The sequence below is a fragment of the Microbacterium sp. NPDC057741 genome (genome assembly GCF_042798735.1).
GTDB lineage: Bacteria > Actinomycetota > Actinomycetes > Actinomycetales > Microbacteriaceae > Microbacterium.
Map to the genome: position 1 here is coordinate 392277 of NZ_JBHVJW010000003.1, position 57129 is coordinate 449405.

Sequence of the window (57129 nt, forward strand, 5' to 3'; positions counted from 1 at the left end):
GTGGGAGAAGCAGATTCGGTCTCGGGGAACGACTATGACCTCTGTGTGGTCGGAGCGGGTCCCGTGGGGCTGGTGCTGGCGATCGAGGCGGCGGATGCGGGTAGTCGTGTGCTGCTCGTTGACGCCGGTGACGAGGAATCCTGGAAGCACGACATCGAGGATGCTCCGGGGCAGCGTACGCACATCATCGACGACGAGCGCCACGCGCCACTGGTGCTGACCACCCGGCGGGGTCTCGGCGGCACTTCTGCGATGTGGGGCGGCCGCTGTGTGGCGTTCGAGCCGATCGACTTCGAGCCGCGCGACTACGTGCCGGGCAGTGACTGGCCGATACGCATCGAGGACGTGCAGCGGTGGTACGAACCGACCGCCCGGCATCTCGACGCGGGGAAGGCGATGTTCCGCTCGGACCTGCCCGATCTGCCGGGGCTCTCCGAGTTCACCATGTCGAATCTGGAGCGCTGGGCGCAACAGCCCAAACTCGCCCCGGGGCTCGGGCGCCGGGTGGCCGAGCATCCGCTGGTGGACACGCTGTTCGACGCGCGCCTGACCGACATCGACTTCGGCGACGACGGGGCCGTCGAGGGGCTGGTCGTGCGTCAGGCAGCGGCGACCGTCCGAATCTCCGCATCCTCGTATGCGCTCGCCATGGGCGGGCTGGAGATCACCCGTCTGCTGCTGAGCATCCAGCGACGACAGCCCGCCCGCTTCGGCGGTGCGGACGGCCCGCTGGGCCGCTACTACATGGGGCACACCACCGGCAGCATCGCCGACATCGTCCTCGAAGACCCGGCGGATGTCGCGGAGCTGGACTTCGTGCAGGACGAGACCGGCACCTACACCCGGCGAAGGTTCACGCTCGCGGAAGCGGCGCAGCGCAGTCACCGTGTACTGAACACGAGCTTCTACGTCGACAATCCGCCGTTCTACGAGTACGAGCACCGCAACGCGACGCTCTCGGCGGTATTCCTGGGACTGGCGATCCGCCCGATCGGACGGCTCATCCTCGCGGAGGGGATCCGCCAGCGCCACGTCGGTCCGCGTCCGTACCACGTGGGCAAGCACATCGGGAACATCGTGCGCCGCCCGTTCCGCGCGGCGGCCGACGTCATCGACATCATCCGCCGCCGCTACGCGTCACGCGTGCGCAAGCCGGGGTTCATCCTGCGCAACGAGGGCGGCAGATACGCGATCCACTATCACGGGGAGCAGCTGCCGAATCCGGAGAGCCGTCTCACGCTGTCGATCGACGCGAACGGCGACGAGGTGCTCGACGTGGACTACCGGTTCCTCGAGGAGGACGTCGATTCGCTGCTGACCTGTCACGATCTGCTCGACGCCGAACTGCGCGCCGCAGGGATCGGCCGGATCGAATATCTCGGCGAGGACGCCGGTGCGGTGCGGCGCTTCGCCTGGGAACAGACGACGGACGGGTTCCACAGCATCGGCACGACCCGGATGAGCCGTGAACCGGGCGACGGAGTCGTGGACTCCGACCTGCGCGTGCACGGCACCTCGAACCTGTACATCGCGTCGAGCAGCGTGTTCCCGACATCCGCCGAGGCGAATCCGACCTTCTTCGCCGCCGTGCTCGCGGCGCGTCTGGCGCACCATCTGAGCGGTCATCAGGGTGTTGCATAAGCCCGGTTGGGGCTAGTATTCGACCGGGACGACTTCGAACCGTGCGACCCGGGGTATCACCGCACGAGTTCGGGGTTCTTTATCTGGGGATCGTTCACATCAGCGTGGACGACCTTGCTCGAGTGGGGACTTGGGGAGATGCAGGGTACAGGGGAGCTGCGCGTACGCACCAGCCGTACGCGGCGCGTGGTCGCGCTCATCGCCGCGTTCGCGGTCGTCATGGGAGCCATCATCGCGGGATCCGCATCGGAACCGGCACAGGCCGTCGGCAGCTCTTGCGGGCCGACAATCAATCCGATCGTCTGCGAGAACTCGAAGCCGGGCACCGATCCAAGCGTCTGGGACATCGACGGCGCGGGCGACGACAGCATTCAGGGCTTCGCGACCGACATCAGCGTCAACGCCGGCAGCAAGATCGACTTCAAGGTCGACACGAACGCTCGCGCCTACACCATCGACATCTACCGCACCGGCTGGTATCAGGGCAAGGGCGCCCGATTCATCCAGTCCGTGCCGGTGACCGCCGCACTGCCGCAGACCCAGCCGCAGTGCATCTCCGACGTCAGCACCGAGCTCTACGACTGCGGCACCTGGAAGGTATCGGCGTCGTGGAACGTGCCCAACACGGCCGTCTCGGGCGTCTACGTCGCCAAACTCACCCGCACCGACACCGGCGGCGCGAGCCACATCATCTTCATCGTCCGCAATGACGGCAGCACGTCCGACGTCGTGTTCCAGACCTCTGACCCGACCTGGCAGGCGTACAACACGTACGGCGGGTCTGACTTCTACCAGGGCAACGCGAACGGGCGGTCGTACAAGATCAGCTACAACAGGCCGTTCGCGACTCGGGGCAGCATGGCGGGGCGGGATTTCTACTTCAGCTCCGAGTACGCGACAGTGCGGTTCCTGGAACGCAACGGCTACGACATGACCTACATGGCGGGCGTCGACACCGACCGCTACGGCGCGCAGCTGCTGAACCACAAGGTGTTCCTCTCGGTCGGTCATGACGAGTACTGGTCCGGTGCGCAGCGCAAGAACGTCGAGGCAGCTCGAGACGCAGGCGTGAACCTGCAGTTCCTCTCCGGCAACGAGATCTACTGGCGCACGCGCTACGAGCCCTCGGCCGATGTGTCGAAGACGCCGTATCGCACCCTCGTGTCGTACAAGGAGACGTGGGCGAATGCGAAGATCGACCCGACATCGCAGTGGACGGGAACGTGGCGCGACCCGCGGTTCGCGGGCGCGGGAAACGGCGGGACCCTGCCCGAGAATTCCCTGACCGGCACGATGTACTTCGTCAACGATGATGACCTCGCCGTGACCGTGAACTCCGACGAGGGGAAGCTGCGACTCTGGCGCAATACCTCTCTGACCAGCCTGGCCACAGGGACCAAGGCCGCTCTCGCTCCGCACACGATCGGGTACGAATCTGACGAGGACTCCGACAACGGGTTCCGGCCCGCCGGTCTGATCCGGTTGTCCACGACAGTCGGCCCGACACCGCAGTACCTCACCGACTACGGCAATGTCGTGGTCCCCGGCACCACGGAGCACCACCTGACGATGTATCGCGCGCCCAGCGGCGCACTGGTGTTCGGTGCCGGCACCGTGCAATGGGGGTGGGGTCTGGATCAGGAACACGACGGCAACGGGGCGGCCGCCGACACTCGCATGCAGCAGGCGCAGGTAAACCTCCTCGCCGACATGGGCGCACAGCCGGGTTCCCTGATGACCGGCCTGGTCGCCGCCACAAAGAGCACTGACACCACGGCGCCCGTGACCTCGATCACCAGCCCCACGCTCGGGCAGAAGATCGCACACGGCACGACGCGCACGATCACCGGTACGGCAACCGATGTCGGCGGACGTGTCGCCGGCGTCGAGGTCTCGGTCGATGGCGGTGCGACCTGGCACCCCGCCACGGGCACGACGAACTGGTCGTACTCATATGTGCAGCAGGGCAACGGCGCGACCACGCTGCTCGCGCGCGCGGCCGACGACAGCGGGAACTTCTCGGCGAACGGCACCTCGGTGTCGGTCGATGTGACGGGCCCGTTCTCCGTGTGGGGCACGAGGATCCCTGCCCAGCCGGCCGCGTCCGACAACCAGGCCGTCGAGCTCGGCCAGCGCTTCACTCCGACCACCGACGGATATGTCAACGGAGTGCGGTTCTACAAGGGCGCGACCAACACGGGGACCCACACCGGAACGCTGTGGTCCGAGGCCGGCGAGCAGCTTGCATCGGTGCAGTTCACGAACGAGACCGCGACCGGATGGCAGACGGCCCAGTTCTCCGCACCGGTGAGCGTGAAGGCGGGCGTCGGATACGTCGTCTCCTACACTGCGCCCAAGGGCGGCTACGCGTACGACGAGAACTACTGGCCCTACAAGGCGACGCCCTCGACCCCGCTCGAAGTGACATCCGGAGTCGGTGCCGCGAGCCCCGGGGTATACGGCAATCCGGGAGACTATCCGACCCTCACCTACGGTGATGCGAACTACTACGTCGACGTGACCTTCACCGCGGCAGCGTCGTCGCCGTTGGCGGTGGTGGCACGCACACCCGTCGCGACGTCGACCAGCAACATGCTGAACAGCACCGTAACCGCGCGCTTCAGCAAGGCGGTCGATGCGTCGACGGTCGGCCTGACCGTCAAGGCTGCCGACGGCACGACGGCTCCGGGCACGGTGGGGTACGACGCGACCACGAAGACCGTGACCTTCACGCCTTCGGCGGCGCTCGCGGCCGGTACGAAGTACACGGCGGTGCCGCAGGCGCAGGACACGAGCGGTGGCGCGCTGGCCGCGGACGCGGCCTGGACGTTCACCACGCAGACCGCGGACCTTCCGGACGGCACCTGCCCGTGCACGCTCTTCTCCGAGAGCTCGCGCCCGATGGTCGACGCCGATCCGGATGCGACCCTGGTGACACTCGGAGTGAAGGTCACCCCGGCGAGCGACGGCAAGATCACCGCGCTGAAGTACTTCAAGGGCACCAGGAACAGCGGTTCCCACACTGGCGCGCTGTGGAGCTCCACCGGCACGAAGCTGGCGTCCGTGACGTTCGCCGACGATTCCGTCTACGGATGGCAGACGGCCAAGCTGTCGTCGCCGGTCTCGGTGAAGAGTGGACAGACGTACGTCGCCTCCTACACGGCACCTCAGGGTGGATACTCGAGCAGCGCCGGCCAGTTCACGGCCGCCTTTACCCGCGGCCCGCTGACCGTCCCGGCATCGGGCGCGGTATACACGTACGCCGACGCCTTCCCGACCTCGACGTCCACCACCAGCTACCTCGTGGATGTCGTCTTCGAGCAGGGAACGCCGGCACCGAATCTGGTCTCGACGACACCCGTCACCGGCACTGTGGACGTGACACGCAGCACAGCAATCTCGGCGACGTTCAGCGCACCGATCTCAGCGACGTTCACCGGAACGGTCAAAGCGAATGGAACGGCAGTCGCTGGTGCCTGGTCACGGTCGTCCGACGGACGCAGCGCGGTCTTCGCGCCCGCCGCTGCGCTGCCGGCCAGCGCGTCCGTCACGGTCGCACTGACAGGCGTGACAGGGGCGCAAGGTGGCGACGTCGCCGACACGAACTGGTCTTTTGTCGTCGCCGCCACGAACGGATCGCCGGTGCTCACACTTCTCGGCAGCCGAGTCCCCGAGATCGCCTCCGACCCCGACACAGCCGCGGTGGAACTCGGGATGGCGTTCCGCACCTCCGCACCCGGGCAGGTTACTGCAATCCGGTTCTACAAGGGCACAGCCAACACAGGCACGCACACCGGTTCGCTCTGGGGCCCGAACGGCGAGCTGCTCGCCACAGTGACCTTCGCAAACGAGTCGACCTCCGGCTGGCAGCGTGCAGCGCTCTCCACACCGGTTCAGCTGAATGCGGGCGCCGTGTACACGGTGTCGTATTTCGCGCCGAGCGGGCGATATTCGTACACCAGCGCCGGGTTCTCGAGCCCGGTCACGAACGGCGTCCTCTCGGCTGAGACCTCGGACAACGGGGTGTACCGGTACGGGGCCGGCAGCACTATGCCCACCGGCACCTGGAACAGCACGAACTACTTCGTCGATGTCGAATTCGCGGCAGACGCCACGGCTCCGACGGTGGCCACGGCGACCCCCGCGCGCAGCGCGCAGAATGTGCTCGTCGGTGCGGCGGTGAGCGCGCAGTTTGATCGGGACGTCGCGACCGGCTCGCCCTCGATCACCCTGAAGACTACGGCTGGCGTCACAGTCCCCGGCACGGTGGGCTACGACGCGGGCACTCGCACGGTGACGTTCACACCGGCGGCTGCGCTGCAGGCTGGCACGGGATACCGTGTGTCCGTCGTGCTGAACGCCGCCGAGATCGACTCGTGGACGTTCACCACGGCCGCGCAAGCGCAGCAGGGCACGACAGGGAACCTTTTCGGCACCGCGGCGCCCGCGACGCCGTCCACGGCGGACACGGATCCGGTCGAGGTGGGAACCGCCTTCCGCGTGACGGAAGCAGGCTCGGCGACCGCCATCCGGTTCTACAAGGGGACGGGCAACACCGGCACGCACGTGGGAACGCTGTGGAGTTCTGACGGCGCGGTGCTGGCGCGGGTGACGTTCACGTCGGAGAGCTCGAACGGCTGGCAGCGCGCGCAGCTGGCGAGCCCGGTCGCCCTCGACCCGACGAAGACCTACGTGGTCTCGTACTACGCGCCGAAGGGGCACTACGCATCGGCGTCGGGCTACTTCTCGGCTGAACGTGCGAACGGCAAGATCGTCGGACTGGCACCGGCCAACGGCCTGTACCGGTACGGCACGGGTGGCGGGTTCCCGACCTCGTCGTGGAACTCGTCCGCGTACTTCGTGGATGCGGAGATCGTGTTCGCGGGTGCAGGATGATGTCACTGTTCGATGATCGGCAACCGTCGATCTGAAGACAGGGCGGGCCGCCGGGGAGGGTGGTCCTGATAGCAGAGAGAGAAACTGGGGAGGAAGCGTGGTGCAGTCACGCATGCGCGTCGGCGTTGTCGGCGCGGGGTACTGGGGACCCAACCTGGCGAGGAACTTCGCCGTCAGTCCGGACTGGGAGCTCGCGGTCATCTGCGACCTCGATGCGGAGCGGGCGCAGAGCGTCGCCGACCGCGTCGGCGGTGTGCTGATCTCGACGAGTCTCGAAGAGGTGCTCGCCGATCCGACGATCGATGCGATCGCCGTGGCCACGCCGGCCAGGACGCACCATCCGATCGTGATGGCTGCGCTTGCCGCGGGCAAGCACGTCACAGTGGAGAAGCCGCTCGCCGCCGATCGCGCCAAGGGCGTGGAGATGGTGGAAGCGGCGAAGGCGAACGGCCTGGTGCTGATGGCCGACCACACCTACTGTTACACGCCGGCGGTACTGAAGATCCGCGAGCTGATCGCCGCAGGCGAGCTCGGCGACATCCTCTTCGTCGACAGCGTGCGCATCAACCTCGGTCTCATCCAGCCCGATGTCGACGTGTTCTGGGACCTCGCACCGCACGACCTTTCGATCATCGACTTCATCCTGCCGGGCGGACTGGACACCGCGTCGGTCGCCGCGCACGGCGCCGACCCGCTGAAGACGGGCAAGTCCTGCGTGGGGTATCTCACCCTGCCGCTGAAGGGCGGCGCGATCGCGCACATCCACGTGAACTGGCTCAGCCCCACGAAGATCCGCCAGATGGTGATCGGCGGCACCAAGCGCACCCTGGTCTGGGATGACCTGAACCCGCAACAGCGGCTGAGCGTGTACGACCGCGGCGTCGACCTCGCCGAGCAGTCCAAGGCGACCACCAGCGACGCCCGAGCGGCGAACATCTCGTACCGGCTCGGTGACACCTGGTCGCCGGCGCTCCCCGAGAAGGAGGCGCTGTCGAACATGACCGCCGAGTTCGCCTCCGCGATCCGCGAAAGACGCGAGGCGCGCACCGACGGCGCATCCGGCCTCCGCGTCCTGTCTGTTCTCGAGGCCGCCAGGGGCAGCCTCGAGAACGGGGGCGCTCCTCACCCTGTAGACAACACTCACGAAATGGCACTGTCATGAACCGCATCGAAGGCGCGAACATCCTCGTCACCGGCGGCGCCGGCACCATCGGCTCGACCCTCGTCGACCAGCTGCTGGATGCCGGGGCGGCGCATGTCGACGTGCTCGACAACCTCGTGCGGGGCCGTCTCGCCAACCTCGACGACGCCATCGCCACGGGCCGTGCGAGCCTGATCGACGGCGACATCCGCGACCGCAAGACGGTCGACGAGGTCACCGCAGGCAAGGACATCGTGTTCCACCAGGCCGCGATCCGCATCACCCAGTGCGCGGAGGAGCCGCGACTGGCGCTCGAGGTGCTCGTCGACGGCACGTTCAACGTGGTCGAGGCAGCGGCCGCGCACAAGGTGAAGAAGCTCGTCGCCGCGTCCAGCGCGTCGGTGTACGGCATGGCCGAGGAGTTTCCGACCACCGAGCGGCACCACCACGAGAACAACGACACCCTGTACGGGGCGGCGAAGACGTTCAATGAGGGGCTGATCCGCAGCTTCCGCGCGATGAACGGCATCGACTACGTGCTGCTGCGCTACTTCAACGTGTACGGACCACGCATGGACGTGCACGGCCTGTACACCGAGGTGCTGGTGCGCTGGATGGAGCGCATCGCCGACGGCAAGCCGCCGCTGATCTTCGGCGACGGGCAGCAGACGATGGACTTCGTGTGCGTGCCGGACATCGCCCGCGCGAACGTTCTCGCCGCGCAGAGCGACGTCGTCGAAGGCACCTACAACATCGCCAGCGGCACCGAGACGAGCCTGCTCGAACTCGCCGAGGCGCTGCTGCGCGTGATGGACTCCGACCTCGGTGTCGAGTTCGGGCCGGCCCGCACGGTGAACAACGTGGCCCGTCGCCTTGCCGACGTGACGGCGGCACGCGAGGACCTCGGCTTCGAGGCCACGATCGGCGTCGAGGACGGGCTGCGTCAGCTCGTCGAGTGGTGGCGTCCGCTGCGCGAGGAGATCGCCGCCGGCCGGACCGTGGTGGCATCGTGAGCGACCGCATCAACGTCATGATCCCCTGGCTCGGCCAGGAGGAGGCAGATGCCGTCGCCGAGGCGATCGCCAGCGGCTGGGTCGCCCAGGGACCGCGGGTCGCGCGCTTCGAGGAGGAGTTCGCCGCAGCGATGCAGGCGCCCTACGCGGTCGCGACCAGCAGCTGCACGACGGCCCTTCATCTCGCCCTCGTCGTCGCAGGCATCGGACCCGGCGACGACGTGGTGATCCCGTCGTTCTCGTTCATCGCCACGACGAACGCTGTGCGATACGTCGGGGCGAATCCGGTGTTCGCCGACGTCGACCCGGTCACGGGGAACATCACCGGTGAGACCTTGCGTGCGGCGCTCACGCCCGCCACGCGCGCCGTGATCGGCGTGGATCAGGGCGGTGTGCCGCTCGATCTCGATGACGTGCGCGCGGTCACAGATCCGCTCGACATCGTCGTGATCGAGGATGCCGCCTGCGGCGCCGGCTCCACCTACAAGGGCCGTCCGGTCGGTGCGGGTGCCGACATCGCGGCATGGTCGTTCCACCCGCGCAAGCTGCTCACCACCGGTGAGGGTGGCATGATCACCACAGTCCGAGAGGACTGGGCAGCGCGCGCCCGGCACCTGCGCGAGCATGCCATGAGCGTGTCGGCGGCGGACCGGCATCGGTCGGTCCTGCCGCCGGCCGAGGAGTACACCGAGGTCGGTTTCAACTTCCGGATGACAGACTTGCAGGCGGCCGTCGGGCTGGTGCAGCTCGGCCGCCTGCCCGAGATCGTGGCGCGCCGCCGGGAGCTGGCGGCGCGCTACGACCAGGCGATCACGCAGATCGCCGGCCTGCGCCCGGTGCGGGATCCCCAGCACGGAACCGGCAACTTCCAGTCGTATTGGGTCGAGGTCGGCGACGAGTACTCCACCGACAGGGAAGGGCTGCTCGAGATGCTCGCGCATGCCGACATCTCGGCACGTCGGGGCATCATGGCCTCGCACCGTCAGCCGCCGTACCGCGACCTGACGCCGGAGGCGGGGCTGCCGGTGACCGAGCGACTCACCGATCGCACCCTCATCCTTCCGGTGTTCCACACCCTGTCCGACGCCGACCAGGACCGCGTGATCGCGGTGCTGCGCGACCCGGGGGCGTGAGCATGGCCGAGGGTCTTCTGCTGATCGGGGCAAGTGGTCTGGCACGCGAGGTGCTCGCCGCCGGGATCGCCGGCGTCACCGGCATCCTCGATGACGACCCGGCACGGCACGGCACCGAGATGGCCAGTATGCCGGTGCTCGGCGGTGTGGGCCTGGCCGCGCAGCGCGACGAGCAGCTCCTGGTGTGCGTCGGACCGAGCGTGGCTCGGCGCCAGGTCGTGCAGCGGCTGGCCGAGGCCGGCGTCGGAGACGACCGGTACGGCGTGTTCGTCGCGCGCTCCGCGCGCGTCGGGGCGACGAGCGAGGTCGGACCTGGCAGCATCCTGCTCGACTCCGTCGTCGTGACAGCGGATGCGCGGATCGGCCGTCATGTCGTGGTGATGCCGAACGGCACGATCACTCACGACGACGTGCTGGAGGACTTCAGCACCCTCGCCGCCGGGGTCGCGCTCGGCGGCTCGGTACGCATTCGCGAAGCGGCATACGTCGGCATGAACGCGTCCGTCAGGCAGGGCCTGACGGTGGGCGCGGATGCCACGGTCGGCATGGGCGCGGTCGTGCTCGCCGACATTCCGGAGCATGAGACCTGGGCCGGTGTGCCCGCACGACCCCTGGGGGAGAAGCGATGACCGTTCCGTTCCTCGATCTGGCGGCGCAGCAGGCCGAGATCGCCGATGAGGTGCTGCCGGTGTGGCAGCGCCAGCTCGCTTCGGCCGGATTCATCGGCGGACCCGAGGTGGACGCCTTCGAGCAGGAGTACGCCGACTACATCGGCGTCGCACACGTGGTCGGCGTGTCGAACGGCACCGATGCACTCGAACTCGCCTACCGTGCCGTCGGCGTCGACCCCGGCGACGAGGTCATCATGCCGGCGAACACTTTCATCGCCACGGCGGAGGCCGTCTCGCGGATCGGCGCCGTGCCGGTGTTCGTCGACGTCGATGACGAGTACCTGCTGATGGACCCGGATGCCGTGGAGGACGCGATCACCCCGCGCACCCGGGCGATCGTGCCGGTGCACCTGTTCGGGCAGACCGCCCCGATCGAGCGGATCCGGCCGATCGCGCAGAAGCACGACCTGGCGCTCATCGAGGATGCCGCGCAGTCGCAGGGCGCCTCTTCGACGGCCGGCAGGGCCGGCGCCTTGGGCCGCATCGCCGCGACGAGCTTCTACCCCGGCAAGAATCTCGGCGCCGCAGGCGACGCCGGCGCAGTCATGACCGATGACGACGACGCAGCTGCGCTGATCCGCAACCTGGCGGCGCACGGCAGCTCGGTCAAGTACGTGCACGACCACATCGGCATGAACGCCAGGCTCGACGCCGTGCAGGCCACTGTGCTGCGTGCCAAGCTGCGCCGCCTCGACGACTGGAACGAGGCGCGGCGCGCGGCCGCTGAACGGTACGCGGACCTGCTCGGCGAGATCGACGGCGTGCGGCTGCCGGCCGTGCGACCGGGCAACGAGGACGTCTGGCACCTCTACGTCGTTCGGGTCGCCGAGCGCGACCGTGTGCTGACCGAGGTGGCCGCGGCAGGCATCGGCGTCGGCATCCACTACCCGACGATCGTCCCTCGGACCGAGGCATACTCCGGTCTTGGGCACAGGCCCGGGGAGTTCCCGGTGGCAGAGGCCGCAGCCGCCCGCATCCTGTCGTTGCCGATGTTCCCTCATCTCGGGCTGGAGCAGCAGGAGGCAGTCGCGGCGGCGCTGGCGCGGGCGATGGACCGGCCATGACGGGCGGCGAGACCGGTGCGCTGCGGATCCTCGTGTGTCCGCACGAACTCGTCATGGGAGGGAGCCAGATGAACGCGATCGATCTGGCGACCCGCATGCGCGACCGTGGACACGACGTCAGGGTCTACGCGCCCCCAGGTGAGCTGCAGAGCATCATCGCGGGACGCGGTCTCGTCTACCGTGCGGCTCCGGCTTTCGCCGGCGACTCTCTGCGGCCGCGCGTGGTGTCGGCGATGGCCGCCGAGATCAGGGACTTCCGGCCTGACATCGTGCACACCTACGAGGCGTCGCCATCGCTGGTGTCGGCGGCTGTGGCGGCCCGCGTCCCGCATCGCAACGTGACGACGGTGATGTCGATGGCCGTACCCGACTTCATCCCGGACTGCGTGCCGCTCTTCGTCGGGACCAAGGGGCTCCTGGACGGCCTTCCGCCCCGCCCTGGACCGGTGCACCTCATGGAGCCGCCGATCGACACCGCACACGACCAGCCTGGCGACGTCGCCACGGCGCGGCGGAGCCTGGGGCTGCGCGACTCCGATTTCGTGATCTCGGTGGTCGGGCGGCTCTCCCGGGAGCATCAGAAGGCCCGAGGCGTCGCCGCCGCGATCGCCGAGTTGGGATCAGCGATCGACGCCGCCGGTCCGGCCGTGCTACTGGTGGCCGGCGCGGGCGATGATGAGCAGAGTGTCCGGGATGCGGCAGCCGCCGCCGTGAACACTGGGCTCGACGTGCGGCTTCTCGGCAATGTCGAGGATCCCCGTGACGTATACGACGCCGCGGATGTCGTGTTCGGGATGGGCGGCTCCGCGCTGCGCGCTTTGGCGCACGCGAAGCCGTTGATCGTGCAGGGCGCCGACGGCTTCTGGCGGTTGTTGACGCCCGAGAGCGCGGAACTGTTCTTCGAGACCGGCTTCTTCGGTGCGGGAGCCGCTGTGGTTCCGTTCTCGACGATCATCGCCGCGCTGCGCGACGACGCCGACGAGCGGGCGCGCCTGGCGGAGTACGGTCGGATGCTGGTGGAGAAGCGCTTCTCCCTCGACGTCGCGGCCGATCAGCTCGAGCGCGTGTACCGCGACACGGCGGAGGGCGGAGGCGGGTATCCGATCCGCTCCGTCGTCGGCTCCCTTGCCAGGTATGCCAGGTTCCGCGTCGCGATGCGTGCTCCTGCGGTGCGTACGGCGTATCGCCGGGTGGTGGGCAGACATGACTGAGCGCGCGGAATCGCTGTCCGGCCGGGTGGCGCGCGGCGCCGCCTGGAGCGGCGCGAGCACGATCGCGCTCCGGCTCGGCAGCCTCGTGGTCGGGATCGTCATCGCCCGCATCCTCACTCCGGAGCAGTTCGGCGTGTACGCCGTCGCACTCACAGTGCAGGGCATCCTGATGACGGTTGCCGACCTGGGACTGTCCGCCGATGTGATCCGATCCGACGAGCCGGAGCGGATCGCGCCCACGATCGCGACGCTGGGACTCGTGAGCGGAGCCACGCTGACCGTCATCACGATGGTGAGCAGCAGCGCCCTGGCCGGCGTGATGGGCAGTCCGGAGGCGGGGCCGGCGATCGCCGTGCTCTCGCTCACCCTCGTCCTCGGTGGAGCGGGCGTTGTTCCGTTCGCCTTCCTGACCCGACGTTTCCAGCAGCGCGAGCTGTTCCTCGTGAACCTCGTCGACTTCACCGTCTCGACGGTCGTGACTCTGAGCCTGATCTCCCTCGGAATGGGCGTGATGGGCCTGGCGATCGGCAGGGTCGTCGCGCAGACTGTGTCGCTGGTGATGCAGTTCGCCTTGGCACGCGTCCGTCCCCGATATTCGATCGATCGCAGCGTACTGCGCCCGGTGCTCGCCTTCGGTCTGCCGATCGCCGCAGCGAACCTGCTCTCCTGGGGTGTGCTCAACGTCGACAACATCGTCCTCGTGCGCATCGCCGGCGCGACCGCGCTGGGGTTCTACGTGCTCGCCTTCAACATCTCCAGCTGGCCGATGACCGCACTAGGCCAGGTGGCCAGGGCGGTGACGCTGCCCTATTTCTCACGCACCGAGGACAAAGCCGGCAGTCTCGCGCTGATGACCGCCCTCGCCTGGGCCGGCGCTCTGCCGGCCGGAGCCGTGCTCGCCGTGCTCGCCGCACCGTTGATCGAGGTGGTCTACGGGCCGAAGTGGCTGCCTGCGGCGCCTGTCCTGGCCGCCCTCGGGGTGTACGGCGCCGTGCGCGTCGTCTTCGACGTGTTCGCCGGCTTCCTATACTCCCAGGGCCGTTCGCGGCCCGTTCTCTGGATCCAGGTGATCTGGCTTGTCGCACTGATCGCCGGAATGATCGCAGGCACCACGGCCTACGGGCTCGTCGGAGCGGGGTGGGTGCACGTGCTGGTCGCAATCCTCATCGTGCTGCCGGCGTACCTGATCGCCCTGCGACGCAGCGGCGTCGCCGTCGGCGCGGTGCTGCGGGCGTGCATGTGGCCGACCGTCGCCTCCGTTCCCGCCGTCGCGGCAGCCCTCGGAGCGCGGATCTGGGTGCCCGCTCCTGCTCTTTCGCTCGTGGTCGGCGGTCTCGCCGCGGTGCTCGTCTACTCGGCGTGCATGTTCCCGTGGGCGCGGAAGCACCTGCGCAAGCTGCGTGGAGCAGGCCGGACAACGGCCGTGAGGGCATCATGACCGGGCTGTGGACGCCTCGAATCCTGGCTCGGGGACAGGGGCCGGCCGCGAACGAAGCGGGCTCGTCGCCACGCGTCGACGTTGTCATCCCCAACTACAACTATGGCCGCTTTGTGGAACAAGCGCTCGACAGCGTGCTCACGCAGGAGGGCGTCCTGGTACGGGCGATCGTCGTCGACGACGCCTCCACCGACGACTCCGTCGACCGGGTGCGGGCGATCGCGAAGGGCGATGACCGCGTTCTCCTCGTGCAGCACGCGGTCAACAAGGGGCCCGTCGCGACCTTCAACGACGGGCTCGAACAGGTCGACGCCGAGTACCTCGTGCGCCTGGACGCTGACGACATGCTCACCCCCGGGTCCCTGGCGCGGTCGACCTGGCTCGCAGAGCGGCATCCGGGCGTGGGACTCGTCTACGGGCATCCGATCCACTTCGCCGGGGAGGCACCGCGAGCCAGAACCGGAGTCGACGGCTACACGGTGTGGTCAGGGTCGAGCTGGCTGGAATTGCGCTGCCGGCTGGGCGTCAACTGCATCACCTCCCCGGAGGTGCTCATGCGTCGGAGCGTGGTCGATGAGGTTGGAGGGCAACGGGATCTCGCGCACACGCACGACATGGAGATGTGGTTCCGAATCGCGCGAGCATCGGACGTCGGTCATCTCTCCGGCTGCGATCAGGCCTGGCATCGCGAGCACGGCGACAGCCTGTCGGCCCGCGAGGTCGATGTGATGACCGATCTCGAGGAGCGCGAGGCGGCGTTCCGCACGCTTTTCGAGGCGTCTCCGCATGCCGAGGATGCCCGGCTGTGGCGCATCGCCCGCACAGCGCTCGCTGCGGAGGCCGGCACGAGGACCGCGAGTGCGTATCTGCGCGGACGGGGAGGGACGCCCGAGACTGACGAGTATCTGCGTTACGCGCGAGACGTGCAGCCGCCCGGGACGACTCCTTATTCACTTCGGCGGGCGGAGCGCGCTGTGAGCGGCACGCTGCCTCTGGGCAGGGCGGATCCGGCACTGTTCGTCCTGGCCGCGAAGGAGAAGATCGTCCGCGGCATCCGTGCGCGTCGTTGGAGGGCGACGGGCCTATGACGACAGGCGGGCGATAGGGAACGATGCAGGGAACAGGACGACACGGGAGGGGAGTCCGATGACGATCAAGACGACGATGCGGCGCACTGCGGAGGTGCTCCGCGAGCAGGGGATCTCCGGCGTGCGGAGGAAGGCGGTCGGCAAGGCCTTCGAGCGCTGGGGCGAACGTGCGGAGGATCTCCATTTGCTTCCGGATGATGTCGCCGACTCGCGCCTCACGCCGAGGGCATGGCCCGGGACCGGAGCGGAGACGGGTCGGCCCCTGACCATCGGCTGGATCTTCAGCGGCCTCGCCGAGGGATCCGGCGGGCACACCACAGCCTTCCGGATGGTCGAGGCGCTCGAGGCGGCAGGTCATCGCTGCGTGCTGTACGTGTACGACGGCGTCGGCGGCTCCGCGGAGCGATACCGCGGGCTGGTGCGAAGCTGGTGGCCGAATGTCAAGGCCGAGATCCGGGACTACGCCGACGGGCTGAGCGGATGCGACGGCTATGTCGCGACCGCCTGGCAGACCGCCCACGTGCTGGCATGCCGGGGCGACATGCCTGGCGCCCGGCTGTATCTGGCGCAGGACTACGAGCCGTACTTCTACCCACGCGGTGCCGCATACGAGTTCGCCGCTGACAGCTACCGGTTCGGATTCACGACCATCACGATCGGACGGATGGTCGCGGACGAGCTCCGCGCCAACCACGATGTGACGGCGACGGTGGCGCCGTTCGGATGCGATACATCGGCATATCGGGTCGACTCGCCTGAACGGCGATCCGGCGTGGTGTTCTACGCCAAGCCGGGTATCGCCCGCCGAGGCTTCGAACTGGCGGTGCTCGGTCTGCGTGCGCTCCATTCTGCGCGTCCTGACATCCCGATCCACACGTTCGGAATCAAGCCGGGCTCCTTGCCGTTCCCCGCCGAGGTCCACGCGCACATGCGTCCTGCCGACCTCAATCTTCTCTACAACGGCTGCTCGGCGGGACTGGCGCTGTCGTTCACGAACATCTCCCTGATCGCCACCGAGCTCCTCGCGGCCGGCGTGGTTCCCGTGGTGAACGACCACGCCGGCAGCAGGGCCGATCTGGACAATCGCTACGTGGAATGGGTGCGCCCGACACCGGCGGCACTCGCTGAGGGGATCATCGCCGCACACGAACGGCATCGATCGGTCGGCCCTCGCACAGTGTCCGAGAGCGTGCGCGGGGTATCCTGGCAGCCTGCCGCCGACGCATTCGTCCGCGCAGTCGAGGATGCGTGCGGGGAGAGGGGTGTTCGATGACGCTTCGTGCATTCCTGCGTCTGTTGCGGCGCTGGATCGTCGTGATCATCGTCGGCGTGGTCGTCGCGATCGGAGCAGCAGTCGCCGCTTACATGGTCACACCGCCCACCTACTCCGTGAAGGCGCAGTACCTCTTCCTGCCCGCCGCGGTCGACGACAAGGGCGCTCCAGCGAATCCGTTCCTGATGGTGGGCAATGGAATCGGCATCCTGCTCGACTCGGTCAGTACGAGCATGATGGACGGCGAGACCGTCCGCGGGTTCGTCGGCGACTCCAAGCAGCTCGAGTACACCGTCGTCCGCGACGGCTCGGTGTCAGCGCCGCTGATTCTGATCACTGTGACTGACTCGGACAAGGCCTCGGCATTCGACGTCCTCGACCGGGTCGGGACGGAGACGCTCGACCGCAGCCTGTCGCTGCAGGAGGCGGCCGGCGCCCCGAAGTCCGCGCTCGTCGAGGGCACGCAGCTGACCCGGTCGGTCAAGGCGGAGGTGGATCACAAGGACGGGCTTCGCAACGGCATCCTCGCCGCACTCGGCGTGATCGTCCTCGTGCTGCTGATCGTCGTCATCGGCGATCGGCGGCGATCGAAGAAGGATCTCACTGCGATCCTCGATGAGTCGGCCGCTTCGGCGCCGGTGCACGCGGATGAACCGGTGGACCTTGAGGATCCGGCGGAGGAGTTGTTCCCCAGAACGCCCGCACCATGACGACCGAGCGCGCCGGTACGCGCGAACTCGCCGCCCGTGCCGTGCGGGTGATCGACCCCGTCGTGGCGGTGCAGATCTACGTCACCGTGCTTATCGCCTCACCGGCGGTCTACGTCGTCGGGCCGCTGGGCGCAGCGGGGACGCCGGCGACACTGGTCGGTTGCGGGCTGCTGCTGATCTGGATCACGCTGCGGCTGTCGCGCCGCGCCGACCCCGCGCGGCGCTCAGCGACACGCACGGTCCTCGGGCTGTTCGCCAGCGTCATGCTGGCCGCGTTCGCCGTCGGGATGCTGCGACCGATCTCCGCCGAAGAAGTCAACGCCTCGGTCCGTGGGCTGATCTCGATCGCGTCATGGTGCGGGGTGATCCTGTTCACGATCGACGCATCACGAACCAGGGGGTTCGTGCTCACCCTCGCACGCACTGTGGCGATCGCCGGCGGAGTGATGGCCGTCCTCGGGATCATCCAGTTCTACACCGGCCTGGATTACGTGCAGATCCTGCATCTGCCCGGTCTCGTGCAAAACTCGAGTTCTGGTGGGCTGTACGACCGATCCGGCTTCACCCGCGTGAGCGGCACCGCTCTGCACTCGATCGAGTTCGCGGCGGTGCTCAGCATCTGCCTGCCGGTGTCGCTCTACTTCGCGCTTGTCGAGAGCAGGCGCGCCGTACGGTGGCTGCCCCCGGCGTTCATGTTCCTCGCGCTCCTCCTGACGGTGTCGCGCTCGGGAGCCATCGGGCTCGGGCTGGGCATCGTGCTCGCATTCGTGATTGCGAACCGACGGCAGCGGTGGATCCTGCTCGCAGCCGTCCCCTTTGCACTGGTTGCGGTCAGGCTGGCCATCCCCGGGCTGGTCGGCACGATCAGCAACCTCTTCCTGGGAGCCGCCGAGGATACTTCGGTCAGCAGCCGGGTGGATGACTATGCGGCGGTGTCCTATTACATAGCGCAATCACCGTGGCTGGGGAGAGGACCGTCCACCTTCCTCCCCGGCATCTACCGTGTTCTGGACAACCAGTACGTGGGGACGCTCGTCGAGGCGGGCGTGCTCGGCCTGCTGATGCTGATCCTCCTTTTCCTGGTTCCGATGATCGCCTGTCTGAGCATCTGGGGCACACGTGGTGGGCGGAGCCGTCGCGCCCTCGCGTTGTCGGTCTTCACCTCGCTCGCGGCCGCGGCGTTGCTGTCGGTGACCTTCGACATGTTCGGGTTTCCCACGGCGATGGGTATGACGAGCGTGGTCATCGGACTCGCGGCCGCGTTCAAGGCCGAGTTTCACGGGCCACCGACCGTTGAGTCCCGACGGGCGACGCGGCTGCGTCGGTGGGTGCTCGGGGCCGTGGCCGCCGTACTGCTCGTTGTCGTGCCGCTCGGATACATGATGTGGCGAGCGGAACCTGTGTACGAGGCGAGAGGGACGGTCACGGTCGGGGTGGCTGTCGCCTCAGGGCAGAACGTCTACGACGAGCGGATCAACAGCCAGCCCGTACCGGAGCTGATGGCAATGCTGATGGATGACGACCAGATGCGTGCCGCGCTGAGGGAGCAGGGCGTCGACTACTACCAGGTGGCGCTGGGCGAGGGATCGCTCGCGCCGTTCAGCGACGTCGCGGGAGCCAAGAGCAGCGAGAACCTCAGCATCGCCACGCGCGCTGCCGATGTGCAGACCGCAGCTCGGAACGCCGAACTCGTGCGTGATGCGCTCGCCGCGAAACTCGAGGAGTTGCAGCAGGAGGCAGGCGTGCGCCGGGGTGCGCAGACGATCGTGCTGCAGGACGGATTCACGACTCCCGAGGTGTTCCTGGTCGGCATTCGACGGGACTACGCGCTTGCCGGCATCATTCTGTCCGCGCTCGTACTGACTGTGACGCTTGCCGGCAGCGCCGAGATCGGGAAGCTCCTCGCGCGCTTCCGTCCGCGCAGGCGCACTCACATAGACATCGCGGACAGGTACGCGCTCTCGAGGTCGGCGGCGGCCGCATCCCACGAGTAGGAGGCTGTATTGGCGATCAGATGCTCGCGCATCCCGCTGAGACGCTCGCCGTCGTACGCCATCGATCGGAGGGTTGCGGCGAGCCCTGCAGCATCGCCCACCGTGTGGTCGACGAAGTCTGCTCCGTCCCGCCCCCAGCTTCCCGATGCGGTGGTGACCAGGGGGACGCAGCCGCTCGCCTGTGCTTCGTAGGTGACGAGCGCGCTGCCCTCGGTCCAGGTCGGGAGTACGAGCACATCGCAGGACCGCAGCAGCGCCGCTGTGTCCGTGACGAATCCGAGTTCGCGGATGGACTCGTCAGCGAACTCGGCGGCAAGCGCGCTGCGATATCCCGTCTCGACTGCTCCGGCGACATCGAGTGTGGACCCGGGCGGCAGCCCGGCGTCCAGCCAGGCGTGCAGGGCGATGTGCAGGCCCTTCGTCGGGTCGCCGCGACCGAGGAAGCACGCGCGCAGCGGCCCAGGAGCGCTGCGGTGGCGCTCATCGGGGAAGAACGCCGCCGTATCGCAGCCATAGCGATGACGCAGAACCTTCCGGGCAGGAATCCCCTCTTCAAGGTACTTCTCCGCCGCATAGTGCGAGGGCGCCAGTAGCGCTGTGGCCGCCGCGAACTCCGCGGATTCCAGCTGCAGGACCTTCGTATCGGTCGCATGCGAGTGCCCGGAGGGCAGCGGGACGCCGGCATCCGCCGCCGCTGCGGCAGACTCCCGGTAGACGCTCGCCGTATGCGGATTGGGACATTCCCGTACTGCGGGCACCCCGAGCTGTCGTGCCACCGTGAGAGTACGAAGGCACGCTCGCGGCCAGACGTGCACGACGTCGGGACGAGGCCCGTTCTTCAGCCGCTTCGCCACGATCCGGTCATGCCGGTCATAGGCGTTCTGCACGCCGAGAACGCGATGCGGGATGCGCCGGCCCGCGAGGACCATGGTCTGGGTGACATGCACCGACGTCGGCAGGTCCGCGTCGCCGACGGAGGTGCAGTACAGCTCCACTTCGACGCCCCGACGCGCGAGACTGCGGATCTGGTTCAGGGCGGTCGTGGCGATGCCCGGCCAGTCCAGCGCGTGCGCGAAGCTGTAGAGCACCCGCAGCGGGCGGGTCGACTCGCTCATGCGACCTCCTCTGAGACAGCGCTCGGGTACCAAGCCGCCTTCGGCAGCCGCGCCCACGACTTCTCCGACAGCACCGTGCGCAGGATGGCGCGGTGGCGGGGACTCGCCACGCGCAGCAGCTCGTGCAGCACGACCATGCCGCGGTAGAAGGTGGCGATCATGCGCGGGTGGTGCTTGCGCGCGTAGCGGATCCGGTTCACCGTCTGCAGCCGGTCCAGGTCGATCGACGAGCCCGATCCGCCCTGACGGTGATGCACGGTCGCGGTGGGTTCGAACCAGACCGTGCCGCCGTTCGCGCGCACGCGCCGGAAGAAGTCCGTCTCCTCCGAGTACAGGAAGAACCGCTCATCCCACGCGCCGACAACCGCGGCCGTCTCGGCATCGATCAGCAGCGCGGCTCCGGTGGCCCAGTCTGCGGTGTGCGCCGTCCGGTACGCGTCGGGAGAGAACACGATCTCGCTCAGGCGCTGCGGGCGGCCTCGCAGGTGCCCGCCGAACAGTGCGTCTCCCAGCATCCGCAGCAGCGACGGCTCCCAGCGCAGCGAGGGCGTCAGCCCCTCGTCGTCCAGGATGCGCGGCACCACGATCCCGGCGCCCGACTGCCGCTGCCGTGCGCGCAGCGCCGCCAGGCACCCCGGCTCGACGACGAGATCCGGGTTGAGCACCACGATCGATTCCGCAGCTCCGGCATGCGCCATCGCCATGTTGATGCCGGCTGCGTAGCCGACGTTGCCGCCGGTCGCGACGCAGATCACATCGGGATGCTGTTCGACCGCAGCTCTGGTCTCATCCGTCGGCGAGTTGTCGGCCACGATGACCCGCAGACGCAGGTCGCCGGCATCCGCACGCAAGGACGCGATCAGCCCCGGGATGTCATCGGCGTTGCGGTACGTCACTATGACGATGGCGATGTCGGCGTGCTCCTGTGGGCCGGCGAAGTCGGTCATCAGTTCTCGCCTCCGCTCCGGACGTGCGAGAGTTCACGTGTGGAGATCTTCGTGCACCGGCGCATCTGGGTGAGATGGGCGCTCGCCGCGTACCTGGTGGTCGTGGCGCTGATCGTGCTGCTGCCCGTGTCGTACTCCGACATCATCGCCGCGATCTGGAACTGGATCCGCGCCGACCTAGGCATGACATCCTTCGGCGCCGGATGGGTCGAGTTCACCGCGAACGTCCTCATGTTCCTGCCCCTCGGGTTCCTGCTCACGCTGCTGTTCCGGCATCCGTGGTACGGCACGCTGCTCGCGCTGGTGCTGTCGGCCGGCGTCGAGATCGCGCAGATCGTCATCCCCGACCGGGTGGCGAGCCTGCGCGACATCGTCGCGAACACGCTCGGCGCGGCGATCGGGGCGTTCGCGGCCTGGCTGTTCGTCCTGCGGCGAGACCACAAGAGGGCGCGAGCCGCGGCACGCGCGACGGCATCCGCTCGCTGACCGATCATCCGTCCCCCCGCACCACTGTCGGCGACCACGCGTGCGCGATGAACACCGACGGCTTCCCTGAGCCGTCCGCGGCGAGCCTCCACACATCCGTGTCGCCGGGCTCCTCGCCCGGCATCCCGTAGAGCAGGGTCTTGTCGTCGAGCCACACGATCTGATCGTCGATGCTGCGCTTCTCGGCATCCAGCACCGAGATCTCGCCGGAGGTGATGTCGTACACGGCCGGTGTCCAGTGCACCGTCGCACCGGAACCCGACACGACACGCTTGAAGGCGATCCTCGTGCCGTCCGGCGACAGCGACGGGCATTCGACATCGGGTATGACGGTGCTCATCGTCCTCTTCGCGATGTCGCCCTTCACGAGATACGTCTGGCCGATGGTCGTCATGCCGACCGTCGCGTAGAACGACCGGTCGTCGATGAATGACACACCCCAGTAGTTGCGGTCGACGGGGGCGCTCTGCTTTCCGTCGATCAGCAGAGTCCAGTCCTCGAGATTGCCGAAATCGGTGCCGTCGCTCATCGACGTGATCCTGGTCTCCGTCGAGAATCCGATCGATGCATACGCGTGCCCGCTCACGAACGACGTCGTCGACAGCAGCGATCCGTCCGGTGAGAACCGGGTGCGGCTGGGCACACCGGGCAGCGGGCTGCTGGCCTTCTCCTCGCCGGCCGCGTCATAGACCTTGGCCGTGTACGTCGGGGCGATCCCGCGTTCGGACAACAGGCACGAGAGCAGCGACGTGCTCGCGGCCACGCGATCGCAGGCGATGTCGGTCAGAGAGCGACTCCCCGCCGGGTCATCGAGTGGCACGGATGCCACCAGGCCGTAGCCCTGCCCGGACGCGGTGTTGCGGAACACGATGCGGTCGCCGGTCGGGGTGCCGCCGTCCGACGTCTGCACCGACGAGGGAGCGTCCTGTCGCGCTCGGTAGTCCGACCAGGCGACCAGCGCGACGATCGCGGTCGCGCCCAGCGCGAGGGCTGAGACGAACGCGATGATCAGCCACTTCATCCGGGCGCTCATGAAGCCGCCGTACGTGGGCGGGACAGGTAGGGGCGCAGCAGCAGAGCGATCAGCGGGATCGCCACCAACAGCAGCGCTGAGACGATCAGCATCGACGCCTCACGGCCGATCGCGAACCACAGGATGCCGAATCCCGCGGCCGAGAGGAACCTGCTCACCGCCACCACGGTCTGCGCCGCGGCGATGCCGGTGCCGCGCGTCTCCGGCGTGGTCAGCTGCGCCGCCAGGGCGGCCAGCACGCCGTCAGTCGCCGCGTAGAACGCGCCCAGGCAGAGCAGGCACAGCAGAGTGGCGGCGATGTCGGCGATCGGAGACGCAGCGATCAGGTACGCACCGAGCAGGCCGACGTGCCCGAACACGAACACGCGCGCCCGGCCGATCCGGTCCGACAGCCGGCCGAGCGGAATCGCGAACGTCAGGAATGCGACGTTCGTGCCCACGTACAGCAGCGGGAACCACTGCGCAGCGAAGTCGCTTCGGTCCTGCAGGATCAGGTACACGAACCCGTCACCGATGGTGAGCAGCCCGAGGATGCCGGCGGCCGCGAGGACGCGTCGCATGGGGCCGGAGGTCACGACCTTCCAGTCGAACTTCGGGCGCGCGGTCTTCTCACCCTTCGGCCCCTCCACGCGCGGCCGGGTGCGAACGTTCGGCACGAACAGTCCGAGGATCGTCACACCGATCATCGCGAAGGCCAGCGAGGCGACGAAGATCGCGCCGTACCCATCCGGAATGAGCAACAGGATGAAGAACGCGAGCAACGGTCCGACCGCCGCGCCGATGTTGTCGAGCGTGCGGTGCACACCGAAAGACGTGCCCAGGTTGTCCGGATCCGACGAGGCCGTGATCACGGCATCCCTCGGCGCGGTCCGGATGCCCTTGCCTATGCGGTCCGCCGTGATCACCGCCGTCAGCGAGCCGAGCCCCGACACGAACAACAGACCCACACGTGCCACGGCCGCGATCGCGTAGCCGACGAACGCGACCCACTTCGGCTGATCGAGCCGGTCGGAGGTATACCCGCCGGCGATGCGCACCAGTGCGCTGACACCCTGGTACAGCCCGTCCAGGAAGCCGAACGCGATCATCGACATGCCGAGGAACGAGGTCACATACAGCGGCAGCACCGCGGTGATCGACTCCGACGAGATATCGGTGAGCATCGACACGATGCCGAAGGCCACCACGGTAGAGGAGACCGTTCGCGTGCCGTGGCTCGCGGGCGGCGCATCCGACTCATCCGGAGCATCGGTGGCCTTGGGCTTGTTCGAGAACGAGATGTACACAGCCGGTCACTTCACCCGGAACGTGCCGAACAGGGTGAACCGGTTGCCCGTGCCGGACGGCTCGACAGCGAGGGTGACGGACTCGAAAGCGCCGGTGTACTGCAGGGCGCCGTCGGCGGTGGTACCGCGCTGCAGACCGAAGTCCGCCCACAGCTTGCCGTAGTGGGCGGCGATGTCCTTCTCCGCCTTCGGCGCCACGGCGATCAGCGTGACCTGCATGTGCTTGCCCTCGGTCGCGATCGAACTGGAGATCACGGTCGATCCCTTCATCGGGCCGAGCACGCTGCTCGGGAAGCCGTTCACCAGCGCACCGTTCTTCGCAGCGGTCTTGGGCAGCGGCGCCGAGATCAGCGGATCGGGCTGCTTCAGCGGCGGCAGCCCTGTGCCGGGTGTCGCCGACGGGGGAAGCACCTCGGAGCCCTTCCGCGGTGTCGCATCCGGCGAAGGGCCGGGGCTCGGTTCCGCCGGCTTCGCGTCCGGCTTCCCGCTGGAGGATCCGGATGCGCCGTCGTCCGTTCCCGGCGATGTCGCACCGGCGGTCGTCCCTGCCGCGGGATGCCCGGGCGTCGAGGCACCCGGTGCATCCCACGGACTCCACAGCAGCACGATCGTGACCACCGCTGCGGCGATCACGACGGCCACGCCGGCGATCGCGGCCTTCATGCCGCGAGTCAGTCCGGAACGGGCATCCGTTCCGGAGGTCGCTTCCTCAGGCATGTCGCCCTCCCCGCGATGAACGCCGCACGGCGAGGTACGCCGGCGGCCCCTGCACGAGATAGCGGCGGGCGAGCCGACGCGGCTCCCGGAGCAGTCGCCAGGCCCACTCGAAACCTGCGCCGGCGATCCACCCGGGGGCACGGCTCACACGACCGGCCAGGAAATCCACTACCGCTCCGAACGCCAGCAGCACCCGCGCGCCGGTGAACCGGGCGTACTGGTCGATCCAGTGCTCCTGGCGCGGCTTGCCGAGGCACACGAGCAGGATGTCGACCTTCTCTGCGCGGACCCGCTCCGCGAGGTCGCGCTGCGCGCCGTCGTCGGCGAGATCCTCACGCGACGGGGTCCAATGCCCGGCGAAGCGGATGCCGGGCCAGTCCCGCGCGAGTCGCTCGCGCAGCGGCTCGGTGACCTCCTCGCTGCCGCCGATGACACCGATCGAGAGCCTGCCGGCGGATGCCTTGTCGAGGATGCCGTCGATGAGGTCGCTGCCTGCGAGCCGCGGATGCTTCGCGCCGGTCATGCGCCCGGCCTGCGCCGCGACCGGTGCGCCATCGATCAGGTTGAAGTGCTCCGGCGCGATCGGGTCGGAGCGATCACCGGACGGGAAGTGGTGATAGTGGTCGAGATTGATCGAGATGACCGCCAGTTGCCGCTCAGACGGCGCGCTCGCGGAAGCGGTGATGATGTCGATCGCGTCATCCCCACGCACCAGATGCACGTCAGTGCCCGCGATCCGCACCGTGGGCACGCCCGCCAGCCGGCTCCTCGCCATCGAGACGCGCGTGGTGGCGTCCTCTTCATCAGCGCTCACGACTGATCCCCCAACTCACCGACGTCCGCCGCCTCCACACGGCGGACATCGCTCCCTGTTCTCACAATACTTCGCTTCGTTCTTCTCTTGGAAGGACCCGCGGCCACGTTTCGCCGGGTTGCTGGGGAGGGGGCCCGGCGAGGGAGGGCGTGGCCGCGGATCCAGTCTCAGGGGCCGCCGTCCCCGTCGAGCCGGCGCATCAATACGCGCCGCTCGGCTGGATCATGACTTTGGCCGTGCGCCACATGATCTGCAGGTCGCCCAGAACCGACCAGTTCTCCACGTAGCGCAGGTCGAGCCGGACGCTCTCCTCCCAGGACAGGTCGGAGCGGCCGGACACCTGCCACAGGCCGGTGATGCCGGGCTTGAGGTACAGGCGGCGGTACACGATCTGCTCGTAGGCGTCGACCTCACTGCGCAGCGGCGGGCGCGGCCCCACCACGCTCATGTCGCCGGTGAGTACGTTCCAGAACTGCGGCAGCTCGTCGAGGGACAGCTTGCGCAGCACCCTGCCGACGCGGGTCACCCGAGGATCGTCTTTCATCTTGAAGAGCACGCCGGCGCCCTCGTTCTGCTCCTTCAGCGCAGCCAGCTGCTTCTCGGCATCCGTGCGCATCGAGCGGAACTTGACCATCCGGAACGTGCGGCCGTCGCGGCCCACCCGCTCCTGGAAGAAGAACACCGGGCCCGCGTTGTCCACCTTGATCAGCAGCGCGAGGACCGGCGTGATCAGCGCGATCGGAATCAGAGCCACGGTCGCGACCGTCACGTCCAGCGCCCGCTTGAGAAGGTGCCGCCCGCCCTGGTACGACGGCATCTCCACCTGGATCAGCGGCAGACCGTCGACCGGCTGGAACGTCATGCGGGGACCCGCCACATCGGTGAGCGGGTTCGAGAGCACCAGCTCGGCGGCCGTGCCCTCGAGCTGCCAGCTGAGCTGCTTGATGAACTCCGGGTCGCCGTCGGGGCGGCTCGCCACCACGATCGTGTCGGCGCCGAGCTGGGCGGCGACGTCGGCGACTGTGCTCACGTTGCCGAACACGGGGAAACGGGTGCCGTCGATCTCGAGGTCACGGGCGTTGCCGTCGAGCAGAGTGGCCGCGAGCACCTGGTATCCGGACGAGCCGATCGGGTGCAGACGTCGCAGCACGTACTCGACGTCGACACGGTTGCCGACCACGAGGGTGCGCGAGGCGAACCGGCCCAGACTCCGCTGGCCGGTCAGCCAGCGGCGCCACGTCCAGCGCGTCATCAACAGTGCGAACAGCCCGCCCGGAAGCGCGATGAGCATCGTCATCTGCATGTCGGGCAGTCGAAGGGCGACCGCGAGGATCGCCAGGAATCCGAAGGCGAGGCCTGTGGCATGCACGACCCCGCGGTACTCGGAGATGCTGGTGCGGAACAGCGCCGCCTGGCGCGTGTGCATCGCGGTGAGCACCGAGAACCAGACCGCCATCAGCAGCACGCTCTGCAGGAGGGCGACGGCGGGGGCACCGCCGAAGAGCATGCTGCTGATGGCGGTGGCGCTGGCCGCGACAACGATCACCATGGCGTCGGTCAGGCCGAGCCGGTGACGGTATCGCCGTTCCCAGGTGAGTCGGCGCTCGAGCGTCGCCGAAGCGCGCGGAGCGACCGAAGCGGGCGCGACAGCGTGATCATCGACGAGGAGGGTCGTCGACGGAACCGTCGCAGGCACGAATGCCTGACGGGTGCGAGTGACGCTCAGAGCGTCCTCCACGGAAGTCATGCCCAGGCTCCCCGAGCCAGCATGAAACGCAGTCCCCAGCGCATCATTATCCCCAGTAGTTTCCCCAGCCGCGCGCAACGAGACACGCGGTTCGTCCGCACACACCGACCCCTCGGGTTGTCTGCCCACGTGATCCCACATCACGATGTGCCGTCACCGTTCCCACACGGTGGGGCTCGCAGACAACGATGCGAACGTTGCTGACTCTAGTGCATCGCGGCCAGATCTGAAAGCACTTCTTGAGCCGAGTTGCGCAGCGGCCTCGGCAGGGGGCACCTGGCTAGCATGAGACGGTGCCGGCCGCCCTGATCGCCCTCCCCGCGCTGCTCCTCGCGGCTGTCCTGATCGCGAGCGGAATCGCCAAGCTCCGTCACCCGGACGACCTCTCCGGCTGGGCCGATCTGGGGGTCCCGGCGGCGCTGCGCCGGACCTGGCTCCTGGCGCTGCATCCGTGGGGTGAGCTCATGCTCGGCGCTGCCCTGGTCCTGCTCGGCGGCGTGCCGGGCGCCCTCGCTGCCCTCGTCGCGCTGGTGCTGATGGTCGGATACCTCGTGTTCGTCGTGCGGGTGCTGCGGACCGGCACCGACGCCTCATGTGCCTGCTTCGGAGCCCGAAAGCGCATCGTGCCCATGACTGCGGTGCGCAACGGCTGGTACGTGCTGCTCGCGCTCGCTGCGGCGTCGACGACATGGATGAGTCCGCTGCTCGGCGGTACGGTCGTGGAGCTCGGCGGAGCAGGCTGGACCTGGGGTGTCGGTCTCGCGGCCGCCGCGGTGACGGTCGCGCTCACGATGTGGCCGGTACCGGCGCAGGCGACGGATGCTGTGGATCCCGCGCCGACGCCGTCCGTCGGTGACGACGAACTGCTCGACTACGTCCGCTCGCTCACTCCCGCTGTGCCGCTCACCCTGGCGGACGGCGAGCAGGTCAACCTCCGCGCGCTCAGCATCCGCCAGCCGCTGCTGCTGCTGGCCGTCAAACCGGGATGCGGGTCGTGCGCCGATGTCATCGCGCAGGTGCCGGCGTGGCGGGAACTGCTGCCCGAGGTGTCGGTGCGGATGCTGCTGCGCGAGGCCCCTGAAGTCTCCGGGATCGCGGAGCGCGAGGAGCCGCAGTCGCTGCACGACATGGAGCGCTACGCCTACGACTCGCTCGGCATCAGGATCACGCCCAGCGCGGTGCTGCTCGGCGCCGACGGGATGCTGGCAGGCGGGCCCGTGACGGGAACAGCGGCGATCACGGAGTTCATCGCCGACGTCTACGAGAGTCTGCACGGCGAGCGGCCCGTGTCAGAGACCTGACCACCTGTCGAAGGGGAAGAGGATGACGACCGCACGGCCCACGATGTCGTCGTCATGCGCCCAGCGCCAGCATCCGGGATCGGGGTCCTTCTGCCCCCGACACGGATACGCGCCGTCGGCCGAGTTCGACCGATGATCTCCGAGCACGAGGTACGAGCCCTTCGGCACCGTCACCTCGGGCAGGCAGCGCATCGAGCGGGGCGTGGAATCGCAGTCCAGCGTTCCCGGTTCGAACGGGAAGTCCTCGAAGACGTACGGCTCGTCGACGGGCTTGCCGTCGACGAGCATCCGTCCGTCGGCGGAGCAGCACGACACGGTCTGCCCCGGCCCCGCGATCACCCGCTTGATCAGGGTGTGCTCGCCGGAAGGGCCGAACCCGCTGACCTCGCCGAGCCAGCGCAGCGCCGCCTTGAGCGGGTTCTCGCCGGCGGAGGCATGCTCGCCCCAGGTCACGTCGGCATTGAACACGATGATGTCGCCGTCGCCGGGCTGCGCATCCCCGACGTAGGCCAGCCGGTTCACCAGGACCCGGTCACCCACCTGCAGGGTCTGCTCCATCGAGCCGGACGGCACCCAGAAGGGCTTCGCCACGAACGACAGGAGAGCGCCCACCACGATGAAGGCCGCGATCAGATGGAACCAGGTGCTGCCGGTGATGCGCCGCCAGAGCGGACGCCGTGGTGTGCTGGCGACGTCCTCGGTCATGGGAACAGCCTAGAGCCGCACGTCTGCGGCATCCGGTGCTGGAGCACGGCCTCCTTCGACGCGCGGATACCATGTAACCCGTGAACGACCCGACTCAGCCGCTGTCTCCGTACCGCGCGATCGATCGCGCGGAGTGGTCGCGGCTCGCCGCCGGACTCGACCAGCCGCTCAGCGAGACCGAGGTCGTCGAGCTCCGCGGCATCGGCGACCGGCTCGACCTCACCGAGGTCCGCGAGGTGTATCTGCCGTTGAGCAGACTGCTCAGCCTGTATGCCACCTCGTCGAAGGGACTGGGTGCGGCGACCAGCGCATTCCTGCAGGAGCCCGACTCGACGACTCCGTTCGTCGTCGGCGTGGCGGGTTCCGTGGCGGTCGGAAAATCGACGATCGCCCGCCTGCTGCGCGAGCTGATGAGCCGCTGGCCGGGAACCCCGCGCGTCGAGCTCGTCACCACCGATGGATTCCTCTACCCGAACGCCGAGCTCGAGCGACGCGGCCTGATGGATCGCAAGGGCTTCCCGGAGTCCTACGACCGCCGTGCACTGCTGTCGTTCCTCACCGAGGTCAAGAGCGGCGCGGCCGAGGTGCGCGCCCCCTTCTACTCGCACATGCGGTACGACATCATCCCGGATGCCACGGTCGTGGTGCGCCGCCCCGACGTCGTCATCGTGGAGGGGTTGAATGTGCTGCAGCCCCCGCCCGCGCCGAACGACGTCGCCGTCAGCGACCTGTTCGACTTCTCGATCTACGTCGACGCCGACCCCGCGCACATCGCGCAGTGGTACGTCGACCGGTTCCTCGCGCTGCGCAAGGGCGCGTTCACCAACCCGTCGTCGTACTTCAACGTGTTCGCGCACCTCACCGATGATGAGGCGGTCACCACGGCGATGGGGTACTGGAACGAGATCAACATGCCCAACCTGCTCGAGAACGTGCTGCCCACCAGGCACCGCGCGACGCTCGTGCTGCGCAAGGGGGCCGATCACGCGGTGGAGAGGGTCCAGCTGCGGAAGGTCTGACGACTTCCGGCATCCTGCTCCGGTTCCTGAGCGCCCTTCGTCTCGCTCCGCTCGCTCAGGATCCGCGAGAGACGAAGGATTGGTACGGAACCCTCGCAAATCCGCGCCCTTACCCTTGAACCCATGTGTGGAATCGTCGGATACGTGGGCCCGCGGCCCAGCCAGGACATCCTGCTCGCCGGGCTCGCCCGTCTTGAATACCGCGGCTATGACTCCGCCGGCATCGCCGTGATCGATGAGGCCGGCGAACTCGGCATGCGCAAGAAGGCCGGCAAGCTCGCCGTCCTGCGGGACTCGCTGGCGGATGCTGCGCTGCCGGACGGCAGCACGGGTATCGGGCACACCCGCTGGGCGACCCACGGCGGTCCGACCGACGGCAATGCGCACCCGCACCTGGCCGATGACGGCAGGCTTGCCGTCATCCACAACGGCATCATCGAGAACTTCTCCGTCCTGCGTGCCGAACTGGCCGATGCGGGCGTCACGTTCCACAGCGAGACCGACACCGAGGTGGCCGCCGCGCTGCTCGGCCAGGAGTACCGTCGCACCGGCGATCTGGCCACAGCCTTCCAGAGCGTCGTCAACCGTCTCGAGGGTGCGTTCACGCTGCTCGCGATGCACCAGGACCAGCCCGGCCTGGTGGTCGGCGCTCGCCGCAACTCGCCGCTCGTGATCGGCCTGGGCGAGGGGGAGAACTTCCTCGGCTCCGACGTCGCCGCGTTCGTCGAGCACACCCGCAACGCGCTCGCGATCGGGCAGGACCAGATCGTCGCGATCACGCCCGACGCGGTGACCGTCACCGACTTCGAGGGCAACCCGGTCGAGGCGCAGCCGTTCGAGGTGTCCTGGGACGCCGCCGCCGCCGAGAAGGGCGGCTGGTCGTCGTTCATGGCCAAGGAGGTCGCCGAGCAGCCCGAGGCCGTGGCGAACACCATCCGCGGCCGCATCCAGGAGGGTCAGGTGATCATCCCGGAGCTCGAGGGTCTCGACGAACTGTTCACCGGCATCAACCGAGTGATCATCACTGCGTGCGGCACCGCGTCGTACGCCGCGCTGGTAGGCAAATACGCCGTCGAGCAGTGGGCGCGCGTGCCCGTCGAGGTGGAGCTCGCGCATGAGTTCCGCTACCGCGACCCGGTGATCGGCGATGAGACGCTGGTCGTCTCGATCAGCCAGTCCGGCGAGACCATGGACACGCTGATGGCGGTCAAGTACGCCCGCGAGCGCGGCGCGCGCACGCTGTCGATCTGCAACACCCAGGGTGCGACGATCCCGAGGGAGTCCGACGCCGTCGTCTACACGCACGCGGGCCCCGAGGTCGCTGTGGCGTCGACCAAGGCGTTCTCGGCGCAGATCACCGCGCTGCTGCTGCTCGGCCTGCACATGGGCCGGGTGCGCGGCACGCATGCGGATGCCACGGCCGAGGTCGCCGAGCTGCACTCGCTGCCGGACAAGGTCGCACAGGTGCTGGCGGAGGAGCAGGAGCACGTCTCGCAGCTGGCCGGCTGGATGGCCGACACCCGCTCGGTGCTCTTCCTCGGCCGCCACGTCGGGTACCCGATCGCGCTCGAAGGCGCGCTCAAGCTCAAGGAGATCTCGTACATCCACGCCGAGGGCTTCGCCGCCGGTGAGCTCAAGCATGGCCCGATCGCCCTGATCGAGGCCGGTCAGCCCGTGTTCGTGCTGGTGCCTTCGCCGCGCCACTCGGCTCTGATCCACTCGAAGGTCGTCTCGAACATCCAGGAGATCCGCGCTCGCGGTGCCCGCGTGATCGTCGTCGCGGAAGAGGGCGACGCCGCCGTGCTGCCCTTCGCCGACGAGGTCATCAGGATTCCTCTGGCAGGGGCTCTCTTCGAGCCGGTGCTGGCTGTCGTGCCGCTGCAGATCTTCGCCATGGCGCTCGCCACCGCGAAGGGCCTCGACGTCGACCAGCCCCGCAACCTGGCGAAGTCGGTCACGGTGGAGTGAGTCTCGGAGTTCGGACTCTCGGATGCCTCGGAGCTCTGCTCCGGGGCATCCGTCGTCATCCCCGGAGGCGTGGGGACCGGCTGAGCACTTCGGGGCCGTTTTCTGTACCCATTGCAAACATAAGTGAAGGATTATATAGTTCGAGCGTGCATGAGTTCGAGGTCCTCGCGGATGCCGTGCGGCGGCGCCTGCTCGCGGTGCTCGCCCTGGGCGAGCAGTCGGCGGGCGTGCTGACCGACATCGCGCGCAGCGAGTTCGGCATCTCGCAGCCGGCCGTCTCGCAGCACCTGCGGGTGCTCCGCGAGAACGGCTTCGCGACGGTGCGCGCCGAGGGCACGCACCGGATCTACGCGCTGGATCGCGCGGGAGTGGATGCCGCATCCCGAGCCCTCGCGCGGCTGACCGATCCGCTCGCGCAGCGTCTGGACGCACTGCACACCGAAGTCGCGCGGGGTCGCCGTGCGGCATCCGATCGCGACAACGAGAACAGGGAGAGGAAGATCTCATGAGCATCACCAGTCCCGTCATCGAGAAGCACCCGTCCGGATACCGGCTCGTCTACGAGGACGTCTACGCCACCGGCATCCTGGACCTCTGGCAGGCGATCACCGACCGCGAGCGACTCGCGCGCTGGATGGTCGAGTACACCGGCGACCTGCGCCTCGGCGGCACATGGGCCGTCGCCGCTGTGGGCGACGAACCGTCGTGGGCCACCGGCACCATCACGGCCTGCGACCCGCCGAGGTCGTTCACGACGACCTGGCACGCCGTCGAGGAGGAGCCGACCGAGCTCGTCGTCACGCTCGACGAGGTCGAGGGCGGCACCCGGATGCGTCTCGTGCACACCGGCATCCGCTCGATCTTCTACGGCGCCGGCTGGCAGACGTACCTCGAACGGCTCGAGGGAGAGGTCACGGGCCAGCCCGTGACGGCGGAGTGGGATGCCCGCTTCGCCGAGCTCTCGCCGGAGTACGAGGCTCGGTTCGGCGCCCTCTGATCCCACACCGGCCTGCGGGCCGAGTGCCGTGCAGATGGCGGCAGGATCTGCGTCCGGCGGACAGTACGCCGCGGAATCCGTCGCCACGTGCAGAAACCTCCGCCGTCCGTGAGCGGTTCCGCACCCCGCGAGTCCCGCACACCGGCCCCCGGTAGGCTGATCCGGTGATCATCGGGACCGGAATCGACCTCGTCGACATCCCGCGGTTCGAGCGCTCGGTCGCTCGGACGCCGAGGCTGCTGGAGCGTCTGTTCACGGACTCCGAGCAGCAGTTGAACCTGCGGTCGCTCGCCGCGCGGTACGCCGCGAAGGAGGCGCTGATCAAGGCGCTCGGCGGCTCGGACGGCGTGCACTGGACCGAGATCGAGATCGCCTCCGAGCCCTCAGGCAAGCCCTACTTCGTGCTCACCGGGTCGACGTCCGACGTCGTCTCCGAGCGTGGCATCCGCACCCTGCATCTCAGCCTGAGCCATGACGCGGGCCTCGCGATCGCGCAGGTCATCGCCGAAGGGCCGGACATCCAGGAAAGGGACCCCGAATGAGCGCGCCGTTCCGCGAGGCCACGATCGACCTCGATGCGATCTCCGACAACGTGCGGCACCTGCGGCGCCTCACCGCCACCGAGATCATCGGCGTCGTGAAGGCGAACGGCTACGGCCACGGCGCGGTGGATGCCGCCACGGCGGCCCTCGCGGGCGGCGCCGGCAGGCTCGGCACCGCAACCGTCGAGGAGGCCCTCGAACTGCGCCGAGCCGGGATCAACGCCCCGGTGATGGCCTGGCTGCACGCGGCGGACCGCCGGTTCGACGATGCGGCCGAGGCCGGCATCGAGATCGGCGTCTCGTCGATGCAGCAGCTGCAGTCCGCGGCATCCGCTCCGGGCACGACCGCCGTGCACCTCAAGCTCGACACGGGGCTCAGCCGCAACGGGCTCTCACCGGAGGAGCGCGCGCGGGCCTTCGCCGAGGCCGCGCGTCTGGAGCGCATCGGGCACATCCGCGTCGTCGGCATGTTCAGCCACCTGTCCAACGCCTCGGCGGAGGACGACGCGGCCGCGCTCGCCGTGTTCAACACGGCGGTCGAGCAGGCGGCGTCCGTCGGCATCCACCCCGAGATCCGGCACCTGGCCGCGACGGCCGCCGCGATCGACCGACCGGACACCCGCCTCGACGCGGTGCGCATCGGCATCGGGATGTACGGTCTCTCGCCGTTCGCCGACCGCAGCTCGGCCGACCTCGGCCTGCGGCCCGCCATGACGCTGCGCGCCGCGGTGGATGCCGTGCGTCGTGTGCCGGCCGGCACCGGAGTCTCCTACGACTACGCCTACCGCACCGAGCGCGAGACCACGCTCGCCCTCGTGCCGCTCGGGTACGCGGACGGCATTCCGCGGCAGGCATCCGACCGGGGGCCGGTGCAGATCGGCGGCAAGCGGTTCCGCGTCGCCGGCCGCATCGCGATGGACCAGTTCGTCGTCGACGTCGGCGATGCGCAGGTCGCCCCCGGCGACGAGGTCATCGTGTTCGGTGATCCGACGCTCGGCCAGCCCTCGGCGACCGACTGGGCTGATGCAGCGGGCACGATCAACTACGAGATCGTGACCCGCATCGGAAGCCGCGTTCCGCGCCGGGACGTCCGATGAGCGGGCTCGAGGAGTTCGTCGGGCGACGGGAGATCGCGACCTCCGACGACATGGAGACGCTCGGGCACCGCGTCGGCGCGCGCCTGCGGGCAGGAGACGTGCTGGTGCTCACCGGCCCGCTGGGCGCGGGCAAGACCACGTTCACCCGCGGACTCGCCGAGGGCCTCGGCGTCCGCGGGCCCGTGCAGAGCCCGACCTTCGTGATCGCCCGCACGCACCCGTCACTGGTCGGCGGTGCGCCGCTGGTGCATGTCGACGCCTATCGTCTGGGCTCGGCCGACGAGCTGGACGACCTCGACATCGACTTCGCCCACTCGGTCGTCGTCATCGAATGGGGCCGCCCGATGGCCGCCGCAGTCACGGATGCCTGGTGGGACATCGAGCTCGAGCGCCCGGTCGGCGGCGATGACGACCTCGCCGACGAGGAGCTCGACGCCGACGCTCCCCGCATCGTCACGATCGCCCGCGTCGAGGCCTGAGCCCGGGGCATCCGGGCGCGCTCAGCGACTGATGCCGAGACCTTCCAGCGCTTCGTCGACGTCGAGGCCGAACTCCTCTGCGGTGGCGAACTGCTCCTCCGCCGCGGCGGAATCGGCCTCGAGACCGTCGTCTCCGCGCAGCAGCATCACCCCGGCGATGAATGCCGCCCTGGCGTGACCGTTTTCGCCGGCGCGGCCGTACCACTCGACCGCCGCGGCGGGGTCCTTGTCGACGCCCTGTCCCATCGCGTACATGCCGCCGAGGTTCGACTGGGCGCGGGCGCTGCCGAGGTCGGCCGCGCGGCGGGTCCACTCCACGCCGGCGGTGGGGTCGGCGGGCACTCCGAGGCCGTTCGAGTGGATGATGCTCAGCTCGAAGGCGGCATCCGCATTCCCGTGTGCCGCCGCGGCCTCGAAGAACGGCAGCGCCTCGGCCTGATTCTGCTCGAAGCCGTACCCCTGGCTGAGGAAGTGGCCCACCAGCAGCAGCACGTCCGCGTTCTGCCGGTCCTCGTCGTGCAGATCGGTCAGACGGCCGACGGCCTGCTCCTCGGCCTCCTCATCGCGGGCGAAGTAGGCGGTGCGGGTCCACGCAAGTGCGCCTTCGCGCGAGCCGGCGGCATCCGCACGGCGGAACAGTTCGATGGCCTGGGCGACGTCCTTGCCGGGGTGGGGAGCCCAGGGTGCGACGGCGCCCGAGGCGTACAGCGAACCCAGTTCGAGCATCGCCGGAACCGAGCCGCGATCCGCCGCCGCGCGGTAGGCGCGCACCATCACGTCGTCGGCGCCACCCGGCAGCAGGCCGATCGTGTGCTCCGCGCGCTCGAACGCGCCGCGCAGCGAGATCGCGGCCTCGTGGAGCTGCTCGGCGGGCGCATCGGGGTCGGTCAGCAGCTGGGACGCGGTCTCGTAGCTCATGCGATGACAGTATCCAACCCGCACTCCGCCGTCGGGCATTGCAGCCGGGGCCGCGCAGGGCTCTCCCACCCCGCCCCGACTACGCTGGACAGCGTGATACTCGCCGTCGACACCTCGCTGGGCTCGGCCGTCGCAGTCGTCGCCGACGACGGCACGACCGTCGCCGATGCGGGCAGCGCCAACCCCCTCGGACACGCCGAGGTGATCGGTGACCTGCTGCAGGGCGTCAGCCGTCCCGGCATCACGCACGTGGTCGCAGGCATGGGTCCAGGCCCGTTCACTGGACTGCGCATCGGAATCGCCGCCGCGCGCACCTTCGCGCTCGGCCGCGGCCTCCCGGTCATCCCCGTCCCCAGCCACTTCGCCGCCGCCCTCGCACAGGGGCGCGAGGACCGTTTCGCGATCGTCACCGACGCGCGCCGCCGCGAGATCGCGGTCAGCGTCTTCGAGGGCACGGATGCCGACGGCATCCCGGTCCTGGTCGAGCCGACCCGTCTCGAGCCGCAGGATGCCGAGTTCGACATCCCCACGGTCGTCGTGGCCACGATCGACGCCGCGGCTCTCGCCAGGGTCGGCGCCGCGGCGCTCGCCGCCGGACGCACTCTCGCGGGCGAGGAGCCGCTGTACCTGCGGCATCCGGACGTGAAGGTGCCGAAGCAGGTGCGGCTGTGATCCGCACGGCCGAGACCAGTGACCTCGACGCGATCATGGCCCTCGAGAACTCGTCGTTCCCCGACGACGCATGGAGCGAGCAGACCATGGCCGCCGAGATCGCCAGCGAGCACAACCGCTACCTCGTCGACGAGGAGGACGGCCGCGTCGTCGGCTACGGGGGCGTGCGCGCCCTGCGCGGCGCACCCGACTCCGACATCCAGACGATCGCACTGGACCCCGCGTTCCGCGGACAGGGTCGGGGCCGGCGGATGCTGCGCCTGCTGCTGGACCTGGCGCGCGAGCGCGGTGCGCGCGACACGTTCCTCGAGGTGCGCGACGACAACGAGGTGGCCCAGGCGCTGTACCTGTCGGAGGGCTTCGCCGAGATCGGCCGCCGCCCGAGGTACTACAAGGGTGGAGTCGACGCGATCATCATGAAGATCGAACTGAACCGGAAGGCGCAGGATGCCTGAACCCTCGACGACCCGGGAACCTCTCGTCCTCGGCATCGAGACGAGCTGCGACGAGACCGGCATCGGCATCGTCCGAGGACGCACGCTGCTCTCGAACACGATCGCCTCGAGCATGGACGAGCACGCCCGCTACGGCGGGGTCGTGCCCGAGGTCGCCGCCCGCGCGCACCTCGAGGCACTGCAGCCCTCGATCGAGGCCGCACTCGCGGAGGCGCAGGTCGACCTCGACGACCTCGACGCGGTCGCCGTGACCAGTGGCCCTGGTCTGGCCGGAGCGCTCATGGTCGGCGTCGGCGCCGCGAAGGGCCTCGCGGTCTCGCTCGGCAAGCCGCTGTACGCGGTGAACCACCTGGTCGGGCACATCGCCGCCGACATCCTCACCCCCGAGACCGAGCCGCTCGAGTACCCGACCATCGCGCTGCTGGTCAGCGGCGGGCACACCTCGCTGCTGCACGTGCGTGACCTGACCACCGACGTCGAACTGCTCGGCGAGACCGTCGACGACGCGGCGGGGGAGGCCTTCGACAAGGTCGCCCGGCTACTGGGGCTTCCGTATCCCGGCGGACCGCAGATCGACAAGGCCGCCGCCGACGGCGATCCGAAGGCGATCCGGTTCCCGCGCGGACTGTCGCGAGCATCCGACATGGCGAAGCACCGCTACGACTTCTCGTTCTCGGGACTGAAGACCGCCGTCGCGCGCTGGATCGAACGCGCACAGGCCGAGGGACAGGAGATCCCGGTGGCGGACGTCGCGGCCAGCTTCCGCGAGGCCGTGGTCGACGTCCTGGTGACGAAGGCACTGGCCGCCTGCGAGGACCTGGACGTGCCCCGCCTGCTGCTCGGCGGCGGCGTGATCGCCAACCGCCGGCTGCGCGACGTGACCCTCGAGCGAGCCGCGGCCGCGGGCGTCACGGTGCGCATCCCGCCGCTCAGCCTGTGCACCGACAACGGCGCAATGATCGCCGCGCTCGCCGCCGAACTGATCGCGTCGGGCCGCGGTGCGTCGACCTTGGCGTTCGGCGCCGACTCCACCCTGCCCGTCACCGAGATCCAGGTCAGCCCGGCATGAGCGATCCGCACGTCGAAGAACCCAGCCCCGAGGTCGAGCGACCGGAGGGCTCGGCGGCTCTGCCCGGCGCGCGGAAGACCTACAGCAAACTGCCCACCGGCCCGGTCAGCGTCGAACCGGTGATGACAGGACCGGATGCCGACACAGGAGGCATCGCCACGGACTGGGAGCCGTCATCGGGGGAGCCCTACGCCGAGGACAAGACCCGCCTGGCGCCGTGGGCACTGTTCGCGGCCATCGTCGCACTGTGCACATCGCTGTTCGTCGGGTGGGGCATCCCGGTCGCGATCATCGCGGTGATCGCGGCGATCATGTCGATCCGCCGGCCGGTCGAGAACCGCGCCGTCGCGATCTGGGCCCTCGTGCTCGGGATCACCGCCACCGTGTTCAGCGCCGGCTGGCTGATCTGGGCGCTCGCGCAGTTCGAGAGGCTGGTCTGAGGATGCCGGACGGTGAACGCCTTCGCGAACTGCAGCGCCGGGCCTACAGCGCGGGCGGCGGGCTGAGCACCGAGGAGGCGGCCGAACTCGCGGAGTTGCAGGCGCGTCCTTCGTCTCGCTCCGCTCGCTCAGGAAGCGAGGGGACTGGACTCTCCGAGAAGGTCGTGGCTGTCCCGGATCCTGAGCCTTCCCCGGATCCTGAGCGAGGAGCGCAGCGACGAGACGAAGGACGCGACCGGCCCGAGAGATCAGAGCCCTTCGCGGATCCTGAGCGAGGAGCGCAGCGACGAGACGAAGCACCCGGCGCGCCCAGGAAGAAACGAGCGCTTCTGACGCTCGCGGCCGTGGCATCCGCGCTTCTCATCGGTCTCGGGGCCGGCTGGATGCTGTTCGGCCGCGATGCCGGCCCCTCGATGGACGCGGAGCAGCAGAAGGCCTGGACCGAGTTCGAGGCGTCCGGCAAGTACGACGCCGGATCGATCCGCATGCTCGGCGAGCAGTACGGGATCACCGCCTGGTACGCGACGCAGAAGAAGGCGTCGACGGAGTGCCTCATGCTCACTCCCACCAAGGGTGTGTCGATCGCCTGCCAACCGCTTGAGCGCGGAGACGGTGAGCAGGAGGGCCTCCCGATACCCCTGTCGACACAGGTCGATCTCGAGGACGACAAAGGCACCGTGGTGAACGCCGCCGTCGTTCGCGACGTGCGCGGTGTTCAGACCGCCATCCTGCAGCAGTGGCGGAATGAGCCCACGCAATGGCTCGACATGTTCCAGGGCGACGAGCGCACGCTCGCCGAGCTGATCATCGACAGGACCGGCAAGGACGGCTTCCTCGAGATCATCGGATACGACGGCGAGACGCCGATCTGGCTCGCCCAGGACGGCGAGACCTGTCTCTACGTCGCGAACCTCGGTGGGATCGTTCAGCAGTCGTGCGACGTAGATGCATCGAACGTCGTCATCGAGATGCCGAACGCCACCTACGGTCTGAGCGAGACGAACCACGGGACCGCGCTCATCACGCTCGCCGGCCACGAGGCGCCGGTCCTCGGCGACGACGGCGTCAAAGTCGAGGAGTGAGGATGCCGGAGAACGAACGTCTTCGCGAACTGCAGCGTCGAGCCTACGGCCCCGGCGGCGGGCTGAGCTCGGCCGAGGCGGAAGAGCTCGCCGGGTTGCAGGCGGCGGTGCGAGCGGTCGCACCTGCCCCCGTCGGCACGGGCTCCGGTCTCACCCGTTGCGGGTGCGGAGACTGCGAGACCCGCAACGGTCGAGACCAGAGCTGAGGAGACCGTGGAGGCGCCGGGGATACCCGCAACGGTTGAGACCGGAACTGACGAAGCAGTGGATTCCGAAGGCGGGCGGGAGGCACCCGCGGGCTCTGAGACGGATCCGCCTCGTTCTGCCCGCGCGGCGACCAGGAAACGCAGCCTTTTCACAGCAGCGGTCGCGGCATCCGCACTGCTCATCGGCCTGGGCGCGGGCTGGCTGCTGTTCGGCCGGGACAGCGGCCCGGCGATGACGGCCGCGCAGCAGAAGGCGTGGGCCGAGTTCGAGGCATCCGGCAAGTACGACCAAGGGTCGATCCGGGTGGTGGGTGAGCGGTACGGGATCACCGCCTGGTACGCCACGAAGAACGACCTTCACCTGGAGTGCATCATGCTCACTCCGCTGCCCGACGACGTCGCGGGGTGCGCGACGCCACCGGATCCGAAGAACGAGGACCAAAGCTTCTTGGGGGAGCTCAGCGTGAACGCTCCGCTCGATAAGCCCGAGGGCGCGACCGTGCAGGCCTACCTCGTCCGTGACACCGCCGGGGAGTATGTCGCCATCATCGACAGATGGGTGGACGCCGCGCAGGACTGGACCACGATGTTCCAGGGCTCCGAGCTCGACATCGCCAAGGTCATCGTGAAGGAGACCGGCACCGACGGCAACTTCCTGCAGATCGTCGGCTACGACGGTGACACCCCGATCTGGCTGTCCCAGGGTGAGAAGACCTGCCTGTACGTCGCCGATACCGAGAAGGTCACGACGAACGTCTGCGACATCGACCTCAACACAGGCGAGAAAGTGCTGGTCGAGCATCCCGGAGCGGTCTACAGCGTGCGCATGACGAACCACGGTCCCGTGGTCACGGTGATCAGGAACCAGGGATCCGGATCGGACGGACCCGCCATCGACGACACCACCGGCAAGCAGACGGGCTGAGCGTCAGACCCGGTCTGCGAGGATCGCGATGCGCCCGGCGGGCGTGCGCGTGAGGATCAGTGTCGCCTCCTGCGACCCCTTCAGCGTGAGCTTCTTCCGGAATGCGGCCGGATCGATGTCCATGCCGCGCTTCTTGATCTCGAGCCGGCCGATGTCGTTCGCGCGCAGGGCCGCGTTGATCGTCTTCGGATGCGCCGCCATCGTCTCGCGCACCCGGAACGACTGCACGAACGGGCTGGTGAGCGCGGCATCCCCGGTCAGGTAGGCGATCTGCTCGTCGAGCATGCCGGCCTCCAGCATCCGCGCCGCGTCGCCGATGAGGCGGGCGCGGATGACAGCGCCGTCGGGCTCGTGCAGGTACGCGCCGAGCTCGCGCACCGGAGCGTCCCCTGCGTCGGCCTGACCGGTCAGCTCGTGCATCGCATCCCCGCGCACCACGAGCGCGGCGCGACGGACGCCGGGGCGCGCGAGCGCTCCGCTCCACAGCACCAGCTCGACGACGCTGCCGTCGGCGCTGACCCACTGCGCCTCGACGTCGTCGGGGATCAGGTCGCGGTCCAGGCCCGGGCCGAGCTTGATACCGGCGGGCACGCGCGCGGCAAGGTCGAAGCACCAGTCCAGCGACGGCGACCAGTCGGATGCCGCGGTCCGCTGCGTCTCGGAGTGCCCGGCTGTGCGCCGGGCCGGGTCGAGCCACACCGCGCCCTCTGCGGCATCCGCATGCTCCTCCGCCGTGCCGTGCGACACGGTCACCTCATCGCCGAACGGGGCGAGGTTGTAGGCGGCGATCGCCGCGGTGACGTCGTCGGCATCGACGGCGTGGACCGTCAGCCCTGCGCCGGCGAACGCCAGGGCGTCGCCGCCGATCCCGCATCCGAGATCCGAGACATGCGTGATGCCTGCCTGCCGCATCCGCACCGCGTGCAGCGTGGCGACGTTCAGGCGCGTCGCCTGCTCGAGGCCCGCTCGGGTGAACAGCATCCGGTCGGCGAACTCGCCGAACTTGCCCTGCGCCTTCGCGCGCAGGTGCGCCTGACCGACGACGGCCGACACGAGGTCGGGGGAGTGCCCGGCGGCGCGCAGCCGCGACACGGTCTTCGCGACCTCCGTCGCTGACGTGATCTGCCCGACTTCGTCGAGCAGCGCCAGTCCGTCGCGGGTGAGCAGCGCGGTCAGCTCGGTCATCTCCACCCCTTCAGCCTACGGATCCAGATGGTCTCGAATCGCGCGACCGGCTGCATCCGGCCGCCGGATGCAGCCGATCAGGCGATTCGAAAGGCAGTGAGCGGGAGCGAAGATCCTCCAGTCAGCTGTAGTGTGCCGGGGTGCAGCCCGATGTCACGCTGGAGACTCCCGCGGCCGAGACCGGCCACGATGTGATGAGGAGAGACATGCGTACACGACTTCGGAGAGCTGCCGGAGCCATCGGATATTCGCTGATCGGGCTGGGTGGCGGGCTGATCAGCCTGGTGGGGCTCTCGCTGCTGATCACGGGCGCTGTGCTGTGTCTCGTGCTGGTCGGCTTCGCGGTCCTGCCCGTGCTGCTGCGGCTGCTCGCCCGCTGGGCGGACGCGAACGATGATCGTGCCGGCGCCGTCATCCGGCAGCCGCGCACGGCCGCCCGCCGCGTGCACGCCGGTTACGGGCCGGCTGTGCTCCGCGCTCAGCTGCGGGATCCGGCCACCTGGCGCGACGTGCGATGGCTGGCTGCGGACGCCCTCACGGCGACGGTGCTGGGCGTGCTCGCGCTGGCCGCAGCCGGCATCGTGCTCGGCACGATCGCGATGCTCGCGCTGTGGTGGGCGCTGCCCGCCGGTGCGTCGGTGCAGTTCCTCGGCATCGCCGTGACCGGATGGGGCGAGGCACTCGGTCTCGGAGCGATCCAGCTCGCCGGCGGCCTGCTGCTCAGTGTCGTCGTGGTGCTCCTCGCGACGCCGCACGCTCGGATGACGCGGCGGCTCCTGACGCCGTCTCGAACGGAGCTGCTCGCAGAGCGGGTGAGCCGGGTCGAGGAGACCCGCTCCGGTGTGATCGACGCGCACGGCGCAGAGCTCCGTCGCATCGAGCGCGACCTGCACGACGGGGCGCAGGCACAGCTGGTAGCGCTGTCCATGCGCATCGGCCTGGCACGCGAGGCCGAGGACCCCGAGACGGTGTCGCGTCTCCTCGCGGAGGCGCATGAGGTTGCGGAGGGCGCGATGGTCGAGCTGCGCGACGTGGTGCGCACGATCTACCCGCCGATCCTCGTCGACCGCGGCCTGGAAGGCGCCGTCCGATCTCTGGCGACTCGTTCCGCGGTTCCGGTGCGGGTGCGCATCGAGCCCCTGGGGCAGCTGCCTGCGGCTGTGGAGGCCGCCGCCTACTTCGTGATCGCGGAGGCTCTGGCGAACATCGGCAAGCACAGCGGCGCGACCGATGCCGAGATCGTCGTGCAGCGCCGATCCTCCGGCATCCTCGCCGCGTCGGTGAGCGACGATGGCACCGGCGGGCTCGACGAGGACAGCGGTTCCGGGCTCCGCGGCATCCGGCGACGGGTCGCGGCGCTCGACGGCACGGCGGACTTCGCACGCGAGGACGGCCGCACCGTCGTCAGGGTGGAGCTGCCGTGCGGGTCGTGATCGCCGAGGACAACGTGCTCCTGGCCGAAGGGCTGGAGCTGATCCTCAGCACCAGGGGGCTCGAGGTGGCGGCCGTCGCCGGGGATGCGCCCGCGTTTCTCGACGCGGTCGACGAGCACCGGCCGGATGTCGCCGTCGTCGACGTCCGTCTGCCGCCGGACTTCCGGGACGAGGGGATCCGCGCCGCGCTCGAGGCCCGCGCGCGGCATCCGCAGCTCGCGGTCCTCGTGCTGTCGCAGTACGTCGAGCAGGAGTACGCCCGAGAGCTGATCGCCGATGAGCGCGGCGCCGTCGGCTACCTCCTGAAGGATCGTGTGTCGCGGGTGAGCGCCTTCGTCGACGCCGTCACCACGGTCGCGGAAGGCGGCACCGTGATGGATGAGGAGGTCGTCAGGCAGCTGCTGGCCCCGCGTCCGCATGATCCGCTCGACCGGCTCACGCCGCGTGAGCTCGAGGTGCTGGCGCTGATGGCTTCGGGGCAGGGCAACGGGCAGATCGGCGAACGCCTGTACGTGACGGAGAACGCCGTGCACAAGCACATCGGCAGCATCTTCACGAAGCTCGGGCTCGACCCGACCGAGAGCAGGCACCGCCGCGTGCGCGCCGTGCTCACCTACCTCGACCGGCGCAGGTGAGCAGCCGGGGCTGCAAGGGAGGCGCCGGATGCTGGCACTCGCATTGCGTGAGTGCCAGCCGACCGCCTACACTGGGATTAGCACTCTCCCCCTGAGAGTGCGAACCAGTCTTCTGATTGTTCAGCCGAGAAAGAGGTAGACCGTGTCGGTTTCCATCAAGCCGCTCGAGGACCGTATCGTCATCAAGCAGGTCGAGGCCGAGCAGACCACCGCGAGTGGCCTGGTCATCCCCGACACCGCCAAGGAGAAGCCCCAGGAGGGCGAGGTCGTGGCCGTGGGCCCCGGCCGCATCGACGACAACGGCAACCGCGTCCCGCTCGACGTCGCCGTGGGCGACCGCGTGCTCTACAGCAAGTACGGCGGCACCGAGGTCAAGTTCGGCGCGGACGAGTTCCTCGTCCTGTCGGCCCGCGACGTGCTCGCGGTCGTCGTCCGCTGACGCACGCTTCGTCACGCTGAAGAAGGGCCCGGATGCCACGCATCCGGGCCCTTCGTCGTACCCCGTAGGCTTTACCGGTGAACTCGAAGACCGCCGGGGTGCTGTACACGGTCGGCGCATACCTGATCTGGGGCGTCCTGCCGCTCTACTTCATCCTGCTCAAGCCCATAGGGCCCTGGGAGCTGGTCGCCTGGCGCGTGCTGCTCTCGCTGGTCTTCTGCCTGCTGCTGCTCACCGTCACGCGCGGCTGGCCCGCGCTGATCGCGATCGTCAAGCAGCCCAAGCTGCTCGGGCTCACCGCGCTCGCCGGCGCGCTGATCTACGTCAACTGGCAGGTCTTCGTGCTGGCCACCCTGGGCGGCCAGGTCGTAGAGTCGGCCCTCGGCTACTTCATCAACCCGATCACGACGGTGCTGCTGGGCGTGCTCGTGCTGCATGAGCGCATCCGGCGGCTGCAGTGGATCGCGATCGGCATCGCCGCGCTGGCCGTGATCGTGATCATCGTCGCGCACGGCACGTTCCCGTGGATCGCCCTGTCGCTGACCGCCTCGTTCGGCCTCTACGGCCTGGTCAAGAAGAAGATCGGGCCGGCGGTGGATGCCACGAGCGGCCTGACCCTGGAGTCGTTCTGGCTGATCCCGATCGCCGGCGTGATCCTGTTCTTCGTCGCACAGGACGGCGGCATCACCTATGGCAGCTCCGGCACGCTGAACACCGTGCTGGTGTCGTTCGCCGGCGTCGCCACCGCCATCCCGCTGCTGCTGTTCGCCGCCGGCACCCGCCGCGTCGCTCTGAGCCTGGTCGGAATGATCCAGTTCATCACCCCGATCATGCAGTTCCTGGTCGGCTGGCTCCTGCTGGGCGAGCCCATGCCGCCGGAGCGCTGGGCCGGGTTCGTGCTGGTGTGGATCGCGATCGCGGTCTTCGTCGTGGACCTCGCTCTGCAGGCGCGACGCGGGCGGGCCTCGACGGCGACCGGCCCGGTCGAACTCGTGTGACGGATCGTTAACGCACTGAAACCTGATCCCGTCGTCGTCTTCAGCACGACCGCCTAGGGTGGATACACCCGAAGGTGGGTCGACCACGTTCATTTAGCAAGGGAGCACCATGAACGCAATGAAGACTTCGCGAAAGACGCGGATCTTCGCCGGCATCGCGCTGGCCAGCGCCACAGCGCTCGTCCTGGCGGGCTGCAGCACGCCCAGCGACAGCGGCGACAAGAGCGGTGGTGACAAGCCCGCAGCGGCGGACGTCACCCTGAAGATGGGATCGCTGCTGCCGTCGACCGGCGCGCTGGCGTTCCTCGGACCGCCCATGGAGGCCGGCGTGCAGCTCGCCGTTGACCAGGTCAACAAGGCCGACGCGGGCGTCACCATCAAGCTCAGCACCGCCGACGAGGGCGACCTCGACAACAAGGCGTACGAGACCTCGATGCAGAAGCTGCAGAGCGAGGGCATCACCACGCTCGTCGGCGCTGCATCGTCCGGCGTCACCAAGCTGATCGTCGACGGCAACACCAGCGCCGGCATCCTCGCGATCTCGCCGTCGAACACCGGCGTCGACTTCGCAGGCCTCAGCCCGCTGTACTTCCGCACCGCGCCCAGCGACTACCTGCAGGGCGAGGTCCTGGCCAACACGATCGCCGAGGACGAGCACAAGTCGCTCGGAATCATCTACCAGAACGACCCCTACGGCAAGGGTCTCGAAGGCGCCATCAAGGAGGTCTTCGAGGGCACCGGCGGCAAGGTCGTCGCCGAGGCCTCGTACAACCAGGGCGACGGACAGTTCAACGCCCAGGTGGCCGAGATCGCCGCGGCAAAGCCCGACGCCGTCGCCGTCGTCTCGTACGACCAGTTCAAGACGATCGCACCGCTGCTGAAGAACGCCGGCATCGACACCAGCGCGCTGTACCTGGTCGACGGCAACCTGTACGACTACCCCGACCTGCCGGTCGACCTGACCGGGTCGAAGGGCACGAAGGCCGGCGCTGACCTGCCGGAGGACTTCATCAAGCAGCTCAACGACGTGTGGAAGGCCAAGGGCAACGGCGAGCTCAAGTCGCAGACCTACTCGGCCGAGGCGTACGACGCCGTCATCCTGATGGCACTCGGCGCGCTGCAGGCGAACTCCGACAAGGGCAAGGACATCGCCGACCAGCTGATCGAGATCTCCGGCGGCTCGGGCAAGGGCGAGGCGTGCACGTCGTTCGCCGACTGCGCCAAGCTCATCAACGACGGCAAGAAGATCGACTACAACGGCTACTCCGGTGACGTGACCTTCGACAAGGACCACAACCCGCAGGGTGCCGCGATGGGCGTCTACGAGTACGGCGCCGGCAACACCTTCAAGCGGATCAAGTAAGTCCCGCTGACAGCAGAACGGGCCCGGATGCTTCGGCATCCGGGCCCGTTCTCGTCTCGCTTCGCTCGCTCAGGAGCCGGGGAGGCTGCGAGTCAGGCGGCGTCCTCCTGGCCGAGCGTGCCCAGATACAGGCCGATCACCTTCGGGTCGTTCAGCAGGTCGCGTCCGGTGCCCTCGTAGGCGTCGCGGCCCTGGTCGAGCACGTAGCCGCGGTCGCAGATCTGCAGGCAGCGGCGTGCGTTCTGCTCGACCATGATGGTCGTGACCCCTGCCTTGTTGATGTCCGAGACACGGATGAAGGCGTCGTCCTGGCGCACGGGGGAGAGGCCAGCCGACGGCTCGTCCAGCAGCAGCACCGACGGGTCCATCATCAGCGCACGCGACATCGCGACCATCTGCCGCTCGCCGCCGGAGAGCGATCCGGCGCGCTGATTCAGGCGCTTGCCCAGCTCGGCGAAGATGCCGGTGACGAACTCCAGCCGTTCGTTGTAGATCTTGGGGTTCTGGTAGAGCCCCATCTGCAGGTTCTCGGCGATCGAGAGCGAGGGGAACACGTTGTTCGTCTGCGGCACGAAGGCGACACCGCGCTTGACGAGCTTGTCGGCCTTCAGCCCGACGATGCTCTCGCCGTTCACGGTGATGTCGCCGGAGCGCACGTGAACCATGCCGAAGATCGACTTCAGCAGCGTCGACTTGCCGGCGCCGTTCGGTCCGATGATGCCGATCAGCTCGCCCTCGCGGGCGATCAGACTCGCGCCATTCAGGATGTTCACGCCGGGCAGGTAGCCGGCGTGCACGTCGGCCAGCTCGACGATGACCTTCCGATCGTCCTTCGCCGACTCGAATGCGGGTCCGGTGGCGTCCGTCATGACTTCTCCTCGTCGGCGGTGTCCTCGGCCTCGATCTCGGCCTCCGCCTCGGTCTCGATCTTCTCGCGCAGCCGCATGGCCCGCTCGGCGGACTCCTGGTCGACCACGGTGAGGCGGCCGGTCACGACACCCAGGTCGACGTCCTGGTGCGCGCCCAGATAGGCGTCGACCACGGCCGGGTCCTCCATGACCTCGTCCGGCGGTCCCTCGGCCACCACGCGTCCCTCGGCCATCACGACCACCCAGTCGGCGATGTGCCGAACCATGTGCATGTCGTGCTCGACGAAGAGCACGGTCATGCCGCGGTCCTTCAGATCGAGGATGTGGTCCAGCAGCGACTGCGTCAGCGCCGGGTTCACACCGGCCATCGGCTCGTCCAGCATGACCAGCGTCGGATCGCTCATCAGCGCGCGCGCCATCTCGAGCAGCTTGCGCTGGCCGCCCGACAGGGATGCCGCGAAGTCCTTCTCCTTGGCGTCGAGCTTGAACCGGGCGAGCAGATCGCGGGCGCGGGCCTCGATCTCCTTCTCCTGCTTGCGCCAGGCGCCGGGGAACAGGCTCGACCAGAACCGCTCGCCCTTCTGACCGGGTGCGCCGAGCTTCATGTTCTCGAGCACGGTCAGCAGCGACAGCGACTTGGTCAGCTGGAAGGTGCGCACCTGACCCATCCGGGCGACCTTGAACGACGGGACGCCGGCCAGGTTCTTCCCGTCGAACGACCAGGTTCCGGTGTTCGGCTTGTCGAATCCGCACAGCAGGTTGAACAGCGTCGTCTTGCCGGCGCCGTTCGGGCCGATCAGCGCCGTGATCGCGCCGCGGGGGATCTCGAGGTGATCCACGTCGACGGCCACGAGTCCGCCGAAGCGCCGCTGCACGGCATCCGCGACGAGGATCGGATCGACCTTGGCGACACCGGGGGCCGCTGGCCCCTTGGTGAGCCCCGTGGTCTTCGGGCGACGGATGCTGCCGGTCGTGGGCGCCCCCTCGACCGGGTTGTTGTCACTTGACAAAGGTCATCTCCCTCTTGTCTCCGAGGATGCCCTGCGGGCGGAAGATCACGATGAGCATCAGCACGATGCCCACCAGGATGTAGCGCACCACGTCGGCCTGCGCGCTGCTCATCGGCAGCAGTCCCGCCGACGCGAGTTGCGGCAGCAGGTTGCCCAGGAACGCGAACACCATCCAGAACAGCACGGCGCCGAGGGTCGGGCCGAACACGGTGGCCGCACCTCCGAGCAGCAGGATCGTCCACAGGAAGAAGGTCAGCGACGTGGAGTAACTGCCGGGCACGACGGCGCTGGGCAGCACGAACACGATCCCGCCGAGGGCGCCGATCACGCCGCCGACCACGAGCGCCTGCATCTTGTAGGCGAACACGTTCTTGCCCAGCGAGCGGACGGCGTCCTCGTCCTCACGGATGCCCTTGAGCACACGGCCCCACGGGCTGCGCATCAGAGCCCACACCAGCAGGATCGCGATCGCGAGCATGCCGATGCCGAACACGCGGTTCCACAGGCCGACCTCGTTGAAGGTCCACGGGCCGAAGCCGTACTGGCCAGGGGGGAACGGGTTGATGTCGCGGAATCCGCCGTTGTAGCCGCTCAGGCCGCCCGCACCGTTGGTCCACTTCTGGAACAGTTCGGTGAGGAACATCAGGCGCACGATCTCGGCGGCTGCGATGGTCGCGATGGCCAGGTAGTCGGCGCGCAGTCGCAGGGTCGGGATGCCGAGGAGCAGAGCGAACAGGGCACCGCCGAGCAGACCCACGAGCATGCCCACCCACCAGGGGGCGCCGAAGCTGAGGATCGAGATCGCGTAGCCGTAGGCGCCGACGGCCATGAATCCCGCCATGCCGAAGTTCAGCAGGCCGGCGTAGCCGAAGTGCACGGCGAGGCCGGTGGCGGCGAGTGCATAGGCGATCGTGACGGGGCTGAGCAGGTACGCGGCGGTATTGCCGAAGATGGTTCCGAAGTCCATGGTCAGCCCAGCCTTTCCTTGCGGCCGAAGAGTCCTTGCGGGCGCACCAGCAGGACGACGATGAGCGCGACGAGGGCGCTGGCGTACTTGAGGTCGGTCGGGATCCACAGGGTCGAGATCTCGACTGCGATGCCGACGATGAGCGATCCGATCAGGGCGCCCATGGCGGAGCCGAGCCCGCCGAGGGTGATCGCGCAGAACATCAGCAACAGCATCTGCATGCCCATGTCCCACTTCACGCCGGGGCGGAAGTACGCCCACAGGATGCCGGAGATCGCAGCCAGCACGCCGGCGATGATCCAGGTGATGCGGATCACCTTGTCGACGTCGATGCCGGATGCCGCTGCCAGCTGGGGGTTGTCGGAGATGGCCCTGGTGGCCTTGCCGACCCGGGTGCGGGTGAGGAACAGCGCCATGCCGAGGATGACCGCGAGGCTGATGCCCATGCCGACCATGTCGATCCACGAGAGCGAGATGGGCCCGAACGTCATCGGAGCCGGGCTCGCGCCGGGCAGCTGGTAGGTCTCACCGCCGATGATGTACTGCAGCGCGTACCGCAGCGCGAGCGAGAGACCGATGCTGACGATCATGAGCTGGACGACACCGAGGCCGCGTTTGCGCAGCGGCCGCCAGAGTCCGGCATCCAGTACCCAGCCGAGCAGGCCGCCTGCCGCGATCGCGACGACGATACCGAGCCAGAGCGGCAGATGCAGGAACGAGGTCACGATGACGACCGCGACGCCGCCCCAGGTGACCATCTCGCCGTGTGCGAAGTTCGACAGCCGCGTGGTGCCGTAGATCAGCGCGGCGCCCATCGAAGCGAGACCGAGCAGCAGACCGAAGTTGATGCCGCCGATCGTCCGGTTGATCAGCTGGTCGAGGAACGACGTGGTCTGTCTCTCCCCGGCGCCGAGGAAGAGGTTCACGATCTTCGTGCCGGTGAGGCCGAACTCGGCCTCGAACTCACCCGTCTTGCCCTGCACGGCTTTGATGCCCTCGGGGAGCTGGGCGGGATCGATGATCACGCCCTTCGGCAGGGTGTCCTCGTCGACGATGAGGGTGTACTTCGCCTTCTTCGGCACGTAGAGGCGCCACTTGCCGTCGGCATCCGTCTTGGTCTCGGCGGTGAAGCCGTCGCCCTCGACGCCGATCACGACGCCGGCCACCGGTTCGTCCTTGTTCGTGATCACCCCGCCGAAGTAGAAGTCGGTCTTCTCCTGGTCATCGCCGGGGGCGGCGTGCGCCGGAGGAGTGATCAGTATCGCGAGCATGAGTGCTGCCAGGATCGCCAGCAGCGCCATGAACCCGCGCCGGGGTCGGCTCAGCGCCGGGGTTCTGAGTCCCACAGGGCCTCCACATCGAGAGCGTCCGAGCAGGCTGCGGCGCCGCTCGGGTGACGGACGTCGCACTGAGCGTAACCCGCGGATGCCGGTGGGCGCACCTTGAGCGACGAAGCTGGAACCAACCTGGAATACTGCACAGCCGCGCGCGCTTAGAATCTGTATAGGTGGGCGTGTCCCGCCGGGCCACCGTCGTCCACGCGCATCAGCCATCGACCGCGCCACCGGCGCAGAGGAGCCATTCATGGAGCAGCACGACCCGTTCGGTTTCGTCGGACTCACCTACGACGACGTACTGCTGCTTCCAGGGCATACCGACGTCATCCCGAGCGAGGCCGACACCTCGTCGCGGGTCACGCGTCGCATCTCTGTGGCCACCCCGCTGCTCTCCAGCGCGATGGACACCGTGACCGAGGCGCGCATGGCGATCGCCATCGCCCGTGAGGGCGGCATCGGCATCCTGCACCGCAACCTCTCGATCGCCGACCAGGCCGCCGACGTCGACCGCGTCAAGCGCAGCGAGTCGGGAATGATCACCGACCCGATCACCACGACGGCGGACGCCACGGTCGAAGAGGTCGACGCGCTGTGCGCCAAGTACCGCATCTCGGGCCTGCCCGTGGTCGACGCGGACGGGCGCCTGATCGGCATCATCACCAACCGCGACATGCGCTTCGTCTCGGGCTTCGAGCGTCAGACCACGCTGGTCAAGGACGTGATGACCAGCGAGAACCTCGTCACCGCCAAGGTCGGCGTGGCCGCGGGTGAGGTCATCGCGCTGTTCGCGAAGCACCGTGTCGAGAAGCTGCCCCTGATCGACGAGAACGGCAAGCTGGCCGGCCTGATCACCATCAAGGACTTCGACAAGAGCGAGAAGTACCCGCTGGCCACCAAGGACGAGCAGGGGCGCCTGCGCGTCGGCGCGGCGATCGGCTTCTTCGGCGACGCATGGGAGCGCGCCGAGGCGCTGCGCGACGCAGGCGTGGACGTGCTCGTGGTCGACACCGCGAACGGTCAGTCCCAGGGCGTCATCGACCTGGTCCAGCGCCTGAAGGCCGACCCGACGTTCGCGCACATCGACGTCATCGGCGGCAACGTGGCGACCCGTGAGGGCGCCCAGGCGCTCATCGACGCGGGTGTCGACGCCGTCAAGGTGGGCGTCGGCCCCGGCTCGATCTGCACCACCCGCGTGGTCGCCGGCGTCGGCGTGCCACAGGTCACCGCGGTGTACGAGGCATCCCTCGCGGCCCGTCCGGCGGGCGTGCCCGTGATCGCCGACGGCGGTCTGCAGTACTCCGGCGACATCGCCAAGGCGCTGGTCGCCGGTGCGGACGCCGTGATGCTGGGCTCGCTGCTGGCCGGCACGGACGAGTCGCCGGGCGAGATCGTCTTCCAGGCGGGCAAGCAGTTCAAGCAGTACCGCGGCATGGGCTCGCTGGGTGCGATGCAGACCCGCGGAAAGCAGACCTCGTACTCGAAGGACCGCTACTTCCAGGCCGATGTCCCCAGCGATGACAAGCTCATCCCCGAGGGCATCGAGGGTCAGGTGCCGTACCGCGGCCCGGTGTCGGCGGTGGCCTACCAGCTGATCGGCGGCCTGCGTCAGTCGATGTTCTACGTCGGCGCGCGCACCATCGAGGAGCTCAAGACCCGTGGGAAGTTCGTGCGGATCACCGCGGCGGGCCTGAAGGAGTCGCACCCGCACGACGTGCAGATCGTCGTAGAGGCCCCCAACTACAAGAAGTAGGCGCCGGGACATATGGAAGGGCGGATGCTGCGCAGCATCCGCCCTTCTCTGTTCACCAGTAGCCGTTGGATGCTCCGGTTATCGTGACCTTAGGGTCACCGACATCCGAGAATTCGACTGTTCCGGTTACGGTGAACGCGACGTCACTGGGCGGTGGCGTGAACCCGAATGAGGTGTCCCGCTGAACACGGATCGTGGCCGTACCGGTCTGGAACGCTCCATCAGGGCGGATCTCAACGGTCGTGGGCTCGGCGGTCACCTTCATCGAGGCGAGGTCCTTCTGTCGCAGCGCATATGGGCATTCCTCGTCGAGGTTCGTAGGCACGGTGGCGCAGGCTGTGACTCGGTTGGTGGCGCTCTTGAGAACCAGTGCGCTAAGTGACGCGGTAGGGCTCTCGGCGATCTCGATGACGGCCTCGGTGGGCTCTGCCGCGATAACAGTCACCGGTTCGGCTTCGAAGTAATCATTGGGCGCTGTCGTGAAGGTGTACACACCGGGGTAGACGTATAAGGGGGAGAGGCCTTCCGGTGCATCCCGGCCCGGTGTGACGGGGATCTCGACGTGCCCCATCACGGCCGTGTTGCTCACCGTAGTCGTGATGCCGATCGGCACGATCCACGGCGAGGAGACCCGCCACGTCTTCAGAAGAAGAAACTCATTGTCGCCACGCTCCAAAGAGAGCGAGTGCGTGAACCGTGCGCCGTCGAGGAGAACGGTCGCATCGACGGTGGCGCCCTGATCGCTCTCCGACACGGTTTTGACGGATTCGATTTTGATGCGGTGATCGGCGGCGGCCAGGCCTTCATCGGAGAGCAGTGCCTGTTGCCCCGTGGGCACCCCGGGAGCGACCATCGTGCTGGCTGTGTTCGCACGGCCCTGCGAGAGGGCAGTCAGATACATCTCTGCGGTAACGTCCGGTGTGCGTGCGGCGTTCAGGATGCCGACCCCGATGACGGCGACGATGATGCCGACGAGGACGCTACCGCCGATGATGCCGGCGCGCTTGAGCAACTTCTTACGCTCCGGCGTCAGCGGGGCTCGCGGTGGCAGCGGGTGGTCGGCGAGGAACGAACGGTCTCGGGCGGTGGGGGCCGGGGCTGCGGGTCCGTCCGTCTGCCCCAGGAGCGACGGGCGAGGCGAAGTTCCCGGGGCCACGGGGATATTCAGCAAGGACGGACGGGCAGCTCCTAAGTCAGTACTCGCGCCCTTCCCGTCCAGCAGGCTGCTGCTTCGATCGTCCTCACCGTTCATCTGTCCTCCCCTGGGCGACGATAGCAGGGGCCGTGGACGCGCTGAGATGAGAGTCGTCGCGAGCGTTTGATAGGGTCGCCGGACATGGCGGTCCGTGGGGAAGCAGGGTGCCATTCGACGGAGGAGAGAGCTGAGCGATGTTCACACCGGAGACGCCGAACACAGCGGAACCCGCCGACGCCGCCACAGTGAGGGACGCCGCGCCGGTACCGGAAACCGGTTCGATGCAGTATCCGTTTCGTCTACTGCCTAACGAAACGGTCGTCGGCACCTTCCCCCTCGCAGGCGTGCAGCGGCCGATGGGGCGCCTGGCGAGCTATCTGTTCGTGACGGACTCGCGGCTGGTCTACGCCGCAGAAGCGAAGACGCTATCTTCCTCGTCCACGCATGCCAAGGAGTTCCGGATCGACAAGATCGAGGGGATCGAGGTCGGCCGGCACACTGGCTACGACGCGCTGGGGCTGGTCGCGGTCGTCGGGTCGGCGTTGAACTTCCTGCTGTTGCTGATTCTCGGCCTCACGATCGGGGCGGGAACGGCGTCCGCCGCGTACTACGGGTCGACCAACCCGTTGCAGTTCCTGCAGTTCGCGATGATCCCGTTCGGGATTGCGTCGCTGGTGATCGGGGTTGTCGTGGCGATCGTGTTCCGCAAACCCCGCACCGAGATACGGGTGCTTGGTCCCGACAAATCGCACACGCTCGCGCAGCAGTTGGATCTCCCGGCCCTGCTCGTGCTCCTGTTGCTGATCGTTGTCTTCGGCCTCTTCCTCGGACTCGCGTTGCTGGCCTGGGTCGCGATCCGCGAGCTCGGTGTGTTCCGTGCGACCGACGCCGAGGGGTTCGCGCCCCCGCAGAATGTCGACCGCGTCTCCTACGAGGCAGGCACCCTGATCCTCGACGTGCAGGCGCGGGGCGCCATGGCGGGACAGTACTGAGATGCCGGACGAGGCATTGCTGCGAGCACTCGCGGATGGAGCACGGGTTATCCGTCTGGGCACGCTGTTCGCGCATCCGAACGGAGCAGGCGGCAACCTCACCATCGAGCACCGTTCTGACATGAGGCTGGAGGGATTCGAGCTCGACGAGGAATGGTTTGCATTCGTATCGTCGCTCGTCCCCACAGAGATCGCAGACGGACTGTCTGCGGAGCAGGGAGGATTCCTCGCGGCGCTCGGAGGGGCCGGCGGCGCGTGGATTGTCGGCCCGCATTCGACACCCAGCGATCTTGACGTTGTCGTGGTCCCCCGCACTCCGGTCACACTGGCGGCGGCCGACGAAATGGGCTTCACGTTCGAGACTGCCGACGGTGCGCACTTCAATCTCTCCGAGTTCGGAATGCGGCTGTTCGCCCAGATTGACGGGACGTCGACGCTGCGGGAGATGGCTGCTGTCGTCATGTCCAGTGCGCTTGCCGATCCGGAGGATCGTGAAGTCGTGGCACGGGCAGAGGCTGCGAGCGGACGCTCTTTCGACTCGCTGTTCATGGACGAAGTGCTCGGATTCGTCACGGCGATCGTGGAATCCGGCAGCGCGAGCATCGAACCGGTGGCCTGATCGTGTTCGAAGGGCTGAAGAGAACCACCGTCAACACGGCCGCAGTCGTCGGGATCGCCGTGAGCGGAATCGCAACACCTGCGCAGCAGGTGACCGGAGCAGATTTCAAGCCACCGCAGAATCTCGTCAGCTCGTTCACGAATACGATGAAGCGGCATGACGAGATCTCTGAGGCGCTCGACCGTCAGGAGGGTGGCACCCAATCAGGCGCATCTCCGCCCGATCCCGGCGTAGATCCGGCATCATTGCCGACAGCAGAGGGGGTTGCGACAGGGGCAGCGCAATCCGGGATCGACGGAGGTACTGCTCAGGATCGAGGACGATCGGAAGGAGATCTGACGTCGCAGCCCGACGCGGAAAGCGAAGTCGGCGAGGCCGCGCGCGACGACGAGGAAGTCAGCTCTGTTTCTGATCCCGATGCTGCTGGGGAGATCGCGAACGCAAGCAGTCGAGACGTTGCTGAGGAGCCAGCTGAAGACAACAGCGACCTGACCGCCGGTCCGCACGATGTCGCCGCAACCGGCGAAGGAGATACTCCGTCAACCTCCGAGGCGAACGACGCCCATGGAGGGGAACCAGAGCTGGGTGACCAACCAGAGGCCACGTCGATGGAAGTCGAATCGACGGATCCGACGGAGGAAGTGGCATCCGCTTCGGAACAGAATGAAGCTGAGGGGGCCGCGCACGCGGCGCTTGACTCGGGTACCGCCGCTGAGCCTGCGCCGGCGTCCGAGTCGAAGTCAGAGCCTGCACCCGCTCCGGGGCCGCAGGACGACGCGGACTCCGACCTCGATCCGGACACTTGACAGTGGGGTTCTCCGAAGAGGTCGTCAGCGGCAGTGCGCTGCGCGATGCGACCAGCTATCTGGGGCCGCCCGATCCTGTCGTCGGCGTACACGGTGCCGGCGGCACCTCGGTCGGTTTCGACGATGCCGCACTCGGGCGGCACGTCCTGTACATCGGCGGCATCGGCACGGGGAAGACCGTCGGCATGACGGCACTTGTGGACTCTATCCGCGCATCGACGTCGGCGGACGACGTCCT

The 57129-nt window shown here is 68.4% G+C and carries 54 protein-coding genes (1 of these 54 cut by a window edge); 39 read left to right on the forward strand and 15 right to left on the reverse strand.

All coding sequences use genetic code 11. The features are described from left to right. The first annotated feature begins 63 nt into the window (after window positions 1–63). The 13 genes from ACFVDO_RS12815 to ACFVDO_RS12875 all read left to right on the forward strand — a co-directional run bounded on the left by ACFVDO_RS12815 (window position 64) and on the right by ACFVDO_RS12875 (window position 19273). Window positions 64–1641, forward strand: coding sequence for a GMC family oxidoreductase (locus tag ACFVDO_RS12815; RefSeq protein WP_378886864.1), 1578 nt, complete (start codon window positions 64–66; stop codon window positions 1639–1641). Between the two features lie 138 nt (window positions 1642–1779). Then, complete coding sequence (locus ACFVDO_RS12820; RefSeq protein WP_378857784.1) at window positions 1780–6537, forward strand: DUF4082 domain-containing protein; 4758 nt, start codon at window positions 1780–1782, stop codon at window positions 6535–6537. 112 nt (window positions 6538–6649) lie between these two features. Continuing rightward, a complete protein-coding gene (locus tag ACFVDO_RS12825) occupies window positions 6650–7699 on the forward strand; it encodes a Gfo/Idh/MocA family protein (RefSeq protein ID WP_378857809.1) in 1050 nt (349 codons plus the stop codon). Further along, a complete protein-coding gene (locus ACFVDO_RS12830) occupies window positions 7696–8691 on the forward strand; it encodes an NAD-dependent epimerase/dehydratase family protein (protein WP_378857783.1) in 996 nt (331 codons plus the stop codon). Before ACFVDO_RS12825 ends, ACFVDO_RS12830 begins: the two co-directional genes overlap by 4 nt. A gap of 17 nt (window positions 8692–8708) precedes the next feature. Next, window positions 8709–9824 (forward strand): DegT/DnrJ/EryC1/StrS family aminotransferase, encoded by a 1116-nt coding sequence (locus ACFVDO_RS12835; RefSeq protein ID WP_378857808.1) that lies wholly within the window; start codon window positions 8709–8711, stop codon window positions 9822–9824. A 2-nt stretch (window positions 9825–9826) separates the two neighbouring features. Beyond that, complete coding sequence (locus tag ACFVDO_RS12840) at window positions 9827–10453, forward strand: NeuD/PglB/VioB family sugar acetyltransferase (protein WP_378857782.1); 627 nt, start codon at window positions 9827–9829, stop codon at window positions 10451–10453. Then, window positions 10450–11559: a DegT/DnrJ/EryC1/StrS family aminotransferase gene (locus ACFVDO_RS12845; protein WP_378857781.1), complete on the forward strand. Its 1110-nt coding sequence runs from the start codon at window positions 10450–10452 to the stop codon at window positions 11557–11559. Before ACFVDO_RS12840 ends, ACFVDO_RS12845 begins: the two co-directional genes overlap by 4 nt. Before the next feature lie 68 nt (window positions 11560–11627). Next, window positions 11628–12770: a glycosyltransferase family 4 protein gene (locus tag ACFVDO_RS12850; protein WP_378857780.1), complete on the forward strand. Its 1143-nt coding sequence runs from the start codon at window positions 11628–11630 to the stop codon at window positions 12768–12770. Further along, window positions 12763–14208, forward strand: a complete 1446-nt coding sequence (locus ACFVDO_RS12855; protein ID WP_378857779.1) for a lipopolysaccharide biosynthesis protein — start codon at window positions 12763–12765, stop codon at window positions 14206–14208. Before ACFVDO_RS12850 ends, ACFVDO_RS12855 begins: the two co-directional genes overlap by 8 nt. Beyond that, the gene (locus ACFVDO_RS12860) at window positions 14205–15296 is read left to right on the forward strand and encodes a glycosyltransferase family 2 protein (protein WP_378857778.1); all 1092 of its coding nucleotides are present in this window, start codon (window positions 14205–14207) and stop codon (window positions 15294–15296) included. The genes ACFVDO_RS12855 and ACFVDO_RS12860 overlap by 4 nt, the downstream gene beginning before the upstream one ends. A gap of 58 nt (window positions 15297–15354) precedes the next feature. Then, complete coding sequence (locus ACFVDO_RS12865) at window positions 15355–16569, forward strand: glycosyltransferase family 1 protein (protein ID WP_378857777.1); 1215 nt, start codon at window positions 15355–15357, stop codon at window positions 16567–16569. Continuing rightward, the gene (locus ACFVDO_RS12870) at window positions 16566–17279 is read left to right on the forward strand and encodes a hypothetical protein (protein WP_378857776.1); all 714 of its coding nucleotides are present in this window, start codon (window positions 16566–16568) and stop codon (window positions 17277–17279) included. The genes ACFVDO_RS12865 and ACFVDO_RS12870 overlap by 4 nt, the downstream gene beginning before the upstream one ends. Beyond that, on the forward strand, window positions 17276–19273 hold the full coding sequence (locus ACFVDO_RS12875; RefSeq protein ID WP_378857775.1) for an O-antigen ligase family protein: 1998 nt from the start codon (window positions 17276–17278) through the stop codon (window positions 19271–19273). Before ACFVDO_RS12870 ends, ACFVDO_RS12875 begins: the two co-directional genes overlap by 4 nt. Here ACFVDO_RS12875 and ACFVDO_RS12880 read toward each other — a convergent pair. Both ACFVDO_RS12880 and ACFVDO_RS12885 read right to left on the reverse strand, forming a co-directional pair. Then, window positions 19210–20388 (reverse strand): glycosyltransferase family 4 protein, encoded by a 1179-nt coding sequence (locus ACFVDO_RS12880; protein ID WP_378857774.1) that lies wholly within the window; start codon window positions 20386–20388, stop codon window positions 19210–19212. The two genes, ACFVDO_RS12875 and ACFVDO_RS12880, sit on opposite strands and share 64 nt — an antisense overlap. Next, on the reverse strand, window positions 20385–21335 hold the full coding sequence (locus ACFVDO_RS12885; protein WP_378857773.1) for a glycosyltransferase family 2 protein: 951 nt from the start codon (window positions 21333–21335) through the stop codon (window positions 20385–20387). The genes ACFVDO_RS12880 and ACFVDO_RS12885 overlap by 4 nt, the downstream gene beginning before the upstream one ends. A gap of 39 nt (window positions 21336–21374) precedes the next feature. Here ACFVDO_RS12885 and ACFVDO_RS12890 point away from each other — a divergent pair, with 39 nt between their 5' ends. After that, window positions 21375–21821, forward strand: coding sequence for a VanZ family protein (locus tag ACFVDO_RS12890; protein ID WP_378857772.1), 447 nt, complete (start codon window positions 21375–21377; stop codon window positions 21819–21821). A 4-nt stretch (window positions 21822–21825) separates the two neighbouring features. On the opposite strand, the gene ACFVDO_RS12895 is transcribed toward ACFVDO_RS12890, so the two are convergent. The 5 genes from ACFVDO_RS12895 to ACFVDO_RS12915 form a co-directional block, all read right to left on the reverse strand. Then, on the reverse strand, window positions 21826–22854 hold the full coding sequence (locus tag ACFVDO_RS12895) for a hypothetical protein (RefSeq protein ID WP_378857771.1): 1029 nt from the start codon (window positions 22852–22854) through the stop codon (window positions 21826–21828). After that, a complete protein-coding gene (locus tag ACFVDO_RS12900) occupies window positions 22851–24140 on the reverse strand; it encodes an MFS transporter (protein ID WP_378857770.1) in 1290 nt (429 codons plus the stop codon). The genes ACFVDO_RS12895 and ACFVDO_RS12900 overlap by 4 nt, the downstream gene beginning before the upstream one ends. Before the next feature lie 6 nt (window positions 24141–24146). After that, window positions 24147–24857 (reverse strand): hypothetical protein, encoded by a 711-nt coding sequence (locus ACFVDO_RS12905; protein ID WP_378857769.1) that lies wholly within the window; start codon window positions 24855–24857, stop codon window positions 24147–24149. Continuing rightward, the gene (locus ACFVDO_RS12910) at window positions 24850–25671 is read right to left on the reverse strand and encodes a WecB/TagA/CpsF family glycosyltransferase (protein ID WP_378857768.1); all 822 of its coding nucleotides are present in this window, start codon (window positions 25669–25671) and stop codon (window positions 24850–24852) included. The genes ACFVDO_RS12905 and ACFVDO_RS12910 overlap by 8 nt, the downstream gene beginning before the upstream one ends. A 199-nt stretch (window positions 25672–25870) precedes the next feature. Beyond that, entirely contained in the window at window positions 25871–27418 is a 1548-nt protein-coding gene (locus tag ACFVDO_RS12915) for a sugar transferase (protein WP_378857767.1), read from the reverse strand. A gap of 293 nt (window positions 27419–27711) precedes the next feature. Here ACFVDO_RS12915 and ACFVDO_RS12920 point away from each other — a divergent pair, with 293 nt between their 5' ends. Then, entirely contained in the window at window positions 27712–28719 is a 1008-nt protein-coding gene (locus ACFVDO_RS12920) for a MauE/DoxX family redox-associated membrane protein (protein WP_378857766.1), read from the forward strand. Here the strand turns inward: ACFVDO_RS12920 and lepB are convergent. Further along, window positions 28708–29424, reverse strand: a complete 717-nt coding sequence (gene lepB, locus ACFVDO_RS12925) for a signal peptidase I (RefSeq protein ID WP_378857765.1) — start codon at window positions 29422–29424, stop codon at window positions 28708–28710. The two genes, ACFVDO_RS12920 and lepB, sit on opposite strands and share 12 nt — an antisense overlap. An 80-nt stretch (window positions 29425–29504) precedes the next feature. Here lepB and coaA point away from each other — a divergent pair, with 80 nt between their 5' ends. From coaA to tsaE, 7 genes are all read left to right on the forward strand, one after another. Next, window positions 29505–30443, forward strand: a complete 939-nt coding sequence (gene coaA, locus ACFVDO_RS12930; protein ID WP_378857764.1) for a type I pantothenate kinase — start codon at window positions 29505–29507, stop codon at window positions 30441–30443. Window positions 30444–30566: 123 nt separating this feature from the next. After that, complete coding sequence (glmS, locus tag ACFVDO_RS12935) at window positions 30567–32411, forward strand: glutamine--fructose-6-phosphate transaminase (isomerizing) (protein WP_378857763.1); 1845 nt, start codon at window positions 30567–30569, stop codon at window positions 32409–32411. A gap of 146 nt (window positions 32412–32557) precedes the next feature. Next, on the forward strand, window positions 32558–32920 hold the full coding sequence (locus tag ACFVDO_RS12940) for an ArsR/SmtB family transcription factor (RefSeq protein WP_378857762.1): 363 nt from the start codon (window positions 32558–32560) through the stop codon (window positions 32918–32920). Further along, window positions 32917–33408, forward strand: a complete 492-nt coding sequence (locus tag ACFVDO_RS12945) for an SRPBCC family protein (RefSeq protein ID WP_378857761.1) — start codon at window positions 32917–32919, stop codon at window positions 33406–33408. Before ACFVDO_RS12940 ends, ACFVDO_RS12945 begins: the two co-directional genes overlap by 4 nt. A gap of 164 nt (window positions 33409–33572) precedes the next feature. Then, the gene (locus ACFVDO_RS12950) at window positions 33573–33950 is read left to right on the forward strand and encodes a holo-ACP synthase (protein WP_378857760.1); all 378 of its coding nucleotides are present in this window, start codon (window positions 33573–33575) and stop codon (window positions 33948–33950) included. Beyond that, on the forward strand, window positions 33947–35047 hold the full coding sequence (gene alr, locus ACFVDO_RS12955) for an alanine racemase (RefSeq protein WP_378857759.1): 1101 nt from the start codon (window positions 33947–33949) through the stop codon (window positions 35045–35047). Before ACFVDO_RS12950 ends, alr begins: the two co-directional genes overlap by 4 nt. After that, window positions 35044–35526, forward strand: coding sequence for a tRNA (adenosine(37)-N6)-threonylcarbamoyltransferase complex ATPase subunit type 1 TsaE (gene tsaE, locus ACFVDO_RS12960; protein WP_378857758.1), 483 nt, complete (start codon window positions 35044–35046; stop codon window positions 35524–35526). The genes alr and tsaE overlap by 4 nt, the downstream gene beginning before the upstream one ends. 21 nt (window positions 35527–35547) lie before the next feature. Here tsaE and ACFVDO_RS12965 read toward each other — a convergent pair whose 3' ends face one another. Next, the gene (locus ACFVDO_RS12965; RefSeq protein ID WP_378857757.1) at window positions 35548–36444 is read right to left on the reverse strand and encodes a tetratricopeptide repeat protein; all 897 of its coding nucleotides are present in this window, start codon (window positions 36442–36444) and stop codon (window positions 35548–35550) included. Between the two features lie 93 nt (window positions 36445–36537). Here ACFVDO_RS12965 and tsaB point away from each other — a divergent pair, with 93 nt between their 5' ends. The 7 genes from tsaB to ACFVDO_RS13000 all read left to right on the forward strand — a co-directional run bounded on the left by tsaB (window position 36538) and on the right by ACFVDO_RS13000 (window position 41293). Further along, window positions 36538–37116 carry a tRNA (adenosine(37)-N6)-threonylcarbamoyltransferase complex dimerization subunit type 1 TsaB gene (gene tsaB, locus ACFVDO_RS12970; protein WP_378857756.1) on the forward strand — a complete coding sequence of 193 codons (579 nt, stop codon included), beginning with the start codon at window positions 36538–36540 and terminating at the stop codon, window positions 37114–37116. 35 nt (window positions 37117–37151) lie between these two features. Beyond that, the gene (gene rimI, locus ACFVDO_RS12975; protein WP_378857807.1) at window positions 37152–37571 is read left to right on the forward strand and encodes a ribosomal protein S18-alanine N-acetyltransferase; all 420 of its coding nucleotides are present in this window, start codon (window positions 37152–37154) and stop codon (window positions 37569–37571) included. Continuing rightward, entirely contained in the window at window positions 37564–38640 is a 1077-nt protein-coding gene (tsaD, locus tag ACFVDO_RS12980; protein WP_378857755.1) for a tRNA (adenosine(37)-N6)-threonylcarbamoyltransferase complex transferase subunit TsaD, read from the forward strand. Before rimI ends, tsaD begins: the two co-directional genes overlap by 8 nt. Then, window positions 38637–39080 carry a hypothetical protein gene (locus ACFVDO_RS12985; protein ID WP_378857754.1) on the forward strand — a complete coding sequence of 148 codons (444 nt, stop codon included), beginning with the start codon at window positions 38637–38639 and terminating at the stop codon, window positions 39078–39080. The genes tsaD and ACFVDO_RS12985 overlap by 4 nt, the downstream gene beginning before the upstream one ends. Window positions 39081–39424: 344 nt before the next feature. Further along, a complete protein-coding gene (locus ACFVDO_RS12990) occupies window positions 39425–40162 on the forward strand; it encodes a hypothetical protein (RefSeq protein WP_378857753.1) in 738 nt (245 codons plus the stop codon). 2 nt (window positions 40163–40164) lie between these two features. Then, window positions 40165–40368 (forward strand): hypothetical protein, encoded by a 204-nt coding sequence (locus ACFVDO_RS12995; RefSeq protein ID WP_378857752.1) that lies wholly within the window; start codon window positions 40165–40167, stop codon window positions 40366–40368. A 58-nt stretch (window positions 40369–40426) separates the two neighbouring features. Next, window positions 40427–41293: a hypothetical protein gene (locus ACFVDO_RS13000; protein WP_378857751.1), complete on the forward strand. Its 867-nt coding sequence runs from the start codon at window positions 40427–40429 to the stop codon at window positions 41291–41293. A 3-nt stretch (window positions 41294–41296) separates the two neighbouring features. Here ACFVDO_RS13000 and ACFVDO_RS13005 read toward each other — a convergent pair whose 3' ends face one another. After that, the gene (locus ACFVDO_RS13005; protein WP_378857750.1) at window positions 41297–42484 is read right to left on the reverse strand and encodes an SAM-dependent methyltransferase; all 1188 of its coding nucleotides are present in this window, start codon (window positions 42482–42484) and stop codon (window positions 41297–41299) included. A gap of 200 nt (window positions 42485–42684) precedes the next feature. On the opposite strand from ACFVDO_RS13005, the gene ACFVDO_RS13010 reads away from it, so the two are divergent. The 5 genes from ACFVDO_RS13010 (at window position 42685) to ACFVDO_RS13030 (ending at window position 47346) form a co-directional block, all read left to right on the forward strand. Beyond that, on the forward strand, window positions 42685–43911 hold the full coding sequence (locus ACFVDO_RS13010; RefSeq protein ID WP_378857749.1) for a sensor histidine kinase: 1227 nt from the start codon (window positions 42685–42687) through the stop codon (window positions 43909–43911). Continuing rightward, entirely contained in the window at window positions 43899–44546 is a 648-nt protein-coding gene (locus ACFVDO_RS13015) for a response regulator (RefSeq protein ID WP_378857748.1), read from the forward strand. The genes ACFVDO_RS13010 and ACFVDO_RS13015 overlap by 13 nt, the downstream gene beginning before the upstream one ends. 142 nt (window positions 44547–44688) lie before the next feature. After that, window positions 44689–44985 carry a co-chaperone GroES gene (gene groES, locus ACFVDO_RS13020; RefSeq protein ID WP_017203655.1) on the forward strand — a complete coding sequence of 99 codons (297 nt, stop codon included), beginning with the start codon at window positions 44689–44691 and terminating at the stop codon, window positions 44983–44985. Window positions 44986–45062: 77 nt separating this feature from the next. Beyond that, entirely contained in the window at window positions 45063–45983 is a 921-nt protein-coding gene (gene rarD / locus ACFVDO_RS13025; RefSeq protein ID WP_378857747.1) for an EamA family transporter RarD, read from the forward strand. Window positions 45984–46101: 118 nt separating this feature from the next. After that, a complete protein-coding gene (locus ACFVDO_RS13030) occupies window positions 46102–47346 on the forward strand; it encodes an ABC transporter substrate-binding protein (RefSeq protein WP_378857746.1) in 1245 nt (414 codons plus the stop codon). A gap of 92 nt (window positions 47347–47438) precedes the next feature. On the opposite strand, the gene ACFVDO_RS13035 is transcribed toward ACFVDO_RS13030, so the two are convergent. Genes ACFVDO_RS13035 through ACFVDO_RS13050 form a run of 4 tightly spaced genes read right to left on the reverse strand, consistent with a single transcriptional unit; the run spans window position 47439 to window position 51493 of the window. After that, the gene (locus ACFVDO_RS13035) at window positions 47439–48215 is read right to left on the reverse strand and encodes an ABC transporter ATP-binding protein (protein ID WP_378857745.1); all 777 of its coding nucleotides are present in this window, start codon (window positions 48213–48215) and stop codon (window positions 47439–47441) included. Continuing rightward, window positions 48212–49177, reverse strand: a complete 966-nt coding sequence (locus ACFVDO_RS13040) for an ABC transporter ATP-binding protein (protein WP_378857806.1) — start codon at window positions 49175–49177, stop codon at window positions 48212–48214. The genes ACFVDO_RS13035 and ACFVDO_RS13040 overlap by 4 nt, the downstream gene beginning before the upstream one ends. 37 nt (window positions 49178–49214) lie before the next feature. After that, a complete protein-coding gene (locus ACFVDO_RS13045; protein ID WP_378857744.1) occupies window positions 49215–50192 on the reverse strand; it encodes a branched-chain amino acid ABC transporter permease in 978 nt (325 codons plus the stop codon). 2 nt (window positions 50193–50194) lie between these two features. Then, the gene (locus ACFVDO_RS13050) at window positions 50195–51493 is read right to left on the reverse strand and encodes a branched-chain amino acid ABC transporter permease (protein ID WP_378857805.1); all 1299 of its coding nucleotides are present in this window, start codon (window positions 51491–51493) and stop codon (window positions 50195–50197) included. Window positions 51494–51776: 283 nt separating this feature from the next. Between ACFVDO_RS13050 and guaB the strand changes: the two genes are divergently transcribed. Then, window positions 51777–53279, forward strand: coding sequence for an IMP dehydrogenase (gene guaB, locus ACFVDO_RS13055; protein WP_378857743.1), 1503 nt, complete (start codon window positions 51777–51779; stop codon window positions 53277–53279). Window positions 53280–53331: 52 nt separating this feature from the next. Here the strand turns inward: guaB and ACFVDO_RS13060 are convergent, their stop codons facing one another. Beyond that, window positions 53332–54291: a hypothetical protein gene (locus ACFVDO_RS13060; RefSeq protein ID WP_378857742.1), complete on the reverse strand. Its 960-nt coding sequence runs from the start codon at window positions 54289–54291 to the stop codon at window positions 53332–53334. Window positions 54292–54668: 377 nt separating this feature from the next. Between ACFVDO_RS13060 and ACFVDO_RS13065 the strand changes: the two genes are divergently transcribed. The 4 genes in view from ACFVDO_RS13065 to ACFVDO_RS13080 are tightly spaced (at most 2 nt apart) and all read left to right on the forward strand, a layout consistent with a single transcriptional unit that may run on beyond the window. Next, window positions 54669–55466 (forward strand): hypothetical protein, encoded by a 798-nt coding sequence (locus ACFVDO_RS13065; RefSeq protein WP_378857741.1) that lies wholly within the window; start codon window positions 54669–54671, stop codon window positions 55464–55466. 1 nt (window position 55467) lies between these two features. Continuing rightward, complete coding sequence (locus tag ACFVDO_RS13070; protein ID WP_378857740.1) at window positions 55468–56085, forward strand: hypothetical protein; 618 nt, start codon at window positions 55468–55470, stop codon at window positions 56083–56085. A gap of 2 nt (window positions 56086–56087) precedes the next feature. After that, window positions 56088–56891, forward strand: coding sequence for a hypothetical protein (locus tag ACFVDO_RS13075; RefSeq protein ID WP_378857739.1), 804 nt, complete (start codon window positions 56088–56090; stop codon window positions 56889–56891). Window positions 56892–56893: 2 nt separating this feature from the next. Continuing rightward, window positions 56894–57129, forward strand: the 5' portion of a protein-coding gene (locus ACFVDO_RS13080) for a type IV secretory system conjugative DNA transfer family protein (protein WP_378857738.1). The gene runs 1072 nt beyond the window's last position; only the first 236 of its 1308 coding nucleotides appear in the window; its start codon is at window positions 56894–56896; its stop codon lies beyond the right edge, outside the window.

Bases quoted from the DNA above. Each gene is read 5' to 3' on its own strand.
- ACFVDO_RS12825 (WP_378857809.1), top strand. From the start codon at position 6,650: ATGCGCGTCGGCGTTGTCGGCGCGGGGTACTGGGGACCCAACCTGGCG.
- ACFVDO_RS12880 (WP_378857774.1), bottom strand. From the start codon at position 20,388: ATGAGCGAGTCGACCCGCCCGCTGCGGGTGCTCTACAGCTTCGCGCAC.
- ACFVDO_RS12895 (WP_378857771.1), bottom strand. From the start codon at position 22,854: ATGAGCGCCCGGATGAAGTGGCTGATCATCGCGTTCGTCTCAGCCCTC.
- ACFVDO_RS12985 (WP_378857754.1), top strand. From the start codon at position 38,637: ATGAGCGATCCGCACGTCGAAGAACCCAGCCCCGAGGTCGAGCGACCG.
- ACFVDO_RS12905 (WP_378857769.1), bottom strand. From the start codon at position 24,857: ATGCCTGAGGAAGCGACCTCCGGAACGGATGCCCGTTCCGGACTGACT.
- ACFVDO_RS12965 (WP_378857757.1), bottom strand. From the start codon at position 36,444: ATGAGCTACGAGACCGCGTCCCAGCTGCTGACCGACCCCGATGCGCCC.
- ACFVDO_RS12995 (WP_378857752.1), top strand. From the start codon at position 40,165: ATGCCGGAGAACGAACGTCTTCGCGAACTGCAGCGTCGAGCCTACGGC.
- guaB (WP_378857743.1), top strand. From the start codon at position 51,777: ATGGAGCAGCACGACCCGTTCGGTTTCGTCGGACTCACCTACGACGAC.
- ACFVDO_RS12860 (WP_378857778.1), top strand. From the start codon at position 14,205: ATGACCGGGCTGTGGACGCCTCGAATCCTGGCTCGGGGACAGGGGCCG.
- ACFVDO_RS12945 (WP_378857761.1), top strand. From the start codon at position 32,917: ATGAGCATCACCAGTCCCGTCATCGAGAAGCACCCGTCCGGATACCGG.
- ACFVDO_RS12915 (WP_378857767.1), bottom strand. From the start codon at position 27,418: ATGACTTCCGTGGAGGACGCTCTGAGCGTCACTCGCACCCGTCAGGCA.
- ACFVDO_RS13045 (WP_378857744.1), bottom strand. From the start codon at position 50,192: ATGGACTTCGGAACCATCTTCGGCAATACCGCCGCGTACCTGCTCAGC.
- ACFVDO_RS13070 (WP_378857740.1), top strand. From the start codon at position 55,468: ATGCCGGACGAGGCATTGCTGCGAGCACTCGCGGATGGAGCACGGGTT.
- ACFVDO_RS12840 (WP_378857782.1), top strand. From the start codon at position 9,827: ATGGCCGAGGGTCTTCTGCTGATCGGGGCAAGTGGTCTGGCACGCGAG.
- ACFVDO_RS13030 (WP_378857746.1), top strand. From the start codon at position 46,102: ATGAAGACTTCGCGAAAGACGCGGATCTTCGCCGGCATCGCGCTGGCC.
- ACFVDO_RS13065 (WP_378857741.1), top strand. From the start codon at position 54,669: ATGTTCACACCGGAGACGCCGAACACAGCGGAACCCGCCGACGCCGCC.
- ACFVDO_RS12855 (WP_378857779.1), top strand. From the start codon at position 12,763: ATGACTGAGCGCGCGGAATCGCTGTCCGGCCGGGTGGCGCGCGGCGCC.
- ACFVDO_RS12865 (WP_378857777.1), top strand. From the start codon at position 15,355: ATGACGATCAAGACGACGATGCGGCGCACTGCGGAGGTGCTCCGCGAG.
- ACFVDO_RS12850 (WP_378857780.1), top strand. From the start codon at position 11,628: ATGAACGCGATCGATCTGGCGACCCGCATGCGCGACCGTGGACACGAC.
- ACFVDO_RS12835 (WP_378857808.1), top strand. From the start codon at position 8,709: ATGATCCCCTGGCTCGGCCAGGAGGAGGCAGATGCCGTCGCCGAGGCG.
- tsaE (WP_378857758.1), top strand. From the start codon at position 35,044: ATGAGCGGGCTCGAGGAGTTCGTCGGGCGACGGGAGATCGCGACCTCC.
- ACFVDO_RS12820 (WP_378857784.1), top strand. From the start codon at position 1,780: ATGCAGGGTACAGGGGAGCTGCGCGTACGCACCAGCCGTACGCGGCGC.
- ACFVDO_RS13010 (WP_378857749.1), top strand. From the start codon at position 42,685: ATGCGTACACGACTTCGGAGAGCTGCCGGAGCCATCGGATATTCGCTG.
- glmS (WP_378857763.1), top strand. From the start codon at position 30,567: ATGTGTGGAATCGTCGGATACGTGGGCCCGCGGCCCAGCCAGGACATC.
- ACFVDO_RS12870 (WP_378857776.1), top strand. From the start codon at position 16,566: ATGACGCTTCGTGCATTCCTGCGTCTGTTGCGGCGCTGGATCGTCGTG.
- alr (WP_378857759.1), top strand. From the start codon at position 33,947: ATGAGCGCGCCGTTCCGCGAGGCCACGATCGACCTCGATGCGATCTCC.
- tsaD (WP_378857755.1), top strand. From the start codon at position 37,564: ATGCCTGAACCCTCGACGACCCGGGAACCTCTCGTCCTCGGCATCGAG.
- ACFVDO_RS12845 (WP_378857781.1), top strand. From the start codon at position 10,450: ATGACCGTTCCGTTCCTCGATCTGGCGGCGCAGCAGGCCGAGATCGCC.
- ACFVDO_RS12830 (WP_378857783.1), top strand. From the start codon at position 7,696: ATGAACCGCATCGAAGGCGCGAACATCCTCGTCACCGGCGGCGCCGGC.
- rimI (WP_378857807.1), top strand. From the start codon at position 37,152: ATGGCCCTCGAGAACTCGTCGTTCCCCGACGACGCATGGAGCGAGCAG.
- ACFVDO_RS12885 (WP_378857773.1), bottom strand. From the start codon at position 21,335: ATGACCGACTTCGCCGGCCCACAGGAGCACGCCGACATCGCCATCGTC.
- ACFVDO_RS12875 (WP_378857775.1), top strand. From the start codon at position 17,276: ATGACGACCGAGCGCGCCGGTACGCGCGAACTCGCCGCCCGTGCCGTG.
- lepB (WP_378857765.1), bottom strand. From the start codon at position 29,424: ATGACCGAGGACGTCGCCAGCACACCACGGCGTCCGCTCTGGCGGCGC.
- ACFVDO_RS13050 (WP_378857805.1), bottom strand. From the start codon at position 51,493: ATGGCGCTGCTGGCGATCCTGGCAGCACTCATGCTCGCGATACTGATC.
- ACFVDO_RS13035 (WP_378857745.1), bottom strand. From the start codon at position 48,215: ATGACGGACGCCACCGGACCCGCATTCGAGTCGGCGAAGGACGATCGG.